Genomic DNA, 48,955 nt, shown 5'->3' with positions numbered 1-48,955 from the left:
ACGTGTCCCCGACTTCCTCTGTCAACACTGCGAACCTCGGCAAGACCTGCGGCCAGGAAGGCTGCCACAAGGGCTCGACGGAGCAATTTGCCGATCAAGCTGCGCAGCTCATCCACCGCGAGGTGCAGGTGCAGCAGTCCAACTGGCTGCTCCAGCAGATAGCCAAGGTCAAGGGTTTCATGGGGCTGTAGACGATAGGAGTTCGACCGCCGAGTGACTCAGGCGCTCCGAAAGCCGCATATCTGGATCTGGGGGGTGGCCGCGGTTCTTCTCGCGGCCGCCTTCCTGCTTGTGTTTGCGCACGTTGGGCATGCTGCCGACGCGGGTTCGACCACGACCGCCCAACCCCCGGTCATCGACACGGGCGCACCCGTCACCGACTCGTCGCAATGCGCGCCGTGCCACCTCACGATCGGCACAGTCAAGAAGCCGGGACTCATCTTCGATCACGGCAACCACATCATGGTGTCGTGCGATGGCTGTCACTCGCGCATGCCCCACAACAATGGCGGGACCGATGCCGTGCCGATGGAGACATGCTTCGCCTGCCACGGCGTTAAGCACGGGCCTCAGGGCGATCTGGCGACGAGGGAGTGCGACAAGTGTCACACGCCGTCGTTTGACCTTGTCCCGGCAGATCACCAGCCCCTCAAGGGCTACGCCGGCAAGCCTCACGCGGACGCGGTCCAGCACACCGGGGTCAATGGCTGCATGATGTGCCACACCGCGAGCACGGACTGTAACCCGTGCCACGTAAAGGAGAACGTCAAGATCGCCGCGCTCCCCGACAACTACGTCTCGGTGATTGGACAACGCCCCAAGCCTGCCACGGTCAAGATCTTCCCGACAGGCCCAACGAACATGTCGCAGTGCGTCTACTGCCACCCGGATCTCGACAACATTTTGCCCGGACGTTTGATCTTCGCACACGCCGTGCACCTAACTCGCGCGTATCGGTGCGTGGTGTGCCACCCCACGTTCGGTCACACCTCGACAGGTCCCGAACGTCCTGACATGCAGGGGTGCTATCGCTGTCACGGCTTGCAGCATCAGGGTCAGGGCTTGGTAGCCACCGAGGAATGTGACAAGTGCCATCCGCCGGGATTCAAGCTCACGCCCGACAACCACACCGACAAGTTCATCCAAGGCGATCACAAGGTTCGCGCGACCGCCGACGCTTCCTACTGCGCGATGTGTCACAAGACGGAGTTCTGCGTCCAATGCCACCAGGGCCGCAGCACGAGCAAGAACGCCCCGGTCGGGCAGGTCATCCCGGCCAGTCACAAGAAGGGCAATTGGCAGAGCATCCACGGCAAGCAGTTCCTCGCGAAGCAGGGTTCCTGCGGGGTCTGCCACGACGATGCGTCGTGTCGCGAATGCCACAAGACGACGATGCCGCACCCACCCAACTGGCTCCAAAATCACAAGCCCGAGCCCGGGGTCAGCACTTCTGACTGCAATATCTGTCATACCGACCGACAGACGTGCCAGAACTGCCACCACCAGACGGTCGCCACCGCCGAACTGATCGCATCGAACTGCGTGCGCTGCCATCCCGAGATGGAGCAACTGCCCGCGACATCAATCCAGAACAAGGCGTTTGCCGAGCATGCCGTGCACTTCAATGTCGCAAAGAAGAAGGGCCGGCCTTATCGGTGCTTCGAGTGTCACGTGTCGTTCGGTACGAGCGCAGCGTCGCAGCAGCTGGAGCTCCAGCAGGGCCATGACCTGCGCCTGTGCTACCAATGTCACGGTGCAGTCGATCCGCTCAACAACCAGATCGCCCCCTACTACGGTGCACAACTTTGCCTCCGCTGCCACAAGAACCTCGACGTGTAGACGGAGTTTCAGTGGAGATGGCCGGACCGCCGGCTGCGGCACGGCATTCGCTCGTTAGCAGCGGCGAGCAGCACCCGGCCGGGTGCGGCTCATTGACACGGACGCTTGGCACCAAGTAGCGTTCTCTCTCGTTCGGCCGCGTCACATCACGGCCCCGGTAGGCCTGCGACGCGCACAAGAATCGGAGTGAGGCAGTACATGACTGAAGCTGATCTGGGAACTGGACCTTCCAAAGCTCGCCCGCCAGTCGATCTGAGCCTCAATATCGCTCTTGCAGCACTCCTGATCTTGGTCATCGGCGTAGCTGGGTACTTCGGTTACTCGGTCTACCGTGATAGACAGAATGAGTTCAACAGCAGCGCGACCGGTCGCTTGGTCGCGGTTCTCGACCAGGCTGTCCGCAAGTCGCCCAACGACGCGGCGATTCGCATTCGCCTCGGAGAAGCACTTGGCGCGATGGGCAGGAACCAAGAGGCAATCGAGCAGTTCAACGCCGCGCTCAAGATCGACCCGAAGCACACCGGCGCGCTGCTCGACCTAGGCATGGTCGCCATGCTTACCAACAACAATAACGCGGCTGAGGGCTACTTCAAGAAAGTCATCTCGCTGACGGACGGGAACCAGTACTCGGCGCTCGACAAGATTCGGGAGCAGGCGTTCTACAACCTCGGCACCTTGGCACTTGCTGACAAGCAATACGCCGAGGCCGCAGGCTACCTCAAAGGCGCGCTCGTGATCACAGGCGACGCCTCCGATACGTACTACCAGCTTGCGAAGGCCTACCAGGGTCTTGGCGATATCGACTCGGCGATCCGACAGGTCGAGATTGCGCTACAGTTCGACCCTGGTTTCGCAGAGGCGCACTACTACGCTGGCCAGCTCTACAAGCTCAACCATGATGACGTCAACGCAGCCTATCACTTCAAGAAGGCTGCCGATCTTGCTCCCGGCGCTGACCAGCCGCAGCAGGCTCTGGAGCAGTACGGCACCGCGGACAGCTGGGTCGCCAAGGCCCGGACCGCGCAGTCAGCCGGCCAGCTTGCGCTCGCCGTCAAGTACGTCCAAGTCGCTCGGGTCTTGGATCCGAATAGTTTCGATGCCGCGAAGCTCGATGCGGCACTCTTGATCCAGCAAGGCGATCTCGCCGGCGCGCTGCCCGTGTCCGTCGCGGCAGGCAAGCTCAATCCCACCGACGCGGCGATGCAAGCCCAGATCAAGAGCCTGGAGCGGCAGGTCGAGGCTGTGAAGCCCGCGAAGAAGAGGGTCGCGAAGGCGAAGGCGAAGTAGCAAGCGCTGCGAGCTGCGCAACTCCCTCAACAAGAGTGAACTGCAGAACGGCCCGTTTCCATCCATGCCGTCCCCACGGAGGCGACGTTGACGAGAGCACAGAAGGTCAAGATCGCGCTAGTAGTGATCCTCGTGATCCTGCTCGCGGCCCTCGGCTACTATCTCGCGTACTACAACTCAACCCACCAACTCTCGTTCAACATCTCCGCGACGCAAAGCACCGATGTGATTCAACCCCCGCAGTTCCTCTACTCGTTCTCGGGCACGTCGATCAAGCTGCAGCGTCCAATCGGTGTCTTTGTTGACGGAGACACGGTGTACGCGTGCGACTCAGTTGGTCGCGACATCCTGGTGTTCAATCAGGCTGGCAACTTCGAGCGCAGTTTCGGAACGTCGATCACCGTCATTCCGCTCAACATCGCGCGCAATCCCAAGAACAACGAGCTCTACGTCACTGACCGACGTCTTCGCAAGATGCTGCGCTTCGATCTGAAGGGCAAGTACCTAGGCGACTTCAACCCGAACCTGCCTAAGAATCAGCTGCCCAAGTTCAACACGGGTGGAGTGCCGTGGGAACCGGTCACGCTGTGCTTCGCGCCCGACGGCACTATGTATGTGACTGAGATCCTCAATGGCCATCGGCTTCTGATCTTCGGACCAGATGGCACGTTCCAGAAGTCAATCGGATACGCGGGCCTGGTCACGGATGCAAAGTCGGCGCCCGGTGCGTTCCAGTTCCCCAACGGCATCGTCTATCACAAGGGGCTCGTCTACGTCACCGATAGCAACAATGGCCGTGTGCAGGTATTCGACAAGGCGGGCAACTTCAAGAGCATCATCGTGACGCAGGGTCTTCCTCGCGGCATCGACTTCCTGAACCGCTTCCCCAGCGACCAGCCTGCGACACCTGACCGCTTTGTCGTCGCCGACACGCTTTCTCACGACGCAACTATCTGGACCGACAAGGGAGCCAAGATCCTCACCTTCGGGGAGCAAGGCTTCTTGGATGGTCAGTTCAGCTTCCCCAACGGCGTCTCTGTGGGCTCGAACAACAAGATCTTCATCGCTGATACGTCCAACGGACGCATTCAGGTATGGGGCTGGCCCGCGCAGGTCTCGCCCGTCCCGCTGCCAACGGGCAGTAACTGGTGGATGTGCCTGCTGCCGCTTCTTCTCCTGCCGCTCCTGCTGCTGCTCCGCCGCAAGAAGTTCTTCGCGACCGCGGACTTCATCAGGGCGCTCTACGCCGCTGAGGAGCTCGACGTGCTCACGCACCGTCGCCGCACGTGGTTCGTCACCGAGCAGGATTACGAGCGCCTGAAGGGTATTACGCAGGGTGATGTCGAACTCGAGAAGGTGCTCCAGACGAGGGCCTACTCAGATTCCGACGTCAAGGACCTGATGGACAAGATGGAGATCGACAAGCCTACGGCGATCGTGCTCACGATTGCGAAGCGGATTCAAGTTCTATGCACCGAGAACCCGGACTATCGCCGCTTGGCCAAGTCGATCGAAGTGCACACTGTCGTGAACCGTGTCGAGTTCTTGGAGCGCTTCGAGAAGCGGTCTAGGAGCCAGGAATCGGCCGACCATACCGACAGCGAGTAGCCGTTCGCATTGACACCGCTGGATCGTCGCCCAGCTCGGCGGCCGAGTCGGCCCAAAAGGGCGACGATCCACGGGAGCGAATACAGGGTTTTACCAGCGGGAATGGTGCTTCGTCTACCGCTCGTCAGAGAGGGCGAACTGGGACTTGACGGGGCACATTGGATGGGTCTAAGGTACACGTTGTAACATCTGTTACATACGTACCTGTGAGCGTATCTAGCGCCTACAAGGAAGAGGTACAGGACAAAAGCTTAGACCACCGGGTTGGAGCCGGCACGAAGGCCCGATTGGTCATCATCTCTCACGCCTCCTGGAGTTTGATCTGTCACCGAGGCGCACGGGGTTTTGACCGCTCTGTTCGGGCAGTTCGCAAGCCATCTCCACCCGGTTCCTCTGACGAGCGGACCGAAAGGAGGTGGCGTTTACTTTTTCTAGCAGGTCTCGTTCAGAGGTTGAAACGTTTTTCTGCCAGTACTAAACAACACCGAACTTGGTGAAGGAGGAATGAAGAGTATGGCTATCACTAGGCGACAGTTCGTCACCCGCTTGGGTGCGCTCGCCGCCGCCGCAGGGTTCAGCCAGGTAGAGGCGTCCAAGATCATGGACGCCATGGCGTACAACAACGTGGCCGGGAATATGGGCTCGGTCTACGGTGGAACCTTCGGCAAGCCGCGAGTTGTATGGCTTCACGGTGCAGAGTGCACCGGCTGCTCGACTTCACTGCTCGGCATCTTCGAGAACTCTACTGGTGCCGCTGTGTACAACCAGAACGGAACGACCGCCGTCACGACGGCCGCTGCGCTGGGTCTCTCTCAGGCGCTGCCGACCACGGGTGAGTCGGATCCGTCGATCCTGCCGGGTCCGAACGCCTCCGGCAATCTGCTGCTTCACGCCGTGAACCTCAGCCCCGATCCGACTGGTTCGATCGACATCGCCGACGTCGTCATCGACGTTATCGACCTGATCTACCATGAAACGGTCATGGGCATGGGCGCGGATACCGCGTACCAGTGGCTCAAGGACTTCGAAGCGCAGAACACGCTTCCGTTCGTGCTCGTCGTCGAGGGTGCGCTTCAGCTCACCGGCGACGGCTCGACCACCGGTGGCGGCGCTTGGAGCGACTACAGCTCTAGCGTAGCTTGGTGCTCCATCGCTTCCGACGGTACGGCCAACTTGGCTGGAACCACCACCGTGAACGCCGCCGGCGACATCGTCACCGGCGAGATGGTTGCGGCGCTCGGTAGCTTGAAGGCATGCGTGGCTATCATTGCCATCGGCCAGTGCGCCACGTTCGGCGGCTACCCGGGTTGTCGTCCTCCGATCAGCTCTGCGGTCGCTGGCTTCGATACCTCGAAGTCGCAGTCTGGTGCCCTGGGCACGTTCGACTACCTGGACCAGAACGGCTACGCGTATGCGTCGGCCAAGGTCGTCAACGTTCCTGGTTGCCCGACGAACCCTTGGTGGTTCGTTCTGAGTGTTGTCGCAGCCACGGTCGACCTGAAGAGCATTCTTGTCGATGGCGCGCCGGTCGGCACCTTGGGCATCCTTGAGGCGATCACACCGGTTACCGACGGTGTCGATCCTCGGCAGGGCAACCTCGGTATCGGCATCAACGCTGGCAATGCTGCTAGCGCCGGAGTCGACACCACTCGTCGCATCAAGGCCGTCTACGGCACGTCGGTCCACGGCCCCTATTGCCCGCGCTACCGCTACTTCGTCACTGGCACCTTCGCCGCCCAGCCGGGCGACACGGGCTGCCTGCAGAAGATCGGTTGCAAGGGTCCGGCCGCAAGCTCGCTGTGCGGCATCCACGGTTGGAACGGCCAGCAGCCTACGAACCCCGTGGGCTGGGACGACGGCGTTTCCAATGCGAACCTTTCTCCCGGCGGTGTCCCCACCGGCGGCCACTGCACCCGCGCGGGTCATCCCTGCATGGCGTGCACCGAGAAGGGCTATCCTGACAACTTCGTACCGTTCCTGGTGCGCTAGACCTCGAAAGGAGGGAAAAGCACATGGCTTATCCAGCTAATGTAAACTTCGAAGTCGACCCGATCTCACGTATCGAAGGTCACCTCGGCATTGGTGTCGCAGCGGTCGCCGGTGGAAAGATCACCGATGCCTACGCTCACGGCAACCTGTGGCGTGGTTTCGAGAACTTCCTGCTGGGCCGCGACGTCAACGACGCGATCACGTTCGTACAGCGTATCTGCGGCGTTTGCCCGGTCCCGCACGGCATGACTTCCACGTATGCGGTTGACACCGTCCTGCAGTACAGCAAGGGCCACATCACGTTCGCCGATGATGGCGCCTATGGCGTGCCTGCGGCTGCGGTTCTTATCCGCAACCTCGTGCTTGGCATGGAGTTCCTCATGTCCAGCATCACGCACTTCTATCACCTTGCTGCACCGAGCTACATCCAGGGCCCTGCGATTCCGCCGTGGACTCCGTACTTCGCGGACGGCTACTACCACCCGCTCATGAAGAGCGGCGGGAAGGCCTATCCGGAGATCGTTTCTGGTGCCAACCCCGGTACCGGCTTCAGCAAGAACCTGTGGTCTACGGTCATCCGTAGCTACGTCGTAGCCCTGCGCATCCGCCGTCTCACCTTCGAGGCTGGCGCCCTGTTCGCCGGACGTATGCCGATGACCTCGGTGTACTGCGGCGGCGGCGTCACGTACGACAAGACCGAGCTCGGCACGGCCGCGTTCCAGGCTCGTTGCGACACCTTCGCCTCCGTGGCCAAGGAAGTCGGACAGTTCGTCGTTCAGGAGTACGTGCCGATCGCTCTGGCCCTCGGTGCGCTCTACCCGAACTTCGACAACCTGGCCAATGCCACTACGCTGCAGGCCGTATACCCCACCCTTTGGGGTCTCGCAGGCAACGCATCTGCCACCGCTCCGACGTCCGCCAACACCGGCTACGGCGCCGGCGTCAAGCGCTTCCTCGCTTGGGGTGCGTTCCCGGATGCACTGGACACCTCCGCGACCGCCGCACTTACGGTTCCGGGTGGCGTCAAGTTCGCGGCCGGCGACGGTTTTGCGGACTTCACGGTCTCGAACAAGGCTGAGGTCGCCAGCAAGTTCATCGCTGCAGCGGCTACCGCCACTTGCGTTCCGACCAACCTGCGTGAAGAGATCACCTACTCTCGCTATCAGGTCGCTTCTGGCGACGTTGCCGCCTACGGCGGTGCCAGCGGCACCTCGGCGTATCCGGGTGCTGTCTCTCGCACGAGCCCGAAGCGCTCCAAGGCCACGGCCTACACCTACATGAAGGCGCCGCGCTGGAACGGTCTTCCTTGTGAAGTCGGTCCCATGGCCCGCATGTTCGTATCCAGCAAGTTTGTCAACGGCACGCCGCTGCGCACCTCGCTCGGCGCCGCCTACACGGTCTACGCGAAGGCCATCCCTGGCGGTAGCGCGGACATGCACAACGGTCTGGGACTCGGCCTCGATCCTAAGATGATCAATGCCGACATCGCAGTCGCTCTCGTCCAGGCTGGTCTTGCCAGCTTGTCGAGCGCGTCCAGTGGCACCGTTATCGTGCCTGCTGGCGGCCCGCTTCCCTCGGCAGCATCCGCGACGATCGCTGCGTACGCCGGCAGCGACACCGTCATCACGGGTGTCATCGCCGACTGGGTCCTGCTCCTCACGGCCGGATTCTCCACCATCGACCTCCTGCGCGGGCGTGCTCTCGAGTCGCTCGTGTTGGTACAGGCCATCCTTGGCGCGTACTCGACGGCCGGCGGCTCATGGAACACCACGACCGGCGTGTTCACGGGTACGTGGGGCGGCGGCTGGATCAAGCAGCTGCACGACCTGCCTGCTGGCGACACCTGGAAGGTCAAGGCGATTCCTGCTGGAGTCGTTCAAGGCTGGGGTGCCACTGAGGCTCCTCGCGGTGCCCTCATGCATCAGTGCGAAAGCACGAACGGCAAGATCACGAAGTACCAGTGCATCGTTCCGACCACGTGGAACGGTTCCCCGATGGGTTCCGGTGGCCACGGCCCGATCGAGCAGGCTGTCATCGGTGCTCCGTTTGCCGCGCTCGACAGCACGTTCAAGAGCCAGGATGGGTCGACTACCAAGCACTCAGTCGGTGGCGTCGAGGTTCTGCGTGTTGCCCAGTCCTTCGATCCGTGCATCGCTTGCGCGATCCACTAGTCACTAGGAGGTGAAGATCTTGAAGCGACTCTCAATCATATTCGTACTTGCTATGGCCCTCTGCCTCGTTTTCGCTGGCTCGGCTTTCGCGAACTTCGGTCCTCACGGTGGCTACGTGAACGACACGGATGCTTGTGCCGGTTGTCACCGTGCGCACACGTCGTTCTCGACCGTCGGATGGAAGGACGGGCTCGGCACTGAGCACGCGAGTGCACTGCTCGTCGGTAACGCCACGACGATGACCGAGTTCTGCGACGCCTGTCACGGCGACACCGCACCTGGTGCGTCGACTAACGTCCAGAGCGGCATCTTTGACAGTGGTCCTTCTGCTGGTAGCCCTGACACTGCTCCGGGCGGCAGCAGCACGCTGGCCGCTGCACCTGGTGGGTATCCTGGAGACGGCGGCTCCGCTGTTCTGCAGGTCAACACCGCTTCGACCTTCGGCGCCCCGCTCAACGGCGGCGGCTTCGATCGCATGCCTGATCCGTACGCTTGGCAGGGTACGGCTAATGGCGGTACCGGTCCTGGCGGCGTCATCACGTTCGTCGCGAGCACTTCTGCTCACAAGATGGACGTCGACGGTCCGCTCTGGGGTTCTGGCGCCACGGTTTCGTCCTTTGGCGGAACTCAGGGCCTGACCTGCACCGACTGCCACGACCCGCACGGCTCGTCCAACTACCGCCTCCTCAAGGCCAAGCCGAACCCGGCCGGTCCTGTCGTTGGTGGATACCAGGCCGACAACGTGACGCCTAACCCGTTCGTCTTCTCGAACGAGGTCGGCTACCCGGTTCCGGCCGCAGTGTTCAACACCGGTAACCCCGGTGGCGGCGTCGCCGTTCCTGGCTACCCCGCAGGTGGTTGGCTGAAGCACGCTGATGGTGCTGCTCAGGTAGCGGCCTACAGGCCGAACTACACCAACACCACCGGCACCGATCTGCTGCACACCAACGTCACGCCGCAGACGCAGTCCATCTCGGTATGGTGCGCCGCTTGCCATACGGGCTACAACGTGGCTTCCGCTGGTACGGGCGTCGTCCGCGACTACGGCGGGTACCTGCCGCTGACGTCCACCGGTCAGACGACCGTTGGCGGCCCCGGCTCGGCGACCTTCCATAGCCACGCTGTGGACATCGACATGGGTGCTGGCCTTGGTGCAACTCGTGCACTGGCCGAGCAGGTTGTCCAGGACTCGTCTTGGGTTCCGCTTGAGAACCCGGGTTCGGGCACCAACGACTTCGCTCACAGCTACATCGGTTGTGAGACTTGTCACCGTGCACACGCCACCTCCGTCTCCATGGGTGGCTGGGCGGCGTCTCACCTGGTCAAGAACACGACCACGAACGTCTACATGCCTGTCAAGGACTCCGTCCCTGGCGTGGATCCCGACAAGGGCTCCTACGGCACGCCGATCGTCAATGGTCAAGGTTCGAGCGCTCTGCTGCGCGCCAATAACCGCGGCGTGTGTGAGCGTTGCCACGACAAGTAGCGGTCATCTGACCCTACCGAGGTCCTCATCCCAGGACTTCGAAGTGTGACGAGGGGGCCCCGGACCAATGGTCCGGGGCCCCTTTCTCGGCGGCAGGGCGATTGCTTCCCTGCTGACTCGAGAGAGTACGATGTGACACACACGGCCGGATTCAGCGACACCGTAAGGAGCTACTGTGAGCCCACTGCCCGAGGATGCACACGAGACCGCGCACTACCGCGCACTGGGTCTGCTTGCCAACCCGTTCTTGGCACCCGCGATGGACGGCACGTTCGACGGTCGCGACTACGAAATGACTGCGGCCGCCAACGCCCTACTCGGCGAGATCGTCGCTGCGGCTGCGCAGGAGAAGGCCAAGCCTATCGTGGTCAACAAGACTGCTGACGTGCCTTCCTCGTACTCGCTGCGCTCGATTGGCTTCGTCGAACACGCGATAGTGGCCGACGACTCGCTCGACGTGCTGCACGCCTACGTCCCGCTGTTTCTCATGCGAGTGGGCCGTGTTCGCGCCACGCTTCGCGTCGTTGCCGAGCGGCTTTCGTTCCGCGAGTTCGACAAGACGCTGGCCTGTTACGTCGAGCGGGTCCTTGCCGAGCCCGACGAGAGCCTCATCGCCTACCAGGTGATCGGCGAGGAGCGCCTTGCAGCCTTCGCCGATACTTTCCGAGCCGACCCGCTCGCCACGATCGATTCGCTCTTTGGCGATCCCAATACCGTGGAGCGCAGGCCCGAGCTGACGGAGGTCGGTGACGCGCGTGGTGCAAACCTCGAGGCAAACGTCGATGACGAAGAGTCGACGCCCGAAATCGATTCAACGGTAGGCGACGCACCCGGCACGGACATCGTGCTCGGTGAGGAGGCCGACGCTCGCGATGAGGACAACCTCGATCAAGAAGTGATGGACTACCTAGTCGAGTACACGAAGGTGCATCTTTCGCCAGTGGTAGCACGAGCGCTCAGGGTGTATCGGGAGCGCGGTCTGGCGGCCCTCACGTCCGAGTTCTCGATAACCAAGGCGCCTCGGAAGACTTTGGCCGCCGTTATCAAGTTCGCGCGTACCCGATTTGACAAGATCGTGCTCATCTACGATGGCTTTGACGGATGGGGTCAGGTACCGCCCGATACTCGAATGCAGATCGCGTCGACGCTCTCGGAGATTCGATGGGCGCTTGAGTCGGACGCGGTCCTCGTGATGATGCTCCAGAAGGGCGAGGTCTCGGAGCTGGAGGAGCAGTTTGGGGCGGGGACGCAACTCGAGTGGTCGTTCCCCGGCGTCATTGCGCTGCAGGACGCCCCCGATGAGTTGGACGCCACGACGGTCAATCGCTGGCTCGACGCTGCTGCATATCCGGGCTCGGAGCCCATCACACTCGATGATCGCGTGCTGAGAGCGCTTGCCGACGCCTCTCACGACAGTCTGCGGCTGTTCGTAACCAAGGCGGCGGCAGCGGTGGAGAGTGCCGCAGAACACGGCGCCAGCGCGCTCGACGACGAAGCACTTGAGGCTGGCATCGCTGCGGAATGGAGCGAGGAGGCCACCGAATGAACTCGCGAACCAAGGCGATCATCGGCACAGCTGTCACCGTCGCTGTGCTTGCCGGCGTCTTCTTCGTGGGGTGGAGCTTCTCGTCCGTGAGAAAGCCGCCTGTTCCTTCGACCATCACGCTCAGCCCCGCGCAGAAGTCGCAGAACTACTATCAGCAGGGCTTGCGCGCCCTCTCGTCCGAGGACACCAGCTCTGCGGTGGGTCTGTTCCAGTCGGCGATCCAAGCCGATCCGAACAACTCCGCTGCGAAGAGCGCGCTGGACTCGGCGACGAAGCCTGCGCCGTCCACGACGACGAACACGACCAAGCCTACGCCGGCCAAACCCAAGGTGACGGCGCCCGATCCGTTCCTCAAGCAGGTCGCCGATATCGGCAAGCTTCTACCAGCGTCGTTCCCCGACTACACGCTTGGGACTCGGCAGAAGCTGGGCTCTGATGCCACTGTCACCGGCGTGGCTAACCTGCCCACGGCTATCGCGAGCAACATCACGTGGGCTGTGCATGACAGGAAGACGGCTTCTGGTGCGAGGTCGTTCATCACGGAAACGAGCAAGACGCTCTATCCCAAGCGTGGGGCAGCCGTCACCATTGGAGAATACACAGGATATTTCGGGACGGACGGCATGCACTTTGCGTCCATTGCCCTGGCGAGAGGGCGCTACGTATTCGAGGTCACTCTGACCTCGGCCAACGGGTCCCCGACCCCGCTGAGAGCGCTCGCTTTGCAGGCAATGGGAGTGTTCCCAACGAAACCCTAGATCGAGGAGTCGCCCAAGATGATGCGTCGTCGAGTAGCCGGTATCGTTCTCGCCATCCTCGTGGTCGCGTTCGTTGCGATTCCCGCCGCGTTCGCGGTGGCCGATCCGATATCGGGGGTGGCGGTCCTCAGGTCGTGGACGTTCGAGGGAACCGACGCCACGCCCGTGGTCACCGCCGCCCATCCATTCCCGACCTCTGACGACACTGCCTGGTGGGGTGTTGTTGCCGGACACGGGCGCACCGGCAACGGCCTGTGGTGTGCGGGTGCAGGAACAGCGCCCGGCACTTGGCCGACCTACAAGGCTCTCAATACCGCGGGAATCGCGGACTTCCCAGTCTCCGACACGGGCGGCTTCTACGTATCCGATTTCACGTTCTGGTACAAGTATCCCGATGCAGCGCAGCTCGCCGACCCGTTCTACGCCCTCGGCTGGGTCTCCGGCACTGCACACGGAGCGAATTGGACCCCAGTAGGGCTGGCACCGGGCGTCACGGGAAACACCTGGGTCCAGAGGGATTACAACCGCACCGGCGGCGCAGCGATCCTGCCGAGCGGCGAGGGGTCGGTCAGGTTTGTTTTCAACGCGTACGCATCCTTCAACGGTTACGGCCCCACGATCGACGACGTTCAGCTGACCGGGTACAAATACGGCCCGGTCCGCAGCCTTAACGCTTCGCGTAGCGTCGGCACCTCGACCACGGTCGACCTAGCCTGGGACGCGCCGGTGATAGCCCCTAACAGCACCACGGTGGACACAAGGACTATCAACTACACCGTCTGGCGCAAGGACCTCTCCAACAACACCTTCACACAGTTCGTTGTGCCGTCGAGCGCCGGGCACGTCACGGCCTCGGACACCGCTGCTCCCGTGGACAGGGCGCTGCAGTACTTCGTCCAGGGGTACGACGGCCCAACGGCGTACGGTATGCTCGCCAACCTGGTCCAAGTCGCCCAGGCGACTCCTCACTTCGAGTCGGCGAACACGCCCCCGAGTCCGGTTGGGTACGGCGGGAGCGCGAGTGTCGGCGCGCATCTTGTCGACCAGATGGGCCCGATCGGCGGCCACGCGTCCACGATTCAGGTGCAACAGTCGTACACTGGCGGCGCTCCGTGGACTCCGGTGGCAGGCGTTACGGAAGGAGCGGCGGGCGCCTACTCGGGCACTGTTCCGAACATTGCCGTGAACGCAGCCTATCGGCTCTTCGATACGGCGACTCAAGCGAGCAGCGTGCCGGTGCTCGTCCAGGTGAACCCTTACGTGACGACGCCCAGCACTCCCTCCAAGGTCAAGCATGGCAAGTACTTCGCGACTAAGGGCTCGGTGTCTCGCGTTCCCTTTGCCTCGCGCACCATCACGCTTCGCGCGTACCGCAAGGAAGGCAAGAAGTGGGTGCTGAGGGCCACGGTCAATGTCGGCGTGGGCGCTGGCGCTGGAGTCTCGGCCTACAAGAAGAACATCAAGCTCACCAAGAAGGGCTCGTGGCGCATGACGGTCACCGTCGCCGACTCGTACAACACCCCCAAGATCAGCGCATTCCGCTATTTCACTGTGAAGTAGGAACCCAGGGCGCTTGGCGACAAGGCCTTGGCTGCTCGCCGCGACCGCGTCCCGTCGAGCCGAAGGTAGCAAGGCACAGACATCACATGCCCTCGCCCCGCATTTCCGCTGGGGCGGGGGCATGCGTGTTGAGTGCTCAAGCCCCAATCGTGTTCGATGCCGCATCGCGCGGGGTGGGAGGCGATGGCACCTACTGCGTCCCGCGGCAGGTAGGACTTGCGCACCTCGCGCCTGCCAGACTTTCGCGGGCTATTTGTTCGCCTGAACGCCGGCTGGCTCGACAGGTGGTCTCCATCCTTTGCCGCCCACCGATCATGCGCCGCGGCTCGAGAAGAGCCTCCGCCCTGCGAACTGCGGGAGGGGAATCCGCCAGCAAGGAAGAGGCCCCGGGGCTCACGCCGCCGGGGCCTCGCAGTCTTTGGAGTCGCCGTCCTACTTGATGATGTAGACGAGCGTTCCCACGGTGACGCGGGGGAAGAAGTTCTCGACGTCCTTGCGATGCATACGCAAGCAGCCGTGGCTTGCGGCGTGGCCGATAGAGGAGTTCTCGCTGGCCGGAACGCCATGGAAACGAACGCCAGTGTCATGGCCACCACTCGTGCCCGTGTAAACATACATGGCGCGCGTGCCAAGCGGGTTGTTAGGACCGGCGCCGATGAAGGCGGGCATGTTCTTCGACCAAGGGGCATAACCGTTGGTCCACGTCGGATTCTTGACCTTCTTGCCGATGTGGAACGTGCCGGTCGGCGTCGGGTAGGCACGCTGGCCGATTGCGCAACGGTAGGTCTTGATGACCTTGTTGTTGTCGTAGAGGAAGATCTTGCGAAGGCGCTCGCTGACAAGAATCGTCTTGCCGAACTTCGTGATCGCTGGATTCGTCTGGGTGGTGGTCAACGGGAGCGTGCTCAGGGTGCCGGTCGGCACCCTGGAACGTAGCTCCGCGATGATCTGATCCCTGGCGACCGGGCGATTGAGCGAGTAGCCCGTGACGGCGGCCTTGAAATCCAGACGCGTCTTCTTGGCGTTGAGCTTCAAGGTGGCGTTGGACATCGTCTTGTCCACGCTCGCACCGATGCCATTGACCCAAGCTTCCACAGCACCCGTCTGCACGACCGAGGCCGAGTCGATGAGCGAGGCAGAGGGGATGCTGAAAGTCTTACCTGCCGAGGTCACCGTCAGGGTGCCCAAGGAAACGGGGGTGTCGGCCAGCGCTACGGACGGCGAGACCGCGGGGAACATCGGGGCGACGAACGCCACCGCGACCAGCAGCGAGAGAGCGCGGCTTTTAATCGAACGGGTATTCATGGACAACCTCCGCTGACGACAGAAACTAGTAAAGCACCCTCGAACTATACGGGTGACCTTCCGAGGAAAGCCACCCTACAGGGCGACGCAACGTGCTCACGTTGCCGTCCCGTTGACACCATGATATCTACCAACTATTCGCGGATGATGACCGGATCGCCGATGTCTACGCGCTTGTAGAGGTCGTGAACGTCGCTGGGGAACATCCGCATGCACGCGTGGCTTGCATGCGTTCCGATGCTGCCAAACTCTCCTGGCGGGATTGAGTGCATGAACACGCCAGGGTAGTTGATGCCAATTTTCGTGTCACCCATCGGGTTGTCCGGGCCGCCCGGGATTTCTGCCGGCATGCTCGCGGCCCACGCGCTTCCCGGGTTGATCCAGGGCGCGTCGTGCGTCTTGCTGTCGATCTTGAAGTCACCCGTTGGTGTCGGATAGGCTGGCTGGCCGGGTGCGCAGGGGTAACTCTTGACCAGCTTGTCGCCGTTGAACAGGTAGATCCTGCACCGGTCGATGGAAACCGCAATCGCCATCTTGAACATCGACTCGACGATGTGTGGCTTTGCCAGCACAATCGGCAGTGCCACGGTCCTGTTAGCGTTGGCAAGTGCGGCATCGGCGGTCAGGGCGGTGCCAATCTGCTGCACCGAGCTCGTCTGGTCGACTGATGCTCCGTAAACGCACTTGGTGATCTTGAACTTGTACTTGCCCTCGACGTACTTGCGCGTGGCGTCCTTGGGTGGGCGATTGACTTGGGCAGCGGTCTGCGCGACCCAGGTGGAGATTGCGGCGGCGTCCACCGTGTAGGCGGGCTTGATGTCCGCCGGAAGCGGATCGCCTTTGAGTTGGTGAGTAAGTCGCGTAACGAAAGTCGCCGTGCGACGGGGTGTGTACGCGTCGGCGATCATCTTGTCGACGTCGATTGACACGATGCCCTTGGGATCCAGCGTCCATACCTTCTTGTCGCCGGTAACTGTGACGGGACGGAGCAGGGGAGTCGAGACCGCATCTTCGATAGCGGTACGTGCTTGGGCCTCGGTCATGCCGCTGAGGTCCTTACCCACCACGGTGACGCCCTTGGGAACAAGACCGCGAACTTGATAGTCGCTAACGGCCGCCCAGGCGAGTCCGGCGGAAAGAACGAGCATCAGAGTTGCGGCGAGAACGATGAGGATGCGACTGGCGATGCTCGGCGCCTTCATGAACTTCCCTTCACAAGTGAATAGGTATACAGCTCCCGTACTTTACTACTATACATGGCTCGCGCTCGCCCGTAAAAGGAGACTTTGCGAGAAACCATTTTGGAGGCCTCTCAGCGGGCGGTTACGGCCTCATGGAGACTTGCACTCAAGCCGATGAACCGGACGAACACCGTTGAGCAGAGTATGTTCCATGTGCTGTGCGCGACGGCACAATCGTTACGGGGTGGAAGCTTAAGCGTCTAAGCTGTATAACCCGAGGTAGTGGGAACAAACCGTCTGGGTCTTTAACGAGTCCGGTTCGTTACCTTGGCGCGAAGGAGAGAGCGCGGTGAGTCTGCGTACAGCGCTGGCTTCGCTGCCCGATGATCGTCCGACGGCAACCGCCGTGCGTGAGGTCATCGCGTTCTACGCTGCGCACGAACACACGCCGATCGACCCGGCTCGGATATCCCATGCCACCAGCCTTTCCTCCGATCGCGTGCTTACAGTGGTGAAGGCTTTGTGCTCGGCTGGCGTGCTACACTGCGACGGCGATCCCGACCTCAAAGGCAGCACGTTCGACCCAGACATGGTGCTGTCGATGGAGGTTGATCGCTTCCTTCGCTCGGGCGGCGCGAGCAGCGCGCGGCTTCAAGCGGGCGTGGGCAGGTACATGAACCGATTCGGCCACACCTAGCCGTAGAGCATCGTTGGGACTACTCAGACCATGAGATTCGTGCGGCCCGGAAGTCGGGGCCCCGCAGTCGAGGACATACAGCGGCGCCTACTCTCCCTCGGCTATGATCTTGGGCCGACCGGGGTGGATGGCGTCTTTCTGGGTCTGACGACAAAGGCGGTGCAAGCGTTCCAGCTCGAGCACCAGCTGTCCGAGGACGGGATAGTCGGAGATGAGACGTGGTCCGCACTCGTACGCGCCGGTCTGCGTTTCGGAGATCGCACGCTCTATCTCCGCCTCCCTCATTTTCACGGTCACGACGTCCTAGTTCTGCAACAAGCGCTCAACGTGCTTGGGTTTGCCGCTGGCGCGACCGACTCCATCTTCGGAGCCTTCACTGAGCGCGCCGTTCGCGAGTTCCAGCGAAACGCCGGGCTTCCTCACGACGGCATCGTTGGCCCCGAGACGGCTGGGACCATCAATAACCTACGCCATGTGTGGGAGGGCAAAGATGCTCGGCCGCACTCGGCAGCTCGCGTTGCGCCTGCCCGTGCAGCCGAAGTGCTGGCTCGAGTCCCTATCGCAGTGGCTGGAGACGACGACTTGGGCCGGCGAATCGCCGAGCGCATCGTCAACCTTGCGCACGCAACGACCGAATTTGCGCGCATGCATGTTCTCGGCGACGACGAGTTGGTGTCGCCGGACGCGGTGCTACTGCGGATGTGTGGCGTTGGCGGCGAGGAAACCAGACTCGGAAGGCCGCACGTGCGCGCGGACGAACCCGAGGCACTTGCGGCGCGGCTGCTCACGGCGATTGCGACGGTGCAGACGGGTTGCCGTGAGGTCGTGATCGAACTGGGCCCGGACGCCTCGGCCAACGAGCTCGAAGAGCAACGCGCGGCTATCCAAGTCCTCGACGCTACGTGCGCTGCGTTCGACTGACGTTTTGCGTCGTGGTAACATCCTTTCGGTCTTGTCCCCTGCTGCTCAGGGAGGAAACGAACTGAGATACCGCCTTCGGACATACCTGTCGCTCGCACTTGCGGCAGTGCTCATCACCACTGCGATGCCTGCGACGGCAGCGCCTACGTCGGCTGACAAGATGGCCGAGGCGCAGCGAGTCAAGGCACAGGTTGACGCACTCAACACTCGCGTTGAAATCGCCGACGAGAACTATCTCGTCGCCGCCGACAAGCATGCGAAGTTGCTGAGCGACACGCGCGCCGCTGCTGCCAGAGTCAAGAAGGCGCAGGCGCGACTGAACCAACTCGAGACTCATCTCGACACGCGTGCCAACGACATGTATCGCAACGGCCCGCTCGGCTTCCTGGATGTGCTGCTTGGGGCCAAGTCGTTCGATCAGTTCGCGCGGACGTGGGACATCCTCAAGCAACTCAGCGCCGATGACGCCAGCTTCATAGGCCAGACCAAGGACGCAAAGGCTGAGTACATCTCGGCGCACAACGCATTGGCGGTCAAGGAGCAGGCTGCGTCTCGCCAGCAGTCGATCATGGCGGGCAACAAGCGCCTGATCGAAGGCCAGCTCGCCCAGCGCAAGCAGGATCTCGCCGGCGTCGAGGCGCAGGTTGCTGCGCTCCAGGCGGCTGAAGCGGCTGCCGCGCGTGCATCCGCGGCGGCAGCGCAGGCTCGTCACAGCTCCGACGGTGGCGGTGACGGTGGCGGCGACAGCGCAAGCTACCCGTCTCCATCGATTCCCGCGCATGGCAACGTTGTGCAGTACGCGGAGTCGCGCATCGGATGCCGCTACGTATGGGGAGGGTCGGGTCCGAACACGTTCGACTGCTCCGGCCTCATGATGTGGTGCTACGCCAAGATTGGCATCTCGCTCCCACACTCGTCGCGCGAGCAGATCGGTTGCGGTCAGCGTGTGTCCCGCAAGGATCTGCAGCCCGGCGACTTGGTGTTCTTTGGTTCGCCGATTCACCATGTCGGCATGTACGTCGGTGGCGGCGAGATGATTGAGGCTCCGTACACGGGCGCGTCCGTTCGTCGCGCCTCGATGGACCGTTCCGACTACGCCGGAGCCTGTCGCCCGAACTAGCTTCCTCGCCCGAGACTTCAGTTGACGCCCCAGTCGGACGATATTCCGCTGGGGCGTTGCTTTTGCCCCGAACTCTGCGTCGCGGTGCAGTAGACTCTGTGTTGCAGCACGAACCGGCAGACAAATACGGGGAGATGAGCACGCTAAATGGCGGAGATTGACGGACTTCTGCGAATCATGACCGAGCGCGGCAGCTCCGACCTGCACGTCAAGGTCGGTAACTCGCCAGCGGTCAGGCTCAATGGCCGGCTTGTGGTGCTCCACGATCTCCCCGTTCTGAATCCCGAGCAGACGTACGCTCTCGCCGTCGGAATGATGACCGAGCCCCAGCGTGCGGCGTTCGAGGGCTCGAACGAGGCCGATTTCGCGTACTCACTGCATGGTGTTGGCCGATTCCGCGTCAACGTCTTTCACCAGCGCGGTACGGTGGGTATGACGCTTCGCCGAGTCGCCACCGAGCGCTCCTCGGTCTCGGAGTTGGGCCTCCCGCCGGTCATCAGCCAGCTCGCCGACGAATCCCGAGGCCTGATTCTCGTGACTGGCACGGCTGGCTCGGGCAAGACAACCACGCTCGCTTCCATGATCGATCACATCAACTCCACGCGCGAGGGACACATCGTCACGATCGAGGACCCGATCGAAGTCCTGCACCAAGACAAGAAGTGCATCGTCAACCAGCGCGAGATCGGCATCGACACCGACAGCTACGAGGACGCGCTTCGCCATGTGGTTCGCCAAGACCCCGACGTCATTCTGATCGGCGAGATGCGTGATCACGAGACGGTCTCGGCGGCCTTGACCGCAGCCGAGATCGGCAATCTGGTGCTCTCGACGCTCCACACGATCGACGCCACAGAGACGATCAACCGCATCATCGACTTCTTCCCGCCCTACCAGCAGAAGCAGATCAGGCTGATGCTTGCTGCGACGCTGCGAGGCATCATCTCGATGCGGCTGATCCCGTCGATGCAGGGCGGCCTCGTGCCTGCGGTCGAGGTGCTGGTGATGACCGGGCTCATTCGCGAGTACGTCACCGACTCGGACAAGACGTACCTGATCCGAGACGCGATCGAGGGCGGAAGCTACGACGGCATGGTCACGTTCGACCAATCGCTGCTGCGCCTCTACCAGGATCGAAAGATCACGCTCGACGACGCAATCGCGATGGCTCACAACGCGCACGACTTCAAGATCAAGGTCCGATCACTCGGCGTCGATCCGGCTGCGGCTGCTCAGACAGGCATCTACTAGTCGGGCTGGCTCGGAGACAGGGCGTTGTGCCGGCGGCGTCGGAGAGCCCCCGCCACGAATAGTGCGAGGATTCCAAGGGCAGCGCCAATCGTGTCCGTGCCCCAGTCGGTGACGTCTGGTGTTCGCATGTAGACGAAGTGCTGGTGGAACTCGTCGGTGATGCCGTAGAGGGAAGCTGTGATCAGAGCGACAGACGCCGCTCGCGCCCCCCAGCCGCTCGCGCGCAACGCAGCGTAGAGCAGCAGCCCAAAGATGAAGTACTCGCCGAGGTGCCCGATCTCCGAGAAGCGCCCCGGAATCTGTGTGCCCGGTTTGGTTGAGAACCAGAAGATGACGCCCGCCCAGCAAGCGCAGAGGACCCAGAGCGGGTAGCGTGCGGGAGTTGGGCGGCCGGCGTTATCGGCAGAAGTCGTGTCAGCCATGTCGCCGAGTCTATCACTGAGCCGCGGCTCTCTCGGGGAGTTCACAGGCGCGAGCTTGACTCGGCGACGTACGGTCTGGGACGGTGGACGGCGTCGCTCGACCCATTAAGGAGTCCTTGGCCTTGAGCCGCACCGCCTCGCTCGCCATGGTCGTCGTGTCCGCCGCGTGCTTCGGCACGCTGGCGGTACTGACGCCGCTGGCATACCAAGCAGGCGCGTCGCCCCTACCTTTGCTGGCATGGCGCTTCATGTTCGCAGCGGTGCTCCTTGCCGTGTTTGCGACAATCCGAGATCCCCGCTCGCTGCGCGTGGGCAGGGGCGACTTTCTGCGCTACAGCGCACTTGCACTCACCGGTTATGGGGCCGCAAGCGTCTGCTTCTTCTTCGCGCTGAAGTTCGCCGATGCGGCCGTGGTCGCGGTGCTGCTCTACGCCTACCCGGCGCTCGTAACGATCGCGGCCTGGACTTTCCTCGGCGAGAAGGCGACTTGGTCGCGAGGGCTTGCCGTGCTGACGACGTTCATCGGATGCGCGATGGTGGTGGGGCTGTTCGGCGGCACGAAACATGTCTCGTGGCCGGGGATCATGCTGGGGATGGGCGCGGCCGTGGGTTACACGCTCTTCAACCTGCTGTCGCACCGCTGGCTGCCGGGACGCTCGCAGCTCGTGATGATGACGTACACGTTTGGGATCGCCTCGGTAGGCACGGCGCTGCTGACGCTGCTGGTGGGTCAGTCGCTCTCGGCCGCCTCGTGGCAGCCGCAGGCGTGGTGGCTGCTCGGCGCCATAGTGGTCGTGCCGACGTTCATCGCCGTGGTGCTGTACCTGCAGGGGATTCGCGGGCTGGGGCCCTCTCAGGCCGCCGTGGTGAGCACAATGGAGCCGCTCTTCACGATCGTGCTGGCGTGGGCGATCTTGGGCCAGACGCTTTCGTGGCTGCAGGTGGCTGGCGCGGCACTCGTCCTGGGCGGAGTCGTAGCGTCCGAGCTCGTCGCCCGCCAGGCCCCGCAGCAGGCGGTCGTGTAGTTGCCGCCGTCTGCCTCACGTCGGGCCCTCGCGCTACACTAGCCCCGTCTCCGAGCGAAACCATGAGGAACGTGGACCACTACCGAACGCTGCAAGTCACAAGAAACGCCGACGCCGAGGTGATCGAGCGTGCGTACAAGGCGCTCTCCCTGAAGTACCATCCGGACCGCGTAGCGAGCGGTGATCGTAGCGACGCAACGCGTCGGATGCAGCGGCTCAACGAGGCCTACACCGTCCTTCGCGACCCTGCGAAGCGGCGTGCTTACGACGCCACGCTTGCACCTGAGGGCGCCGACGGCTGGGATCGCTTCCTAGAGCACGGGCTGTTCGGGCTGTTCATGGACCGCTTTGCGCCGAGAAGCCGCCGCCTCTAGAAGCCTCGACCTCGCGTCATGAAGCGGGCGAGCGGAGGCTCCGTCAGCCCGATGGCCTGCGGCGGGCAAAGCTCCTGGCAGCAGTAGCAGCGTATACAGATTGAGTGGTCGAACACCGGCCCGTTCTCGCCAACTGCGATCGCGCCCACAGGGCAGCTCTCCTGACACTTCTTGCAGCGGGTGCAGTCGCTCTTGCGCGCGAGTATAGGCCGCGCCGTGGTCCAGCTGCGCATGCGCTTGCCGAGCCACGGTGGCAACATCGAGGATGCGTCGCGCGGCGGAAGCTTGAACTCGCTGGGCGCCAGCTCTCGCCAGGGTGTGCCCACGACTTCGACCTCATCGGCGGACGCGGGGCCGAGTCCTCGGCGGGAAGCGGCTTTGGTGGTGTAGACCTCGAGCGGGTCGAGACCGGCCATCGAGCTTGCGATGACATCGAGTGCGAGGCAATCCGCCGACGCGACTACGGCGCCGACCTGCCGAGGCGTGCCGCCAGCCGGGCCGTCACCCTCCATGCCGACTACGGCATCCATCAACGCGAGCTTGGGCTTGCACGCGAGCATGAGGTCGACGAGCATGCCGCCGAAGTCGTCGCGATCCGGGACTTTCAGATGGTACTGCGCCTTCTCTAGCCCCGGGATACAGCCGAAGAGGTTCTTCACCGCGCCCGTGAACATCATGAAGCCGTGAGTCTTGAACTTGGGGAGCGTGATGAGCACGTCGGTCTCGGTGACCGCGCGCCCAAGCGTGAACGTCTGGTATAACGTGCCACCCTCGGCGGGTGCCCTGACGCAGTCGTCGTCGAAGAGCACGAGGGACACGCCCTCCTCGGCACAGACCGCGCCGATTCCGGAGTCCTCCCAGATGTGCTTGACGGTGCCGGCAGTGTTGGGGCCGCCCGGGCTGTCGCCCACGGTGATCTCGCCACCGGCCGCGCGGACCTGCCGGATGACCGCCCGCACGAACTCGGGGTGCGTCGTGACCGCGCGCTCGGGCAGCGCGCGGGAGAGCAGGTTGACCTTGAGTAGGACGCGCTGTCCGGGGGACACGAACGCCGCCATTCCGCCGAGTGGCGAGAGAGCGGCGTCTATGGCTTTGGCAACGTTGCTGGGCTCGTAGTCTGCGCAGCGCGAGATACTGACTTTGTTCATGCCGAGCAGTGTACGCCTCGGCCTCGACCGCGTCAGGCCTCGGCGGCTTCCCGCTCGGCAATCTTGTTGCCGACGGCGCGCATGATGGCTGGATAGCTGACTGCGCCGTCGTAGAGCGGAACGCCGTCGACCACCGTCACGGGGTAGAGCAGGCCACGCTTGTCGATCTCATCGATGAGCGTGGCATACGCGGCCTTGGCCTCAGGCTCCTCGACGTTGTGGTACTCGATGACGACTTGGTCGTCGAAGCGACGCTTAATCTCGTCGCGAACTATCGCCGTGATCTCCTCCGGAGACCAGGACGGGCCTCAACCGCCGGAGAAGCAGTTGGCTGCCGCGGGCACGTCGAGCACTTCAACGAGGATGTTGTTCATGTGGAGTCCTTCTCTAGGAGAACTGCGCAGCGCCCATGGGGCATACGCGGATACACGCACCACAGCCCGTGCACTTGCTCGCATCCACTGTGTACCCGCCGGGAACCGCGCTTACGGCGCCGGATGGGCATATGCGCTTGACCGGGCAAAATGGGCTGGCATCGCAGCGCTTCAAATCGATAGCGACGGTTTTCAATTCAGCGATTCCGATCTCTTGAATGTGTGAATCGTGTCGTCCGGCGCTTTGCCCGACAGCTCGACTATACCCCAAGGGGTATACGGCAGGCAAGGATGCGCGCCGAGACACCCACTGATACGATGACCCCCACGTTCGGGCGATGCAGTGAGGTGCCGCGAGTGAAACGACGCACGGGCGCGATCAGCACGAGGCTTCGCTGGATTCTGGTCGGCCTCGGTCTGGGATGCGGCGTCCTGTTCCCGCTGATAGCCCTGCTGTTCGTGACCCCGACCAGCAGCCTGGCGTTCGTTCTCTTCGTCGGTTTGTCGTTGCTGACCGGCGCAGGTCTCGGCCTCGGCAGCTATCTGATCGTGTTGCGGGTCACGGAGCGAGAGCTGGGGACCGTGCTGACCAAGGCCGGCGAGGGTCTCGGCATCCGAGTCAACGCTGCTGAGGACCTCGAGGACATCACGGGCGAACTCGACCGCCTCTTCCGCGAGGCTGGCAACACGCTGCGCCAAGTGGGCGTCGTTACCGACGAGATCCGCATGCTGACCGCCGAGGCGCTCGCCGCTACCGAGCAGCAGGCCTCAGGGGCCGCCGAGCAGGCCGCAGCGGTCACGCAGACGTCGGCCACCGTCGAAGAGCTGGCGCAGACCTCCAAGCAGATCGCCGACAACTCGCGCGCTGTGGCGACCATCGCCGAGCGCACGCTGGCGAGCGCCGAAGAGGGGATGCAGACGGTTGCCGACACAGCGGCCGGCATCGAGGAGATACGTGAGAGCACGCAGATCGCCGCGGATCGCATCCTGGCGCTTGGCGAGCGCAGCCAGGAGATCGGCCGCGTGCTCGTGATCATCGACGACATCGCCGAGCAAACCAAGATTCTCGCACTCAACGCTGCGATCGAGGCGGCACGAGCCGGCGAGGCGGGCAAAGGTTTCGCCGTGGTCGCCGAGGAGATCCGCAAGCTCGCGGACTCCGTCACCGAGTCGACCAGCGAGATTGGCCGGGTCGTGCGCGAGATCCAGTCGTCGTCTACCTCGGTGGTCATGTCGACCGAACGCGCCTCGCAGAAGGTCGACGAGGGCAAGGTCCTTGCTCGTCGCACCGCCGACTCGCTCGGCACGATTGTGAGCCAGGTCGAGGAGACGACCGACTCGGCGAAGCAGATCTCGATCGCGACCCAGCAGCAGCGCTCCGCGTCCGAACAGGTCGTGGTCTCGATGCGAGAGATGGCGCAGGTCGCGACGCAGGCTGCGCAGGCTTCTCGGCAGATTCAGTCGGCTATCACCGAGCTCAATCGGCTCGCGGATTCGGTCGTCATCCGCTGATTCGCAGCCTCGCTGGTGAGGATATGTGAGTTAGTGGGCAGGACGAAGGCCGCCATCGTCGAATCCGCAGTTGTGGTGAAGGTGCGTAGTTTTGTTGTGGCGGCGTGCCTGTTCTTATATCGTTCACGTATGACAAGGTTTGGGGGAGGGTCCCGCATGGGACTTTCCGCCTGTTGTTTTGGGTCGGTAACCAGCGAGGAGTGTGGGTATGGCGAAGATTTCACTGGCCGGATTCAAGGATCCGGTCCGGCGACCGCGCTACATCATCTGGACGGCAGTCGCCGTCTTGGTGTTTGCGGCGTTCATGGTACCGGTACTGGGGGTGACTTCTTCTCGCTGGTTCTGCGCCGAGAGCTGCCACAAGGTGCAGGACGACACGATCGTGGCTTACGAACACTCGTCGCACTCTGAGATCAGTTGCATGGCCTGCCACATGCCCCTCAATGCGAACCCGATCATCTTCCTGATGCACAAGGCCGAGGCTCTCGGCGAACTTGCTCAGACGGTCACCAACAACTACGACCTTCCTCTTAACAAGGAAAGCGAAGTTGCTCTCACGATGACGTCCGCGCAGTGCACGCAGTGTCACAACCTCAAGACCCGCAAGGTCAGTCCAAGTCCGGGCATCAAGATCAATCACGACACGCACCTGGACAAGGGCATCACCTGCACGATCTGCCACAACCGTATCGCGCACAACGAGGACTTCCCGCTGCAGCTCACCGACCCCAGGACTGGGAAGCCGAGTACGAAGCACGCCAACTTCATGAGCATGACCGCGTGCTTCCGTTGCCACGGCCTGGAGACCGGTTCGCCGGCGCCGGGCACCTGCGCTCTGTGCCACACGCCTGGTTTCGAGCTCAAGCCTCCCAGCCACCTGCAGGCCGACTTCTTCCCGAAGCAGCACGCAAAGCTGGCGCTCGAGGCCTACGACTCAGTGCAGGAGGCCCTCAAGGAGAGCAAGGACGCCTCGGCTTCTCCTGAGCGCAAGAGTGAGTGGAAGACGAGCACGGACACCAAATTGACCCTCGGCCAGAAGCTCGTGCCGGTCAACGAGGTCTACTACTGTGGCACCTGCCACAAGACGCAGTTCTGCAACGACTGCCACGGCACGGACATGCCGCACTCCGACGAGTTCAAGAAGCCGAAGGACGCCACCGATCCACTCGGCCACCCCGCAATCTCGGCTCAGATTCCGGACAAGTGCGTCATGTGCCACACCAAGGACGACCCGAACTTCTGCAACAAGTGCCACCATGGCACGCAGCTGGCCGGCTACACGTTCAACCCCGCCGAGCCGTGGACCACGCAGCACCCGAAGGCAGTTGCCAAGTCTGGCATCAAGTCCTGCCTCGGATGCCACGCCACGTCCTTCTGCTCGGACTGCCACACGAGGAACAAGGTATTCCCGTCGTCGCACAAGGCCGCCGGCTGGCTCCACGGCCCCAAGCCGCCGATGACGGCGTACGGCTCCACCCCGGCGTCCCCGTCGGCCGGTCACGCCCTCGCGGCGCTCGACTCGACCGAGACCTGCGCCGTGTGTCACGGTCCTGGCGGCACGTCGGCACCGTTCTGTGTCGCTTGCCACAAGACCCAGATGCCTCACACCGACCAGTTCAAGACGACGCCCGGTGTCCACGCCACGCAGGGTCGTGCGAACCCCGCGCTCTGCGCGAACTGTCACACGTGGCCCGAGCTGTGCAGCAACTGCCACCACGTCGGCTCTTCGACGACCCAGTCCTGGATCTCGATCCACGGAACCAAGGTCGAGGCTGCAGGCCCGGCATCGTGCGCCAAGTGCCACGCAGACAAGAGCTTCTGTCAGAACTGTCACCAGAAGAACAAGGTCATGCCCGCGTCTCACAAGGCATCCAACTTCTTGAAGATGGCGCCGCCGAACGTTGGTACGCACGCAGCCCTGTACCAGAAGGATGGAACGCTGTGCACCTACTGCCACGCTGGTGATCCGGCCACGCTGACGAGCTCTGCCTTCTGCATGGCCTGCCACAAGCTGGAAATGCCGCACGCTCAGGGCTTCGGCCTCAAGGACGCCTCGGCGGGTCCTGTGGGCGGCAACGGTGGAGCGCACGTCGACCTGCTGAACACCGGCAAGTCGAACGTTGCAGTGTGTGCGAACTGTCACGACACCACCTACTGCGACGCATGCCACCACAAGAACGGTTACGTGGCTGGTCAGGCTTGGCTGAAGTACCACCCGGCCACCGTCAACAAGAGCGGTGCGGCGAGCTGCTATGACAGCAAGAATGGTGGCCAGACAGGCTGCCACGCCGAGGCGTTCTGCTCGGACTGCCACGTCAACCGTGCAGCGCAACTGAAGAAGCAGGGCTTCTAGCCACAAGCCTTGTATCGGCAACGCCGAGGAGCCCGGCCCCGAGAGGGTCGGGCTCCTCTCTTTGGCGCCACGAAGCGTGCAGGTCACGAAGCCAGACAAAGGCGAGAATCGCGCTTTGCGCTCGGGGGAAGGGCGTGCTAGCATAGCGCCTCGCCGGGATGTGGCTCAGCTTGGTAGAGCGCTCGGTTCGGGACCGAGAGGTCGTGGGTTCGAATCCCGCCATCCCGACCATCCGGACGCAAGACGGCAGGCCTCCTTTTGGGGGCCTGCCGTTCGGCTTCGTAAGGGGTTGTGTTGCTACAAGCGGTGCTCCACTGGATGGGCTATGGCCTGTGCCACCAGCTTCCCGAGCGGTCGTTCTTCGGGGGTGGCGTCCAGCTGCCGGTCTGCGCGCGCGATACAGGGATCTACATCGGCGTGCTGGTTTCGCTCGCGCTCATCTCCTGGCTCCACCGGGGTTCTCGGCCACGCGAGCTACCTACGCGCTCCGGATGGATCGCTATCGCGCTGATGATCGGGGCGATGGCGCTTGACGGCGGGACCGAGTACGCGGGACTTCGGTCGACCAATAACGAGCTGCGGCTCATCACCGGCCTTCTGGCCGGATTCGCCATCGGTGCGGTCATCACGCCGATGCTCAACGACGAGTTGTGGCGCACCGGCTCGCAGGAGCGCGTGCTCAACACGCCTCGGCGCCTGGCAATCTGGATTGCTGCAGTTCCGGTGACGTACGCGGTCGTGTACTGGGGACTGCCTCTCCTGGGGGTGGGCTACCCGATTCTAGCCGCGCTCGCGATCGTCGGGACGCTGACCTCCGTCAACCTGATCATGGTGTGCATGCTCCCGCCGTTCGAACGCCGCGCCGAGCGCCTGAGCCAGGCACTGGCGCCGATTGCCGTGGCGGTAGCTGTGGCGTTTCTCGAGATGTGGCTGGCGGGCCTCCTGCGAGGCGCGCTTGTCGCCCTAGCGATTCGCCTCGCAGGCGCTAGGTAGTAGGCGCTCGGGATCTCGATGTCAGACCCGTCCGGTACTGTCTGCGAACAGACGTTCGTAGGAGGTATCGGATGGGCTACACACAGACCGGTTCCAGCTTCACACAGCTACTGACTCGGCTCGCCGAGGAGGCCATCGCACGCGACGTACTTCCCGAGGTCGCCGAGGAGGCACTTCGCGCCACGCGGCAGGGGGTGCGCGTGCCTGCCGGACCGGTGAGCCCCCAGACTGCGCGACGCACCGAGGCGTACTTCTCGGCGGTCGTGCGGCGCAGGAGCGTGCGCCGGCAGGGTTCGCCGAGAGCAGCAGCGCGCTTTGTGGTGGCCACCGTCGTCGAGGACCTGCGCTCCTCAGGGCGCAGTGGTACCGACATCTGGGATGAGCTGGAGCGCGGCTGGGCTAAGCAAGTGCCTGTCGATGTGCTCGAGGAGTACCGCTTGCGCCTGTGCGGCTAGTGGTTCCCGACGAACAGCACGGCGCCCTGCTCGGAGATTGCCCACAGCCGCTTTGTGCTGAGCGGGCCATTCGGGCGCCCGGTGGCTTCAATCACGATGATGGCCGGCTCGCCGCTCACGGTGGCCTTCTCGACGTAGACGGGGACGCCTCGCGTGTCCGAGGGCAGGATCTTGGTCACCAGATCCGCAGCGGCTGCTGCTGCCGCATCGCGCTGGCGCAGGCCGGTGAGCGCGTCGTGTCGCAGCTTGGCGACGTCACTAGGTGTCTGGGAGGCGAGTTTGCTGATATCGGCCTTCGAGTAGAGTGTGGCCAGGCTCTCGGTTGTATAGGTGCCGCCATGCTCGACCCATTCAGGGCCGGTCGGGCCGCAGCCTGCGAGGGCTGTCGCGGAGACGACGAACAGCGCGAGCACGGCGAGCAGGAGCATGAGGCGGGACATGCGGCGCACTTCGGGACCTCCGTGGTCGGGTATGACCATACTAGTGTAAACGCCGCCCGCTCTCAGTGTGTCCGGTCACCAGGAGGTCTCCTTGCAGTCGCTCATTGCCTTTGCATCCGATTTCGGTCTTGAAGACACATGGGTGGGCGTATGCCACGCAATCATCTTGCGTGCCTGTCCGATGGCTCAGATTGTCGATCTGGGTCACCAGATCCCGCCCTTTGACATCCGCAAGGCAGCGGCGATGGCGGCCTCGGGCGTATACCAGCTTCCCGACGCGATCCATCTGGTCGTTGTCGACCCGGGCGTTGGTGGAGGGCGCCGTGACCTGTGCATCATCACCAAGCAGGGGACGAGACTCGTCGGTCCCGACAACGGAGTCTTGCTGCCTGCGGCGTGGCGCGCAGGTGGCGTTGCCGAGGCCTATGCGCTGGACGCCGTCAAAGTCGACCATCGCGGCCCGCTGCCGACGTTTCATGCCCGAGACGTCTTAGCGCCCGCGGCCGCGGCACTTGCCTGCGGTGTTGAGCCGTCTTCACTCGGCTCGCCGGTCAGTGCGGATGATCTGGTGCCAGCGCCGTTCGGTCGCTACGTCGTTGACGGCGTCTACGTGCGTGGCGAGGTCCTCGAGGCCGACCGCTTTGGCTCACTGCGATTCAATATCCCGGTTGAGGACATCGACGCGCTTGGCCTCAGGGTGCAGACGCTGGAGGTGGGTCTCGGCCACAACAATCTCACGGTGCCCTTCATGCGCACATTCTCCGACGTGACCGAGGGGGACCCGGTGGCTCTGGTTGACTCCTCGGGCTGGCTGACGCTCTCGGTCAACATGGGCAATGCGATGGATCGTTATGGCGTCGAGCCTGGAACGCATGTCAACGTCCGTGCACTGACGTAGATGTCAGACCCGTCCGCTACGGTATCGCCGAGATGAGAATACGGCGGTGTCGAGAGGTGACAGGCCATGAAGCGCAACTACGTCAACGAGCTGGCCGAGGGCTCTAAGGTCGAGGCTCCCTTCGCCTTGAGGTCCAAGGAGATGCGTGCTGCGCGGACGGGTGAGGCGTACCTGTCGCTTGAGCTGGCCGATCGCACGGGTCAGATTGCGGCCGTTTGCTTCAGGCCGAGCCAAGACGCCTCGTCGGTTCCCGTCGGTGCTGTTGTCCAGGTGAAGGGCACGGTCACGACGTTTCGCGGAGTCAAGCGCATCTCGGTCGAGTCGATGCGGCCCGCCCAGCGCTGGGATGCCGAGGATCTGATCGCGCGCGGGGTTCGCTCGGGGGAGGATCTCACTCGCGAGTTCAAGGCGCTCGTCAACGGCGTGTCCGATCCCGAACTGCGCAAGGTGCTGCGCGCCGTATTCACGGACCGCGGCTTCTTCGAGCGTTTTGCAGAATGCCCGGGCTCGCAGGCCTATCACCACGCATACCTCGGGGGCCTGATCGAACACACCATCGCAGTGACGGCGCTCTGCCGCTCCCTGTCAGACCAGTACGCGGGTGTCGACCGAGACCTGCTCGTTACGGCCGCCCTCCTTCACGACATCGGTAAGTGCGAAGAGTTGTCCTTCGGCACCGCAATCGAGTTCACCGATGAAGGTCGACTGGTCGGTCACGTCGTTCTCGGACTTCGACTCGTCCGTGATGCGCTGGCTAGGGGGCGGGTTCGGGTGCCAGTCGAGCGGATGATGCTTCTCGAGCACGCGATCCTCTCGCACCACGGTGAGCTGGAGTGGGGTTCGCCCAAGCGGCCATCGACGATGGAGGCGCTGCTGCTGCACCACGCCGACAACTTGGACGCCAAGGCCGCGGGCTTCTCGGCGCTGCTCGCGGCGGCAGCCCGTGTCGACGAAGTGTGGACAGACGCGGGAAACCTGTTCCGACGTCCACTGTGGGCCCCCAGGGCCGCCGAGGACGACCGACCGGCTGCTTTGAGCGAGGATGCACCGTTCGGACGTCTCTCGGCCTAGAACGAGCTTGCAGACAGCGCCGCTTCATCGGCGGGTATCGACTAGAATCGTACAAACGGCTCCCTCGAGCCAAATGTCTCGTCGAATCAAGGAGTGAACGCCATGTCTGAATACCCGAAGGCCGAGATTGGCGTCTTCGGTGGCAGCGGTTTCTACGAGCTGCTCGATAGCCCGCGCGAGTACAAGGTCAACACGCCGTACGGTGCTCCGTCTTCTGCGGTCATGGTTGGGGAGATCGGTGGCCGGACGGTCGCCTTCTTGCCGCGCCACGGCAAGGACCACTCGCTGCCGCCGCACAAGATCAACTACCGCGCGAACCTCTGGGCCATGAAGGAGATCGGCGTTTCGCAGATCATCGGACCAAACGCGTGCGGCTCGCTGCAGCCCGAGATCGAGCCGGGACACTTCGTTATCTGCGACCAGTTCGTTGACCGCACGTGGGGCCGGATTGACACGTTTTACGACGGCCCAATCACGACACACGTGTCCTCGGCCGACCCTTACTGTCCCGCGATGCGCCAAGTTGCGATCGACAAGGCGCAGGCGCTCGGCATCACGGCCCATCCCACGGGCACCGTCGTTGTGATCCAGGGGCCACGCTTTTCGACCCGCTCGGAGTCCAAGTGGTTCGCCTCGCAAGGCTGGGAAGTCATCAACATGACCCAGTACCCTGAGGCTTACCTCGCCCGTGAGCTGGAGATCTGCTACGTCAATATCTCGCTGATCACTGACCATGACGCCGGGGCCGAAGGCGCCGAGCCAGTCTCCAACGACGAGGTCGTGCGCGTGTTTAACGAGAACAACAGTAGGGTCAAGGACCTCATCTACTCGATGATTCCGGCGCTTCCGAGCGTCCGTGAGTGCATCTGCTCGCATGCGCTTGAAGGCGCGGCGTTCTAGTTTCGACTGCGATTCCGGGGTCGGCCCGCCGCGCTGCCGGCGGGCCCACCGCCCTGCAAGCGGGCGGAGGCGGACGTGTTCGACATTCCATCGTTTCGGCTCGGCAAGATCTTTGGGATCCCGTTTGAGGTGAACCTGAGCTGGGTCGTTATCTTCGCGCTCGTCTCGGTGACGTTGGCGACCTCCTACTACCCAGCGATTCACGGCGCGGCGGGAGCGCCTGCATGGCTGCTCGGCGCGCTGGGGATCGTCACCGCGCTGCTCTTCTTCGCATCGATCCTTGCGCACGAGCTGTGCCACGCGCTTGTGACCAAGCTCGAAGGCGGCAACGTCGCCAAGATTACGCTGTTCATCTTCGGCGGCGTCGCCCAGATCGAAGAAGAGCCGCGCTCGCCGGGGCGCGAACTGTTGATGGCCGCGTCGGGGCCTCTGATGAGCCTGCTGATTGCGGGTAGCTGCTTTCTCGCCTACACACTCATGCTGGCGACATCGCCGTGGTGGTTCACAGCGCCGCTGGCCTACCTCGCGAGCATCAATCTATTCATCGGCCTGTTCAACCTGCTCCCTGGGTTTCCGCTCGACGGGGGGCGTGTGCTCCGTTCGATCCTCTGGGCGATCACGGGCGACATCCTGAAGGCGACCCGATGGGCTGCACGCTCTGGGCAGGTCATCGGATGGGGGCTTGTCGCGCTCGCGCTGTGGGGCGTGCTGTACCTCCACGACGGCGGCCTGGTCTGGTTCGGGCTGCTCGGCTGGTTCATCGCTTGGCTTGCTGGGGCAGCCTATCGGCAGCAGGAGGTCCAATCGCGCCTTGCCGGCCTGACTGTCGAGCGAATCATGACGTGGCACCCGGAGTACGTGGATGGCGAGCTGTCCGTGGAGGCACTCGTTCAAGATCACCTGCTCGGCCGCCAGCACAGCCGGTACCCCGTAATCTACCAAGGCGCGATCATCGGCCTCGTCTCGCTCGGCGACGTCAAGACGATCGCGCGCGCGGACTGGCCGTACGTCAAGGTCGCCGACATCACCGACAGAGACCTCGGCAACCTGAGCATCGACGCATCGACACCGGTGCAGTCCACGCTCGGCAGACTTGCGGGCGACAAGCCAGGTGCGTTGATGGTCGTGCGGGAGGGCCATCTTGCGGGAATCATCACTCGCTCCGACGTTCTAGACGTCTTGAACCGCTCGCCGCTAGGCTAGAGGCTGCAAAACATCGCACTTATCGGCGTAAGGTGCCGCTCGGCGTTCTGCTTCTTGTCCGACTTTGTAACAGTCGTTACGATTGAGACCGGAATCGACCGGCAGCGATTCGGGGTACAGCAGTGTCCACAGCTCAGGGTGAGCAGCGCATACCGCAAGGGGTGGTCGAACGACTCCCTGCGTACCTCAACGTCTTGCTGCACCTCAGGGGAGAGGGGAGCGAGACAGTCTCCTCGGCTCGACTCTCCGAACTCGCCGAGGTCAACGCCGCACAGATTCGCCGAGACCTCGCCTATTTCGGGCAGTTCGGGAAGCGCGGTGTCGGCTACGAGATCTCGCTGCTCACCGACCAGATCCAGCACATTCTCGGCTCCGATCACATCCAGCGCATCGCAATCGTTGGCGCGGGAAACCTCGGTGCCGCACTCGCTCGCTACGATGGCCTGCGCTCGCGGGGCTTCATCGTCGCTGGCGTCTTTGACAGCGACCCCCGCAAGATCGGCCAGCGCATCGGAGACCTGATAGTTCGCGACGTCAACGAACTCGAACGCGTCGTCTCCGAGCAGAACATCCGATTCGGCGTCATCGCGGTTCCCGCCGACGAGGCACAGACGGTCGCCAATCGTCTGTGCAAAGCTGGAATCCGCGTCATAGTGAACTACTCGACCGCGTTTGTTGATGTGCCGCACGATGTCACGCTGCACAACACGGACCCGGTTCGTGAACTGCTCCATACTCTTTACTACCTGTCACGCGCTGAGAGCGTGGCGAGAGCATAAGACTGGTGGTACGCTACTTGCGGCATACAGCCGGTCGACCGGCATCGACCGATACCTACTCGTACGGAGGCACCACATGAAGCTCTTCGAGCCCCAGGTCCTGATCATCATCCTCATCATCGTGCTGATCATCTTCGGCCCGAAGCAGCTGCCGCAGCTGGGCAAGTCGCTGGGCAAGACGATGAAGTCGATCCGCGACGGCGCGGAGGGCAAGGACGAGGACGAGGAGCTTCCCGCAGCCGAGGCGGCTGCCAAGGCCGAGGCCGAGAAGAAGCCTGCTGCCAAGGACGCCGAAGAGTAGCCCGCCCTCCCAACGCACGCTTTCAACGCGCGCCCACCTGCGGCGCGCGTTGTTGTATCCGACTTCCGATTGCGCGGCCCTGCGCCGCTGGAGGTAGCAATGTTGATGAAGCTCTTGTCGCCCGGAGGGCTGATCGTTATTGCCATCATCGTGGCGATAATCTTCCTGCCCCGCAGGCTGCCCGACGCTGCGAAGAAGATACGCAAACCGATGCGCGCGTTCCCCGACGAGCCTAGCTCTCCAGAGGACGCCGAAGCCAAGTCATCTGACAAACCGCAGCAGCCCTAGCCAGACAGATGTGATTCACGGTTGTAAGCTCCACGCATTCGTATATACTGCGGTGGACATTCTGCCGGGCTGCCTTGAACCACTTCGCGGGCAGCCCTCGCGTTACCCGCCACGCAGCGCGCAAGACGCGCGCGGACGTGACCTGATACGGAGCCTCAGATGAACAAAGATATCGCACTTACCGCCGAGGGCCAGACCAAGCTCGAAGATGAGCTCAGGCATCTCGAGACGGTCCGCCGCCGAGAGGTCGGGGAGCGCATCAAGGAGGCCAAGGAGTTCGGGGACATCTCCGAGAACTCTGAGTACGACGACGCCAAGAACGAGCAGTCGTGGGTGGAGAGCCGCATCCTTGAGGTCACCCAGATCCTCGCGAGCGCAACCATCATCGATGCACCCAAGACCAACCCCACCAAGGTGACGCTGGGCAGCAAGGTCGAGCTTGAGACTGCTGACGGCGCGAAGCGCACCTATCAGGTCGTTGGTTCCGCCGAGGCCGATCCTTCCGCCGACAAGATCTCCAACGAGTCACCGGTCGGTGCCGCAATCCTCGGCCACAAGAAGGGCGACACCGTCAAGGTGACCACGCCCTCGGGCAAGGTCATCGAGTACACCGTCCTCGCGATCACTCGATAGTCCGCATGGCCGACGAGGAGATCACCTCCGCCGAGAACCCCGAAGCCGCCGTCGAAGACGACCCGTTCGTCGTTCGCCGAGCCAAGCTCGACGCGCTTCGCGCCGCCGGCCAGCAGCCCTATCTCGATAGTTGGGACGTCACTGCGCGCGCTGCACAGCTCGAGGCCGACTACGCTGGGCTCGAGACGGGCGCTGAGACCGAGGACGTTGTCAGCGTCGCCGGGCGAGTCGTCGCCAAGCGCGACCAAGGCAAGGTCATCTTCCTTGTCATCCGCGATGCCACCGGTGACCTGCAGCTCTTCACGCGCATCAACATCGTGGGCGAGGACGCGTTCGAGGCCATCAGGAACCTCGATCTTGGCGACTGGGTCGGCGCGGTAGGCGCAGTGCTCCGCACGCGCCGAGGCGAGCTGTCCGTCGCCCCGACGGCCGTCACGCTGCTCTCCAAGTCGCTGCGCCCGCTGCCAGACAAGCACTCCGGCCTGAGCGACACCGAGACCCGCTATCGTCAGCGCTATGTCGACCTGATCGTCAATCCCGAAGTGCGTGACGTCTTCACGACGCGCTTCAAGATCGTTGCTGCGATTCGCCGCTACATGGAGGAGCAAGGCTACCTCGAGGTCGAGACGCCGATGCTGCACCCCATCCCCGGCGGTGCAACCGCAAAACCGTTCGTTACGCACCACAACGCGCTGGACATGGAGTTCTATCTGCGCATCGCGCCGGAGCTCTACCTCAAGCGCCTGCTCGTGGGTGGATTCGAACGCGTCTACGAGATCAACCGCTCGTTTCGCAACGAGGGCATCAGCGTGCGGCACAACCCGGAGTTCACGATGCTCGAGGCCTACGAGGCGTTCGGCAATATGAACTCGATGATGGACTTGACCGAGGGCATCATCATCAGCTCCGCCCAGCAGGTTCTCGGCACGCTCGACATCACCTAGCAGGGCACGGAGGTCTCGCAGCGAGGCCGCTGGCGCCGCGCGAGCATGATCGAGCTCACCAGAGCCGAGGCCGGCGAGGACGTCAGCTTCGCGCGAAGCCTCGACGAGCTGCGCGCGCTGTGCGACAAGCACGACGTCACGTGGGAGACGGGCTTCGGTAAGGGCAAGCTCATCACCGAGCTGTTCGAGAAGCTCGTCGAGCACACGCTCGTCGAGCCGACGTTCGTGACGATGTATCCCGCCGAGATCTCCCCGTTAGCTCGCCGCAACGACGACGACCCCGAGCTGACCGATCGCTTCGAGCTCATCATCACCGGCCGAGAGTTCGCCAACGCATTCTCGGAACTCGTCGACCCGGTGGATCAGCGCGAGCGCTTCGAAGCGCAGGCCACTGCGAAGGACGCCGGCGACGATGAGGCGATGTGGGTCGACACCGACTACCTGCGCGCGCAGGAGTACGGCATGCCTCCGGCTGGCGGCATGGGCTTGGGCATCGACCGCCTCGTCATGCTTCTGACCGACTCGGCGTCGATTCGTGACGTGTTGCTCTTCCCGCACATGCGCCCGGAAGCTGAGTAGCGCTCCAAGCGTTCTGCTCGGCGGGAAATCTAAGTGCGGTAGACTCAAGTCTCTGGCATTTCCCTTGCTTTCAGTGCCGTACCCGTCATTGGTTGTCAGACTCGGCGGGTATACTTCCGATACATGCACTGATGAATGCTTCCGGCGGGTACCCCGCCGATGCGATAGGGAGGGCGCTCATGTTCGAGCGATTCACCGAGAAGGCACGCCGGGTGGTTGTATACGCCCAAGAAGAGGCGCGCATGCTCAATCAGAACTACATCGGCACCGAGCACCTGCTGCTCGGGCTCATTCGCGAGCAGGACGGAATCGCAGCCAAAGCGCTCGAGTCGCTCAACATCTCGCTTGAGGACGTCCATGCGCAGGTCGAAGACCTTATCGGCCGAGGCACGTTCGTGCCCACCGGGCACATCCCCTTCACGCCGCGTGCAAAGAAGGTCTTGGAGCTCTCGCTTCGCGAGGCGCTGCAGCTGGGACACAACTACATCGGTACCGAGCACATCCTCCTCGGCCTGATCCGTGAGGGCGAGGGCGTGGCCGCGCAGGTGCTACTCAACCTCGGCGCCGATCTCGAGAAGGTCCGCTCGGCAGTTATCCAGCTGCTCTCCGGCCACTACGGCAAGCCCAGCGAGCCCGGCGAAGAGCGTCGCGGCGGCGGAGGCGGCGGCACGGCGCTACTCGACGAGTTCGGCCGCAATCTCACGCGCCAAGCGCGCGACGGGAAGCTCGATCCGGTCATCGGCCGCGCGAGCGAGATCGAACGCGTCATGCAGATCCTGTCGCGTCGCACGAAGAACAATCCGGTCCTGATCGGCGAGCCGGGCGTGGGCAAGACCGCCGTCTCCGAGGGCCTCGCGCAACGCATCTCGTCTGACGAGGTGCCCGAGACGATCAAGGACAAGCAGCTCTACACGCTGGACCTTGCAGCGCTCGTCGCCGGCAGCAAATATCGCGGCGAGTTCGAGGACCGGCTCAAGAAGGTCATGAAGGAGATCCGCGAGCGCGGAGACATCATCCTGTTCGTCGACGAGATGCACACGCTCGTGGGCGCAGGTGCCGCTGAGGGCGCAATCGACGCGGCCAGCATCATCAAGCCCGCGCTCGCCCGCGGCGAGCTGCAGACCATCGGAGCCACCACGCTCGACGAGTACCGCAAGTACGTCGAGAAGGATCCCGCGCTCGAGCGTCGCTTCCAGCCCATCACGGTTGGCGAGCCCAGCGTCGAAGAGACGATTCAGATCCTCAAGGGTCTGCGCGACCGCTACGAAGCACACCACCGCGTCACCATCACCGACGAGGCGCTCGTCGCTGCCGCCAACCTGGCCGACCGCTACATCTCCGACCGCTTCCTGCCCGACAAGGCCATCGACCTGATGGACGAGGCCGGCGCCAAGATGCGCATCAAGATGATGACGGCACCTCCTGGTGTCAAAGAGGTCGACGACCGACTGCGTCAGGTACGCACTGAGAAGGAAGCGGCCATTGAGGCTCAGGAGTTCGAGAAGGCCGCCGCACTGCGCGACCGCGAGAAGCAGATCCTTGCCGAGAAACGCCAGATGGAAGAGGAGTGGCTCAAGCCCGACACGCGGCGCGTCGTCGAGGTCACGGAGCACGAGATCGCCGAGGTCGTGTCGATGTGGACCGGCGTGCCGGTTACCGCGCTGACCGAGGAGGAGACCGCCAAACTCCTACGGATGGAGACGGTGCTGCACGAGCGAATCGTCGGGCAGGACGAGGCTGTCGTCGCGGTCAGCAAGGCGATTCGCCGTGCACGCGCTGGCCTGAAGGACCCGCGTCGTCCCAGCGGCTCGTTCATCTTCCTCGGCCCGTCGGGCGTGGGTAAGACCGAGCTGTCCAAGGCTCTCGCGAACTTCCTGTTCGGCAGCGAGGATTCTCTCATCAGCCTCGACATGTCCGAGTACATGGAGAAGCACACGGTGTCGCGCCTGGTCGGCTCGCCTCCTGGCTACGTTGGCTTTGACGAGGGCGGCCAGCTTACCGAGGCCGTGCGCCGCAAGCCATACTCCGTGATCCTGTTCGATGAGATTGAGAAGGCCCACCCGGACGTCTTCAACATCCTGCTCCAGATTCTGGAGGAGGGCCGATTGACCGACGCCCAAGGTCGCAAGGTCGACTTCAAGAACACCATCATCATCATGACGAGCAATATCGGCGCCCGCGACATCGTCAAGCAGACCACGCTGGGCTTCGCCCCGCAGGACGCGGACGGCGGCATCGGCTACGACATGGTCAAGGAACGCGTCACTGGCGAACTCAAGAAGGCTTTCAAGCCCGAGTTCCTCAACCGTGTCGACGAGGTCATCGTCTTCCACGACCTGAGCCACGAGGAGATCGAGCAGATCGTCGACCTGATGGTCGACCGCCTGCGCGACCAGCTCCTGCTCCAAGGCTTCGGAATCACGCTGAGCCCGGAAGCCCGCAGCCTGCTAGCACTCGAAGGCTTCGACTCGACGCTCGGCGCCCGTCCCTTGCGCCGCGCAATCCAGCGCAGCCTCGAAGACCCGCTCTCCGAGCAGATTCTCGGCGGCAACTGGACCGCTGGCGACGTAATCGAGGTCTACGTCGAGGATGGCAAGGCCGCGTTCCGCAAGGGCGAGGGTAGTGTGGCTATCCCGTCACACCGCGCGCCCAAGAGCGTGGACGCACAGGTAAAGACGATGGTCGAGCGCAGTTCGTCGGGTCGCGGCGGTGCCGCCTCCGGCGGCGCGGCCGGCGAGTAGCGTATGGCCAAAGCCCGCAGCTCATGGCGGTGTCAGAACTGCGGGGCCTCAGCCCCGCGTTGGATGGGCCGCTGCAACGACTGCGGTGAGTTCGGTAGTTTCGTTGAGGAGATCGTGCAGCCTGTCGGGTCAAACCGGCAGGCTGCACGTGTATCTGTCCAGCCGGTCGGCCTGGACGCGGCGGGTGCTGTCGAGGCGACTCGCACCTCGACCGGCATAGCAGAGCTCGACCGTGTGCTGGTCGGCGGGCTGGTTGGCGGGTCGCTGGTGTTGCTGGGTGGCGAGCCGGGCATCGGCAAGTCGACGCTCCTGCTTCAGGCGGCCGACGCCTTGGGGCGCTCGGGCGCCGATGTGCTCTACGTCTGCGGAGAGGAGTCGCCGCAGCAGGTAGGGCTTCGCGCGCGAAGGTTGGGCGTCTCCTCGGAACGCGTATCGCTTCTGCCCGAGCTGGACGTCGCTGTCGTTGAAGCAGCGGTGCGTCAACGAAAGCCGGCAGTTCTCGTAGTCGACTCGATACAGACTGCTTTCGACTCCGAGCTGGCGGGGGCGCCGGGCAGCGTCGGGCAGGTGCGCGCATGCACGGCTCGGCTGATGCGCGCCGCGAAGGACCTCGGCGTCATCACGCTCATCGTCGGTCACGTCACCAAGGACGGCGCGATTGCCGGCCCCCGCGTACTCGAGCACATGGTCGATGCGGTCCTGTACTTCGAAGGCGACCGCGACCACGCTTTCCGCATCGTTCGCGCGGTGAAGAACCGGTTCGGCTCGGCAAGCGAGATTGGCATCTTCGAGATGGCGGAGGCCGGGCTTCTCGGCGTGGGGTCGCCCTCGGCCGCGCTGCTGGCCGAGCGGCACGAGGCGGTGCCGGGCTCGGCGGTCATGGCCGCGATGGAGGGCACGCGTCCGCTGCTCGTCGAGGTACAGGCGCTCGTCACGCCGAGCTACCTTCCGGCCCCGCGGCGTCTTGCAAACGGCATCGACACCGGTCGCCTGCTGCAGGTCATCGCGGTTCTCGAGCGCCGAGCGGGACTCTCCTTTGCCGGCCAGGACGTGTATGTCTCGGTGGTCGGCGGGCTGCGTATCGTCGAGCCTGCGGTCGACCTGCCGCTCGCGCTCGCGTTGGCCTCGGCACTCAAGGACAGGCCGGTGCCACTCGATGTCGCCGCGTTCGGAGAGTTGGGGCTCACCGGTCAGGTGCGGCCCGTCGCCCAAGCCTCGGCACGTCTGAAGGAAGCGACCCGCCTGGGCATGAAGCGGGTCTATGGTGCGGCACCGGCGTCGATGAAGGCCGCAGCTGGCTCCGCACTGCAGGATGTGGCGACGATCTCGGATGCGCTGAAGGTGCTCTCATGAGCACGCCGGCCGATGCAACCGCGGTCGCCGTAGGCGCCGACCAGCAGAATCCTGTTACTCCGGCAGCTCGGTCGTGGCAGAATCTATCCGACACCCTCAATCAGACGGGACTCCCGGTGATCGACCAGCGAACGAGAGAGATGCTTCGCGAAGAGCTTCGGAAGGTCGCTCCAGGCACTCGCCTCCGTGAAGGTCTGGACATGATTCTTGCCGCCGGAACCGGCGCGCTGGTCGTCATCGGCGACGAGGCCGCCGTCAACGATGTCTGCAACGGTGGCTTTGCTATCGACACGCCGTTTACTCCGCAGCGTCTCTTCGAGCTCGCGAAGATGGACGGCGCGATCATTCTCGACCACAACGCCGAGCGCATTCTGCGCGCCAACGTGCATCTGGTCCCCGACGCGACGCTGCCTACCTCCGAGACTGGCATGCGCCACCGCACTGCCGAGCGCGTGAGCCGCCAGACCAACGCGCTGGTCATCTCTGTTTCGCAGCGCCGAGAAGTAGTCAGCCTCTACCTGCGCGGACGCCGCGTGACCCTCGAGAACACCGAGGTTCTGCTGGCGAAGGCCAACCAGGCGCTCTCCACCCTGCAGAACTACCGCACCCGTCTCGATGAGGTGCTCGACCGCCTTACCCACCTGGAGTTCGACGATACCGTCACGCTCGGCGACGTCGCCGAGGCGATCGGTCGCTTCGAGATGGCGCAGCGCGTCAACCGCGAGGTCAGCCGCTACATCGGGGCGCTCGGCACCGAGGGCCGCCTCGTCCAAATGCAGGCCGACGAACTCTCGGCCAACATCGACGACGCCTACCAGCTCCTCATCCGCGATTACGCGTCGGAGCCGACGCTCCGACACGCCACCGCCATCATGCTGCGCCTGCGCGACCTCCCGCTCGAGCGCTTGCTCGAGGCCGACGCTGTGGCTCACGAGCTCGGCCTGACTGCTTCGGACCGCGCCGAGCAGCACGTCCGCTCGCGGGGCTATCGCGTGCTGGCGCAGATTCCGGCGCTACCCGCCACGGTGGTCAGCCGCATCATCGAGCGCTTCACGTCGCTCCCGGCGCTCGTGCGCGCCAGCGTCGCCGATCTCGACGAGGTCGATGGCGTGGGGACTCGGCGGGCCAAAGCAATCGTCAACGGACTGGCTCGGATTCGCGCACACACTGCGGCCTAGCGGCGAATCTCCACATTTCGCGCACGTCCAGCGTCTGTAGTGCGCCCGTCTGGATGCCGATAACCCCTGTGTTAGCATCCATTTCATACGAGGCTCCTGACCAAGGGGCCACCACGCCAACCGACAGGGAGGTGAGGGCGCGCGGCCTACCAAGCCGCGAACGCCAGACCCATGATCCAGGCAATGACCCGTTTCTTGTTCGTAACGGGGGGTCTCCTGGGCGGGTATGCAGTCACGAGACTAGTTCCATGGCAGACAGAACTCGGTGTTCCCCAGTACTACGTCATCTTCCTATTCATCATCCTTGGGGCAGCAATCGGGTACGTCTTCGGCGGGATCGTCGGCCGAGAGCTAACCGTCTTGTGGCGAGAAGCCGAGCACAGGGTGCGGGAGATCGCCCCCGCAGACCTCTTGCTGGGAACCGCCGGACTTATCATCGGCCTCCTTGTCGCGCTTCTTGCGTCTCAGCCTTTGCGTCTCCTCACACCCGAGTGGCTGTCGGTCGCTGTGACCGGCGTGCTCATGCTCGTGAGCGTTTACGTCTTCGTGAACGTCGCCCTGTGGAAGCGTCGAGACTTCGCCGCGATGTTCCCTCGCCTCGCACCGGTAGAGCTGATGACCGCCGATGAACGCACGGTGGTGCTCGACACTAGCGCCATCATCGACGGCCGTTTCGTCGAGCTGCATCGCCTCGGCTTTCTTCCGGGTACGCTCCGAGTGCCGCGCTTCGTGCTCGGCGAACTGCAGACGCTGGCCGACTCGGCCGACGACACGCGTCGTGCTCGCGGGCGGCGAGGCCTCGACTTGCTCGCCGCGCTGCCCGAGAACGAGCGCGTCCAGGTGTTCGAAACCGACTACCACGACACGGCGGCGGTCGACGACAAGCTGCTTCGACTCTCTACCGACGTCAAGAGCGCGCTGGTCACCGTCGACTACAACCTCGCCAAGGTCGCACGGGTTCGCGGCATCGAGGTCCTGAACCTCAACGACGCCGCCACATCCCTGCGTCCGAACTACCTGCCCGGCGAACTCATCCGGCTCAAGATCGCGAAGCCAGGCAAGGAAGCCGAGCAGGGCGTGGGCTACCTCGACGATGGCACGATGGTCGTCGTGCAGGGCGGGCGGAGCCACGTCAACCACGAGATCGACGTGGAGGTAAGCAGCGTGCTACAGACATCGGCGGGGCGCATGATCTTCGCCCGAGCCAACCAGGATGACGCGGACGAGGCCAGCGCATGAGCGAGCCTCGCACCGCAGCCATTATCGTCGCGGGTGGCACTGGAGAGCGGCTCGGTCGCGCCGGAGGCAAGCAGCTAGCCGAGGCGCTGGGCAGGCCGGTGCTCTCTTGGACGCTGGCCGCATTCGAAGCTGCTCCCGAGGTCGGCCTGATCGTTGTGGTCTGCCACCCCGACCGGATCGCCGAGTACCGACTGGTCGCTGTCGATCCGCTCGCACTCGCAACGCCGGTGGCCTTCGCACCTGGCGGTGACACGCGCCAAGCGTCTGTCGCAAGTGGGCTTGAGCAGGTGCCGGAGAGCGTGCGGACCGTGCTCGTACACGATGGCGCCCGCCCGCTGGTGACATCCGAACTCATCGCCGATGTGCTCGCCGCACTTAGCGCAGACTCGACGGCGGACGGCGTAGTGGTCGGCTATCCTGCCGTCGACACATTGAAGGTGGTGGCCGGCAACGAGATCGCGGCTACCCCCGAGCGCGCCCGTTTCTGGGCGGTGCAGACTCCGCAGATCTTCCGCGCCGAGCCGCTGCGCGCTGCATACTCCGCCGCCAAGGCCGACGGGTTTCTCGGCACGGACGACTCGTCGCTCGTCGAACGCAACGGCGGGCGGGTGCTGGTGTTCGAGGGTCCACGCGATAACATCAAGGTGACGGTCGCCGAGGACCTCGTCCTCGTGGAGGCAGCGTTGCGATTCCGACAGAGCGGGAGCTAGGCATGATGCGCATCGGGCTCGGCTATGACGTGCACGCGTTTGCCGAGGGTCGCAAGCTGATCTTGGGCGGCGTGGAGATCGAGCACGAGCGCGGGTTGCTCGGCCACTCGGACGCCGATGTGCTGGCGCATGCGCTGGCCGACGCGGTGTTGGGGGCTTTGCGCGCCGGCGATATCGGCAAGCTGTTCCCCGACACCGACCCCGCCTACACTGGGGCGAACTCCATCGAGCTGCTGGAGCGCGTCGGACAGCTCGCGACGGACCAGGGCTGGTGCGTCGTGGACGCGGATTGCGTGCTCATTCTCGAGCGCCCGAAGGTCTCAGAGTACCGCGATGCCATGCGCGCGAACCTTGCGCGAGCTCTGGGAGTCGCCACCGAATGCGTCGGGCTGAAGGCCACGACGACTGAGGGCCTCGGCTTTGAAGGGCGCGAAGAAGGTGTCGGCGCGCAAGCCGTCGTACTGATCCAGCGCGTCTGGCCTGCCCACGAGCTCGGTTAGCACTGCTAGACTGGTCGGACAGGCTTTCCTGACCGCTGCGCAAGCTGGCCACACTCAACAGGCGGGGCGATGTTCGACCGACTGCGCGAAGACATCAAGAGCGTCAAAGATCGCGACCCGGCGGCAACATCTGCGGCGAGCGTTCTGCTCAACTATCCCGGCATTCACGCCTTGTGGGCCCACCGGTTCAACCACTGGCTGTGGAATCATGGCCGACACGGGCTTGCCCGTTGGGGCTCTCAGGTCGTCCGCTTCCTTACCGGTATCGAGATCCATCCTGGTGTCACGATTGGTCGGCGCTTCTTCATCGACCACGGTATGGGCGTGGTCGTTGGCGAGACCACGGTTATCGGCGACGACGTCACGCTCTATCAGGGCGTAACTCTCGGCGGCACAGGCAAGGAGCACGGGAAGCGCCATCCAACGCTGGAGAACTGCGTCATTGTTGGCGTGGGCGCGACGGTGCTCGGCAACATCACGATCGGTCACGGCAGCAGAATCGGCGGCGGCGCGGTGGTGATCGAGAGCGTCCCGCCGCAGTGCACGGTGGTCGGCATCCCCGGCCGCGTTGTGCGCCGGGGCGGAAGCCGAGTCGACACGATCGACCTGCACCACGAGGACTTGCCCGACCCCGTCGTCGAGATGTTCCGTGCGCTTCAGCGGCGCATCGACCGGATCGAAGAGCGCTGTCCGAGTGGCCCGCTGCCGCCGGAGGACAAGGGCGACGAGGTCATCATCGAGGCCGACGACGGCTCCATTACCGTGGAGTTCGAGGGCGGCCAGGCGTGGGACGTGTCGACCGAGAGTCACAAACAGCGTTGATACCTCGCAAGGAAAGGGAACCGATGCGCGTCTACAACACGTTGAGCCGCACGAAGGAAGAGTTCGTACCTCGTGAGCCCGGCAAAGTCGCGATGTATGTCTGCGGCCCAACCGTCTACAACTACATCCACATCGGCAACGCTCGGACGTTCTTGTCCTTCGATGTGATTCGCCGCTACCTGAAGCACCGCGGGTTTGACGTCACGTTCATCCAGAACGTCACCGACGTGGACGACAAGATCATCAATCGGGCCAACGAAGAGGGCATCCCGGCCGCCGAAGTTGCGACGAAGTACACCGAGGCGTTCATCAGCGAGATGCGCGCGCTCGGCGTTGAGGACCCGACGATCCGCCCGCTGGCTACCGAGACGATTCCGGCGATGATCGACCTGATCGAGCGGCTCATAGCTTCCGAGCACGCGTACGCGGTGGGTGGCGACGTCTACTTCTCGGTCCGCAGCTTTCCCGAGTACGGCAAGCTGTCTGGCCGAGATATCGACGAGATTCACACCGTCGCTCGCATCGACGCCGACGACCGCAAGCGCGACCCGCTCGACTTCGCGCTGTGGAAGGCTGCCAAGCCTGGCGAGCCGCACTGGCCGAGCCCGTGGGGCGAAGGGCGCCCCGGCTGGCACATCGAGTGCTCGGCGATGTCGGAGATGGAGCTCGGACTGCCGTTCGATATTCACGGTGGCGGCAGTGACCTGATCTTCCCGCACCACGAGAACGAGATTGCGCAGTCCGAGGCTGCTACCGGCAAGCAGTTCTCGCGCTACTGGCTGCACGGCGGCATGCTACAGATCAACCACGAGAAGATGAGCAAGTCCCTCGGCAACTTCCTGCTGCTCAAGGACGTCATGGCCCACTACGACCGCAACATTATCCGGCTCCTCATGCTGCAGACGCACTACCGCAGCTCGCTCGATTTCTCGGACACGCGTCTCGAAGAGACGATCCACGCATACGAGCGCCTCTCCAACCTCGTGCGCAACCTGCGTTGGGCGCGCGACTTGGCTGCGTGTGGATTCGGCGTCCCCGGTGATGCACTCGACGGCCTGAAGGCGTCGATCGCAGCAACGGGTGAGAAGTTCGACGCCGATATGGACGACGACTTCAACACCGCCCGAGCGCTGGCCTCGGTCTTCGAACTCGCGCGCGCGGCCAACACGTTCCTCGCCAAGTACCAGGTCGACCTGTGCGAAGAGGACCGCGACGTGCTGTGCCAGGCCGAGGACAAGGTCGTCGACCTACTGTGTGTACTGGGCATCGAGATCGGCGAGGGTGAGAAGGCAGCCTATCCGCCGGCCGTGCTGGATCTGGCCAAGGACGTCGCGGGCTACGAAGGTGCCGACGCGCAGGAAGCCGTCGACGCCATGCTTGCAACTCGCGCAGCCGCTCGCGTTCAGAAGAACTGGGAGCTGGCAGACGCGGTCCGAGACGGGCTGAACCGGCTGGGCTTCGTCATCGAGGACACGCAGCAGGGCGCGCGCGTCATCTACAAGCCGTAGGAGGCGCGAAACAGCATGGCCGCTATCGAGGGGCGCAACGCAGTGTTCGAGGCGCTTAGAGCGGGCATGCCCATTCGCCGCGTCATGATCGCCGAGGGCACCAAGCCGGATCGAACGCTCGACGAGATTGCGCACCTTGCGGCCGAGGTCGGCGTCGAGGTCGCCCGCGTCCCCAAGCGCGAGTTGGATGCGCAAAGCGAGCGTGGCGCGCACCAGGGCGTGATCGCCGATGCAGCGCCCTACAAGTACGCTTCGCTCGACGATGTCTTGGCGCGCGCGCAGGGCAAGGAGCGGTCGCTCATCATCGCGCTCGACCACATCACCGACCCCGGCAACCTGGGCGCCATCGTCCGCACCGCCGAGGTCGTGGGCGCCGATGGCGTGCTCGTGGCGAATCGCCGCGCTGCGGCGGTGACGCCCGCTGCCTACAAGGCGTCGGCTGGAGCGCTCGCACACGTTGCGCTTGCGCAGGAGGCCAACATCGTGCGGTCGCTCGTCCGCTGCAAGGAGGAGGGCTACTGGATAGCCGGAGCCTCCGAGCACTCGAAGCAAAGCGTGTGGGACGCACCGCTCGAAGGGCGGGTCGTGCTGGTCATGGGCTCGGAGGGCGAGGGGTTGGCCCGACTGACTCGAGAGACCTGCGACTTCCTCGTGAGCCTCCCGCAGGCCGGCAAGGTCGGCTCGCTGAACGTCGCGCAGGCTACCACCGCCATCGCCTACGAGTGGCTGCGCCGAGCAGCGGCGACCGAGGCGTGAAGCGACCCATGCGCACGTTGATTGTCGATGGCTACAACGTTATCAAGCAGACGCCGCCCTACTCCCACCTCGCCGAGGACGATCTGGACGCCGCGCGCGCCGCGCTGGTCTCCGACGTGTCGGCGTTCGCGCATGGGGAGTGGAAGGCGACGGTTGTCTTCGATGGCCACAACAACCGAGCCTCCGACGGCGTGTCGCATCACGTCGCCGGCGTAACCGTCATCTTTTCGCGCTTCGGCATCGACGCCGACTCGGTGATCGAGTCGCTCGCTCGAGTCGCGCGCGAGCGTGGGGACGAGACAACCGTCGTGACCTCCGACGCCGCGACGCAGTGGGCGGTGCTCGGCGGAAGCATCGCTCGGATGTCGTCGGCCGAGTTCTCCGACGAGCTTCGAGACGGCAGCCGAGAGTGGACAGAGCATGCTCCGGCGGGGAGTACCTCAGGCCGTCTCGAGGACCGAATCTCCGCCGACACAAAACTGCGTTTGTGGCGCTGGGCTCGGGGCATTGACTAGCGCGCTGAACTGGGGTTTCTTTGGTATCAATTGTGCGCCATCCTGCCCCGATTTGTGACCGTTGACACGCCGTTACCGTAGGAATAAGGTCGCGTGGTGGGTCTGCTAGCCCGCACCGTGCCGGCGGTGCCGTCCATCCCCTCAGGGGACGAATCTTAGGGCTGCAATTGTGCGGAGGGGGTCCGCAGTGTTGGAGCACCATGTACCCGCGGTGCACCGCGT

At 63.7% G+C, this 48,955-nt stretch carries 47 protein-coding genes and 1 tRNA gene; 41 read left to right on the top strand and 7 right to left on the bottom strand.

Translation table 11 applies throughout. The features are described from left to right. The 10 genes from P4L93_02355 to P4L93_02310 all read left to right on the top strand — a co-directional run. On the top strand, positions 1-191 hold a 191-nt coding region (locus tag P4L93_02355; GenBank protein MDR3685788.1), incomplete at its 5' end, for a hypothetical protein. Between the two features lie 22 nt (positions 192-213). Beyond that, the gene (locus tag P4L93_02350; protein ID MDR3685787.1) at positions 214-1,839 is read left to right on the top strand and encodes a cytochrome c3 family protein; all 1,626 of its coding nucleotides are present in this window, start codon (positions 214-216) and stop codon (positions 1,837-1,839) included. A 198-nt stretch (positions 1,840-2,037) separates the two neighbouring features. After that, positions 2,038-3,126, top strand: a complete 1,089-nt coding sequence (locus P4L93_02345; GenBank protein MDR3685786.1) for a tetratricopeptide repeat protein — start codon at positions 2,038-2,040, stop codon at positions 3,124-3,126. Positions 3,127-3,213: 87 nt separating this feature from the next. Beyond that, complete coding sequence (locus tag P4L93_02340; protein MDR3685785.1) at positions 3,214-4,734, top strand: hypothetical protein; 1,521 nt, start codon at positions 3,214-3,216, stop codon at positions 4,732-4,734. A gap of 513 nt (positions 4,735-5,247) precedes the next feature. Then, positions 5,248-6,723, top strand: a complete 1,476-nt coding sequence (locus P4L93_02335; protein MDR3685784.1) for a twin-arginine translocation signal domain-containing protein — start codon at positions 5,248-5,250, stop codon at positions 6,721-6,723. A gap of 23 nt (positions 6,724-6,746) precedes the next feature. Next, positions 6,747-8,894, top strand: coding sequence for a nickel-dependent hydrogenase large subunit (locus tag P4L93_02330; protein MDR3685783.1), 2,148 nt, complete (start codon positions 6,747-6,749; stop codon positions 8,892-8,894). 19 nt (positions 8,895-8,913) lie between these two features. Further along, complete coding sequence (locus P4L93_02325; GenBank protein MDR3685782.1) at positions 8,914-10,380, top strand: cytochrome c3 family protein; 1,467 nt, start codon at positions 8,914-8,916, stop codon at positions 10,378-10,380. A 175-nt stretch (positions 10,381-10,555) separates the two neighbouring features. Further along, positions 10,556-11,926, top strand: coding sequence for a hypothetical protein (locus tag P4L93_02320; GenBank protein ID MDR3685781.1), 1,371 nt, complete (start codon positions 10,556-10,558; stop codon positions 11,924-11,926). Further along, on the top strand, positions 11,923-12,684 hold the full coding sequence (locus P4L93_02315; GenBank protein MDR3685780.1) for a hypothetical protein: 762 nt from the start codon (positions 11,923-11,925) through the stop codon (positions 12,682-12,684). The genes P4L93_02320 and P4L93_02315 overlap by 4 nt, the downstream gene beginning before the upstream one ends. Before the next feature lie 18 nt (positions 12,685-12,702). Beyond that, positions 12,703-14,244, top strand: a complete 1,542-nt coding sequence (locus P4L93_02310) for a hypothetical protein (protein MDR3685779.1) — start codon at positions 12,703-12,705, stop codon at positions 14,242-14,244. 432 nt (positions 14,245-14,676) lie between these two features. On the opposite strand, the gene P4L93_02305 is transcribed toward P4L93_02310, so the two are convergent. Further along, positions 14,677-15,549 (bottom strand): L,D-transpeptidase, encoded by an 873-nt coding sequence (locus P4L93_02305; protein MDR3685778.1) that lies wholly within the window; start codon positions 15,547-15,549, stop codon positions 14,677-14,679. Between the two features lie 134 nt (positions 15,550-15,683). After that, positions 15,684-16,751, bottom strand: coding sequence for a L,D-transpeptidase family protein (locus P4L93_02300; GenBank protein MDR3685777.1), 1,068 nt, complete (start codon positions 16,749-16,751; stop codon positions 15,684-15,686). A 328-nt stretch (positions 16,752-17,079) separates the two neighbouring features. On the opposite strand from P4L93_02300, the gene P4L93_02295 reads away from it, so the two are divergent. The 4 genes from P4L93_02295 (at position 17,080) to P4L93_02280 (ending at position 20,719) form a co-directional block, all read left to right on the top strand. Continuing rightward, entirely contained in the window at positions 17,080-17,427 is a 348-nt protein-coding gene (locus tag P4L93_02295) for a hypothetical protein (GenBank protein ID MDR3685776.1), read from the top strand. 30 nt (positions 17,428-17,457) lie between these two features. Beyond that, a complete protein-coding gene (locus P4L93_02290; protein MDR3685775.1) occupies positions 17,458-18,348 on the top strand; it encodes a peptidoglycan-binding protein in 891 nt (296 codons plus the stop codon). Between the two features lie 106 nt (positions 18,349-18,454). After that, positions 18,455-19,468: an NlpC/P60 family protein gene (locus P4L93_02285; protein ID MDR3685774.1), complete on the top strand. Its 1,014-nt coding sequence runs from the start codon at positions 18,455-18,457 to the stop codon at positions 19,466-19,468. Positions 19,469-19,615: 147 nt separating this feature from the next. Then, positions 19,616-20,719, top strand: a complete 1,104-nt coding sequence (locus P4L93_02280; GenBank protein ID MDR3685773.1) for a PilT/PilU family type 4a pilus ATPase — start codon at positions 19,616-19,618, stop codon at positions 20,717-20,719. On the opposite strand, the gene P4L93_02275 is transcribed toward P4L93_02280, so the two are convergent. Then, positions 20,716-21,141 (bottom strand): VanZ family protein, encoded by a 426-nt coding sequence (locus tag P4L93_02275; GenBank protein MDR3685772.1) that lies wholly within the window; start codon positions 21,139-21,141, stop codon positions 20,716-20,718. The two genes, P4L93_02280 and P4L93_02275, sit on opposite strands and share 4 nt — an antisense overlap. A 122-nt stretch (positions 21,142-21,263) precedes the next feature. Here P4L93_02275 and P4L93_02270 point away from each other — a divergent pair, with 122 nt between their 5' ends. Together P4L93_02270 and P4L93_02265 are read left to right on the top strand one after the other, a co-directional pair. Next, positions 21,264-22,166 (top strand): DMT family transporter, encoded by a 903-nt coding sequence (locus P4L93_02270; protein ID MDR3685771.1) that lies wholly within the window; start codon positions 21,264-21,266, stop codon positions 22,164-22,166. Between the two features lie 71 nt (positions 22,167-22,237). Next, positions 22,238-22,540 (top strand): J domain-containing protein, encoded by a 303-nt coding sequence (locus P4L93_02265; protein ID MDR3685770.1) that lies wholly within the window; start codon positions 22,238-22,240, stop codon positions 22,538-22,540. Here the strand turns inward: P4L93_02265 and P4L93_02260 are convergent. The 3 genes from P4L93_02260 to P4L93_02250 form a co-directional block, all read right to left on the bottom strand. Then, positions 22,537-23,688, bottom strand: a complete 1,152-nt coding sequence (locus P4L93_02260) for a DUF362 domain-containing protein (protein MDR3685769.1) — start codon at positions 23,686-23,688, stop codon at positions 22,537-22,539. The genes P4L93_02265 and P4L93_02260 overlap by 4 nt on opposite strands. A 32-nt stretch (positions 23,689-23,720) precedes the next feature. Next, positions 23,721-23,972 carry a DUF1462 family protein gene (locus P4L93_02255; GenBank protein ID MDR3685768.1) on the bottom strand — a complete coding sequence of 84 codons (252 nt, stop codon included), beginning with the start codon at positions 23,970-23,972 and terminating at the stop codon, positions 23,721-23,723. Between the two features lie 103 nt (positions 23,973-24,075). Further along, positions 24,076-24,369 (bottom strand): 4Fe-4S binding protein, encoded by a 294-nt coding sequence (locus P4L93_02250; GenBank protein ID MDR3685767.1) that lies wholly within the window; start codon positions 24,367-24,369, stop codon positions 24,076-24,078. A gap of 50 nt (positions 24,370-24,419) precedes the next feature. Between P4L93_02250 and P4L93_02245 the strand changes: the two genes are divergently transcribed. The 5 genes from P4L93_02245 (at position 24,420) to P4L93_02225 (ending at position 29,375) form a co-directional block, all read left to right on the top strand. Beyond that, positions 24,420-25,574, top strand: a complete 1,155-nt coding sequence (locus P4L93_02245) for a methyl-accepting chemotaxis protein (protein MDR3685766.1) — start codon at positions 24,420-24,422, stop codon at positions 25,572-25,574. A gap of 208 nt (positions 25,575-25,782) precedes the next feature. After that, positions 25,783-27,927: a cytochrome c3 family protein gene (locus P4L93_02240; GenBank protein ID MDR3685765.1), complete on the top strand. Its 2,145-nt coding sequence runs from the start codon at positions 25,783-25,785 to the stop codon at positions 27,925-27,927. Between the two features lie 154 nt (positions 27,928-28,081). Then, positions 28,082-28,158 (top strand) — tRNA-Pro (locus tag P4L93_02235). A 63-nt stretch (positions 28,159-28,221) separates the two neighbouring features. Then, positions 28,222-28,920, top strand: coding sequence for a DUF2085 domain-containing protein (locus P4L93_02230; protein MDR3685764.1), 699 nt, complete (start codon positions 28,222-28,224; stop codon positions 28,918-28,920). Between the two features lie 71 nt (positions 28,921-28,991). Next, positions 28,992-29,375: a hypothetical protein gene (locus tag P4L93_02225; GenBank protein MDR3685763.1), complete on the top strand. Its 384-nt coding sequence runs from the start codon at positions 28,992-28,994 to the stop codon at positions 29,373-29,375. On the opposite strand, the gene P4L93_02220 is transcribed toward P4L93_02225, so the two are convergent. Beyond that, positions 29,372-29,824, bottom strand: coding sequence for a hypothetical protein (locus P4L93_02220; GenBank protein MDR3685762.1), 453 nt, complete (start codon positions 29,822-29,824; stop codon positions 29,372-29,374). The genes P4L93_02225 and P4L93_02220 overlap by 4 nt on opposite strands. Before the next feature lie 82 nt (positions 29,825-29,906). On the opposite strand from P4L93_02220, the gene P4L93_02215 reads away from it, so the two are divergent. From P4L93_02215 to P4L93_02120, 20 genes are all read left to right on the top strand, one after another. Then, entirely contained in the window at positions 29,907-30,713 is an 807-nt protein-coding gene (locus P4L93_02215; GenBank protein MDR3685761.1) for an SAM-dependent chlorinase/fluorinase, read from the top strand. Between the two features lie 66 nt (positions 30,714-30,779). Next, positions 30,780-31,784 (top strand): HD domain-containing protein, encoded by a 1,005-nt coding sequence (locus P4L93_02210; protein MDR3685760.1) that lies wholly within the window; start codon positions 30,780-30,782, stop codon positions 31,782-31,784. 102 nt (positions 31,785-31,886) lie between these two features. Beyond that, positions 31,887-32,684, top strand: a complete 798-nt coding sequence (locus P4L93_02205; GenBank protein ID MDR3685759.1) for an S-methyl-5'-thioadenosine phosphorylase — start codon at positions 31,887-31,889, stop codon at positions 32,682-32,684. Positions 32,685-32,759: 75 nt separating this feature from the next. After that, positions 32,760-33,887, top strand: a complete 1,128-nt coding sequence (locus P4L93_02200; protein MDR3685758.1) for a site-2 protease family protein — start codon at positions 32,760-32,762, stop codon at positions 33,885-33,887. A 122-nt stretch (positions 33,888-34,009) separates the two neighbouring features. Further along, entirely contained in the window at positions 34,010-34,666 is a 657-nt protein-coding gene (locus P4L93_02195) for a redox-sensing transcriptional repressor Rex (protein MDR3685757.1), read from the top strand. 76 nt (positions 34,667-34,742) lie between these two features. Then, positions 34,743-34,967 (top strand): twin-arginine translocase TatA/TatE family subunit, encoded by a 225-nt coding sequence (tatA, locus tag P4L93_02190; GenBank protein ID MDR3685756.1) that lies wholly within the window; start codon positions 34,743-34,745, stop codon positions 34,965-34,967. Between the two features lie 105 nt (positions 34,968-35,072). Continuing rightward, the gene (locus P4L93_02185; protein ID MDR3685755.1) at positions 35,073-35,255 is read left to right on the top strand and encodes a twin-arginine translocase TatA/TatE family subunit; all 183 of its coding nucleotides are present in this window, start codon (positions 35,073-35,075) and stop codon (positions 35,253-35,255) included. A 159-nt stretch (positions 35,256-35,414) separates the two neighbouring features. After that, entirely contained in the window at positions 35,415-35,888 is a 474-nt protein-coding gene (gene greA, locus P4L93_02180; protein ID MDR3685754.1) for a transcription elongation factor GreA, read from the top strand. A 5-nt stretch (positions 35,889-35,893) separates the two neighbouring features. After that, the gene (locus P4L93_02175; GenBank protein ID MDR3685753.1) at positions 35,894-36,832 is read left to right on the top strand and encodes an OB-fold nucleic acid binding domain-containing protein; all 939 of its coding nucleotides are present in this window, start codon (positions 35,894-35,896) and stop codon (positions 36,830-36,832) included. Positions 36,833-36,877: 45 nt separating this feature from the next. Then, entirely contained in the window at positions 36,878-37,411 is a 534-nt protein-coding gene (locus tag P4L93_02170) for a hypothetical protein (protein MDR3685752.1), read from the top strand. A 179-nt stretch (positions 37,412-37,590) separates the two neighbouring features. Next, positions 37,591-40,152, top strand: coding sequence for an ATP-dependent Clp protease ATP-binding subunit (locus P4L93_02165; GenBank protein ID MDR3685751.1), 2,562 nt, complete (start codon positions 37,591-37,593; stop codon positions 40,150-40,152). A 3-nt stretch (positions 40,153-40,155) separates the two neighbouring features. Then, entirely contained in the window at positions 40,156-41,505 is a 1,350-nt protein-coding gene (gene radA, locus P4L93_02160; GenBank protein MDR3685750.1) for a DNA repair protein RadA, read from the top strand. Then, positions 41,502-42,683, top strand: a complete 1,182-nt coding sequence (gene disA / locus P4L93_02155) for a DNA integrity scanning diadenylate cyclase DisA (GenBank protein MDR3685749.1) — start codon at positions 41,502-41,504, stop codon at positions 42,681-42,683. Before radA ends, disA begins: the two co-directional genes overlap by 4 nt. 183 nt (positions 42,684-42,866) lie before the next feature. Beyond that, positions 42,867-43,922 carry a PIN/TRAM domain-containing protein gene (locus P4L93_02150; protein ID MDR3685748.1) on the top strand — a complete coding sequence of 352 codons (1,056 nt, stop codon included), beginning with the start codon at positions 42,867-42,869 and terminating at the stop codon, positions 43,920-43,922. Then, entirely contained in the window at positions 43,919-44,632 is a 714-nt protein-coding gene (ispD, locus tag P4L93_02145; GenBank protein MDR3685747.1) for a 2-C-methyl-D-erythritol 4-phosphate cytidylyltransferase, read from the top strand. The genes P4L93_02150 and ispD overlap by 4 nt, the downstream gene beginning before the upstream one ends. A gap of 2 nt (positions 44,633-44,634) precedes the next feature. Further along, a complete protein-coding gene (gene ispF, locus P4L93_02140; GenBank protein MDR3685746.1) occupies positions 44,635-45,132 on the top strand; it encodes a 2-C-methyl-D-erythritol 2,4-cyclodiphosphate synthase in 498 nt (165 codons plus the stop codon). Between the two features lie 69 nt (positions 45,133-45,201). Next, positions 45,202-45,954, top strand: coding sequence for a serine O-acetyltransferase (gene cysE / locus P4L93_02135; GenBank protein ID MDR3685745.1), 753 nt, complete (start codon positions 45,202-45,204; stop codon positions 45,952-45,954). 23 nt (positions 45,955-45,977) lie between these two features. Further along, positions 45,978-47,462, top strand: a complete 1,485-nt coding sequence (cysS, locus tag P4L93_02130) for a cysteine--tRNA ligase (protein MDR3685744.1) — start codon at positions 45,978-45,980, stop codon at positions 47,460-47,462. Between the two features lie 15 nt (positions 47,463-47,477). After that, positions 47,478-48,218 (top strand): 23S rRNA (guanosine(2251)-2'-O)-methyltransferase RlmB, encoded by a 741-nt coding sequence (gene rlmB, locus P4L93_02125; GenBank protein ID MDR3685743.1) that lies wholly within the window; start codon positions 47,478-47,480, stop codon positions 48,216-48,218. An 8-nt stretch (positions 48,219-48,226) separates the two neighbouring features. Further along, positions 48,227-48,733 (top strand): NYN domain-containing protein, encoded by a 507-nt coding sequence (locus P4L93_02120; protein MDR3685742.1) that lies wholly within the window; start codon positions 48,227-48,229, stop codon positions 48,731-48,733. Positions 48,734-48,955 lie beyond the last annotated feature (222 nt).

The sequence above is a fragment of the Coriobacteriia bacterium genome (assembly GCA_031292615.1).
Lineage (GTDB): Bacteria > Actinomycetota > Coriobacteriia > Anaerosomatales > JAAXUF01 > JARLGT01.
The sequence above is the reverse complement of the archived record's forward strand: the minus strand, read 5'-3'. Positions and strand labels throughout refer to the sequence as shown.

Bases quoted from the DNA above. Each gene is read 5' to 3' on its own strand.
- P4L93_02345 (MDR3685786.1), top strand. From the start codon at position 2,038: ATGACTGAAGCTGATCTGGGAACTGGACCTTCCAAAGCTCGCCCGCCA.
- P4L93_02335 (MDR3685784.1), top strand. From the start codon at position 5,248: ATGGCTATCACTAGGCGACAGTTCGTCACCCGCTTGGGTGCGCTCGCC.
- P4L93_02330 (MDR3685783.1), top strand. From the start codon at position 6,747: ATGGCTTATCCAGCTAATGTAAACTTCGAAGTCGACCCGATCTCACGT.
- P4L93_02315 (MDR3685780.1), top strand. From the start codon at position 11,923: ATGAACTCGCGAACCAAGGCGATCATCGGCACAGCTGTCACCGTCGCT.
- P4L93_02310 (MDR3685779.1), top strand. From the start codon at position 12,703: ATGATGCGTCGTCGAGTAGCCGGTATCGTTCTCGCCATCCTCGTGGTC.
- P4L93_02305 (MDR3685778.1), bottom strand. From the start codon at position 15,549: ATGAATACCCGTTCGATTAAAAGCCGCGCTCTCTCGCTGCTGGTCGCG.
- P4L93_02300 (MDR3685777.1), bottom strand. From the start codon at position 16,751: ATGAAGGCGCCGAGCATCGCCAGTCGCATCCTCATCGTTCTCGCCGCA.
- P4L93_02290 (MDR3685775.1), top strand. From the start codon at position 17,458: ATGAGATTCGTGCGGCCCGGAAGTCGGGGCCCCGCAGTCGAGGACATA.
- P4L93_02280 (MDR3685773.1), top strand. From the start codon at position 19,616: ATGGCGGAGATTGACGGACTTCTGCGAATCATGACCGAGCGCGGCAGC.
- P4L93_02275 (MDR3685772.1), bottom strand. From the start codon at position 21,141: ATGGCTGACACGACTTCTGCCGATAACGCCGGCCGCCCAACTCCCGCA.
- P4L93_02260 (MDR3685769.1), bottom strand. From the start codon at position 23,688: ATGAACAAAGTCAGTATCTCGCGCTGCGCAGACTACGAGCCCAGCAAC.
- P4L93_02240 (MDR3685765.1), top strand. From the start codon at position 25,783: ATGGCGAAGATTTCACTGGCCGGATTCAAGGATCCGGTCCGGCGACCG.
- P4L93_02225 (MDR3685763.1), top strand. From the start codon at position 28,992: ATGGGCTACACACAGACCGGTTCCAGCTTCACACAGCTACTGACTCGG.
- P4L93_02210 (MDR3685760.1), top strand. From the start codon at position 30,780: ATGAAGCGCAACTACGTCAACGAGCTGGCCGAGGGCTCTAAGGTCGAG.
- P4L93_02205 (MDR3685759.1), top strand. From the start codon at position 31,887: ATGTCTGAATACCCGAAGGCCGAGATTGGCGTCTTCGGTGGCAGCGGT.
- tatA (MDR3685756.1), top strand. From the start codon at position 34,743: ATGAAGCTCTTCGAGCCCCAGGTCCTGATCATCATCCTCATCATCGTG.
- P4L93_02185 (MDR3685755.1), top strand. From the start codon at position 35,073: ATGAAGCTCTTGTCGCCCGGAGGGCTGATCGTTATTGCCATCATCGTG.
- greA (MDR3685754.1), top strand. From the start codon at position 35,415: ATGAACAAAGATATCGCACTTACCGCCGAGGGCCAGACCAAGCTCGAA.
- P4L93_02175 (MDR3685753.1), top strand. From the start codon at position 35,894: ATGGCCGACGAGGAGATCACCTCCGCCGAGAACCCCGAAGCCGCCGTC.
- P4L93_02170 (MDR3685752.1), top strand. From the start codon at position 36,878: ATGATCGAGCTCACCAGAGCCGAGGCCGGCGAGGACGTCAGCTTCGCG.
- P4L93_02165 (MDR3685751.1), top strand. From the start codon at position 37,591: ATGTTCGAGCGATTCACCGAGAAGGCACGCCGGGTGGTTGTATACGCC.
- radA (MDR3685750.1), top strand. From the start codon at position 40,156: ATGGCCAAAGCCCGCAGCTCATGGCGGTGTCAGAACTGCGGGGCCTCA.
- disA (MDR3685749.1), top strand. From the start codon at position 41,502: ATGAGCACGCCGGCCGATGCAACCGCGGTCGCCGTAGGCGCCGACCAG.
- P4L93_02150 (MDR3685748.1), top strand. From the start codon at position 42,867: ATGACCCGTTTCTTGTTCGTAACGGGGGGTCTCCTGGGCGGGTATGCA.
- ispD (MDR3685747.1), top strand. From the start codon at position 43,919: ATGAGCGAGCCTCGCACCGCAGCCATTATCGTCGCGGGTGGCACTGGA.
- ispF (MDR3685746.1), top strand. From the start codon at position 44,635: ATGATGCGCATCGGGCTCGGCTATGACGTGCACGCGTTTGCCGAGGGT.
- cysE (MDR3685745.1), top strand. From the start codon at position 45,202: ATGTTCGACCGACTGCGCGAAGACATCAAGAGCGTCAAAGATCGCGAC.
- cysS (MDR3685744.1), top strand. From the start codon at position 45,978: ATGCGCGTCTACAACACGTTGAGCCGCACGAAGGAAGAGTTCGTACCT.
- rlmB (MDR3685743.1), top strand. From the start codon at position 47,478: ATGGCCGCTATCGAGGGGCGCAACGCAGTGTTCGAGGCGCTTAGAGCG.
- P4L93_02120 (MDR3685742.1), top strand. From the start codon at position 48,227: ATGCGCACGTTGATTGTCGATGGCTACAACGTTATCAAGCAGACGCCG.